Annotated in this window: 35 protein-coding genes and 1 pseudogene (1 of these 36 only partly in view); 8 read left to right on the top strand and 28 right to left on the bottom strand. The window is 71.9% G+C overall.

The features are described from left to right. Positions 1-136 precede the first annotated feature (136 nt). Entirely contained in the window at positions 137-2,290 is a 2,154-nt protein-coding gene (locus tag ACFVUH_RS10725) for a prolyl oligopeptidase family serine peptidase (RefSeq protein ID WP_355370024.1), read from the bottom strand. A gap of 226 nt (positions 2,291-2,516) precedes the next feature. Between ACFVUH_RS10725 and ACFVUH_RS10720 the strand changes: the two genes are divergently transcribed. The 5 genes from ACFVUH_RS10720 to ACFVUH_RS10700 all read left to right on the top strand — a co-directional run bounded on the left by ACFVUH_RS10720 (position 2,517) and on the right by ACFVUH_RS10700 (position 8,442). Beyond that, entirely contained in the window at positions 2,517-2,711 is a 195-nt protein-coding gene (locus tag ACFVUH_RS10720) for a DUF2304 family protein (protein ID WP_344344199.1), read from the top strand. Positions 2,712-2,761: 50 nt separating this feature from the next. Beyond that, complete coding sequence (mshB, locus tag ACFVUH_RS10715) at positions 2,762-3,697, top strand: N-acetyl-1-D-myo-inositol-2-amino-2-deoxy-alpha-D-glucopyranoside deacetylase (RefSeq protein ID WP_387912464.1); 936 nt, start codon at positions 2,762-2,764, stop codon at positions 3,695-3,697. Then, positions 3,694-4,155 carry a DUF6113 family protein gene (locus tag ACFVUH_RS10710; RefSeq protein ID WP_355370020.1) on the top strand — a complete coding sequence of 154 codons (462 nt, stop codon included), beginning with the start codon at positions 3,694-3,696 and terminating at the stop codon, positions 4,153-4,155. The genes mshB and ACFVUH_RS10710 overlap by 4 nt, the downstream gene beginning before the upstream one ends. Positions 4,156-4,391: 236 nt before the next feature. Continuing rightward, positions 4,392-6,608 carry a hypothetical protein gene (locus ACFVUH_RS10705; RefSeq protein WP_387912462.1) on the top strand — a complete coding sequence of 739 codons (2,217 nt, stop codon included), beginning with the start codon at positions 4,392-4,394 and terminating at the stop codon, positions 6,606-6,608. A 115-nt stretch (positions 6,609-6,723) separates the two neighbouring features. Then, positions 6,724-8,442, top strand: a complete 1,719-nt coding sequence (locus ACFVUH_RS10700; protein WP_387912460.1) for an ABC transporter family substrate-binding protein — start codon at positions 6,724-6,726, stop codon at positions 8,440-8,442. 73 nt (positions 8,443-8,515) lie between these two features. Here the strand turns inward: ACFVUH_RS10700 and ACFVUH_RS10695 are convergent, their stop codons facing one another. The 16 genes from ACFVUH_RS10695 to typA all read right to left on the bottom strand — a co-directional run bounded on the left by ACFVUH_RS10695 (position 8,516) and on the right by typA (position 28,770). Further along, positions 8,516-9,535, bottom strand: a complete 1,020-nt coding sequence (locus ACFVUH_RS10695) for an ABC transporter ATP-binding protein (RefSeq protein WP_387912458.1) — start codon at positions 9,533-9,535, stop codon at positions 8,516-8,518. Continuing rightward, on the bottom strand, positions 9,528-10,622 hold the full coding sequence (locus ACFVUH_RS10690) for an ABC transporter ATP-binding protein (protein ID WP_387912457.1): 1,095 nt from the start codon (positions 10,620-10,622) through the stop codon (positions 9,528-9,530). The genes ACFVUH_RS10695 and ACFVUH_RS10690 overlap by 8 nt, the downstream gene beginning before the upstream one ends. A gap of 15 nt (positions 10,623-10,637) precedes the next feature. Next, positions 10,638-11,603, bottom strand: a complete 966-nt coding sequence (locus tag ACFVUH_RS10685) for an ABC transporter permease (RefSeq protein ID WP_355370010.1) — start codon at positions 11,601-11,603, stop codon at positions 10,638-10,640. Continuing rightward, the gene (locus ACFVUH_RS10680; protein ID WP_355370008.1) at positions 11,596-12,540 is read right to left on the bottom strand and encodes an ABC transporter permease; all 945 of its coding nucleotides are present in this window, start codon (positions 12,538-12,540) and stop codon (positions 11,596-11,598) included. Before ACFVUH_RS10680 ends, ACFVUH_RS10685 begins: the two co-directional genes overlap by 8 nt. 93 nt (positions 12,541-12,633) lie before the next feature. After that, positions 12,634-14,280 carry an ABC transporter substrate-binding protein gene (locus tag ACFVUH_RS10675; RefSeq protein WP_355370006.1) on the bottom strand — a complete coding sequence of 549 codons (1,647 nt, stop codon included), beginning with the start codon at positions 14,278-14,280 and terminating at the stop codon, positions 12,634-12,636. 430 nt (positions 14,281-14,710) lie between these two features. Next, positions 14,711-15,853 carry an ABC transporter ATP-binding protein gene (locus ACFVUH_RS10670; RefSeq protein WP_387912456.1) on the bottom strand — a complete coding sequence of 381 codons (1,143 nt, stop codon included), beginning with the start codon at positions 15,851-15,853 and terminating at the stop codon, positions 14,711-14,713. Then, complete coding sequence (locus ACFVUH_RS10665) at positions 15,843-16,895, bottom strand: ABC transporter ATP-binding protein (protein WP_355370002.1); 1,053 nt, start codon at positions 16,893-16,895, stop codon at positions 15,843-15,845. Before ACFVUH_RS10665 ends, ACFVUH_RS10670 begins: the two co-directional genes overlap by 11 nt. Before the next feature lie 16 nt (positions 16,896-16,911). Beyond that, complete coding sequence (locus tag ACFVUH_RS10660; protein WP_387912774.1) at positions 16,912-17,826, bottom strand: ABC transporter permease; 915 nt, start codon at positions 17,824-17,826, stop codon at positions 16,912-16,914. Positions 17,827-17,902: 76 nt separating this feature from the next. Next, entirely contained in the window at positions 17,903-18,829 is a 927-nt protein-coding gene (locus tag ACFVUH_RS10655; RefSeq protein ID WP_355370000.1) for an ABC transporter permease, read from the bottom strand. 94 nt (positions 18,830-18,923) lie between these two features. After that, positions 18,924-20,552 (bottom strand): ABC transporter substrate-binding protein, encoded by a 1,629-nt coding sequence (locus ACFVUH_RS10650; protein ID WP_387912454.1) that lies wholly within the window; start codon positions 20,550-20,552, stop codon positions 18,924-18,926. A gap of 197 nt (positions 20,553-20,749) precedes the next feature. Further along, complete coding sequence (locus tag ACFVUH_RS10645) at positions 20,750-21,766, bottom strand: ABC transporter ATP-binding protein (protein WP_387912452.1); 1,017 nt, start codon at positions 21,764-21,766, stop codon at positions 20,750-20,752. Next, positions 21,759-22,805 (bottom strand): ABC transporter ATP-binding protein, encoded by a 1,047-nt coding sequence (locus ACFVUH_RS10640; RefSeq protein WP_355369994.1) that lies wholly within the window; start codon positions 22,803-22,805, stop codon positions 21,759-21,761. Before ACFVUH_RS10640 ends, ACFVUH_RS10645 begins: the two co-directional genes overlap by 8 nt. 19 nt (positions 22,806-22,824) lie before the next feature. Further along, the gene (locus ACFVUH_RS10635) at positions 22,825-23,763 is read right to left on the bottom strand and encodes an ABC transporter permease (RefSeq protein ID WP_387912450.1); all 939 of its coding nucleotides are present in this window, start codon (positions 23,761-23,763) and stop codon (positions 22,825-22,827) included. Next, positions 23,756-24,700 (bottom strand): ABC transporter permease, encoded by a 945-nt coding sequence (locus ACFVUH_RS10630; protein WP_350546867.1) that lies wholly within the window; start codon positions 24,698-24,700, stop codon positions 23,756-23,758. The genes ACFVUH_RS10635 and ACFVUH_RS10630 overlap by 8 nt, the downstream gene beginning before the upstream one ends. A gap of 91 nt (positions 24,701-24,791) precedes the next feature. Then, the gene (locus ACFVUH_RS10625; RefSeq protein ID WP_355369990.1) at positions 24,792-26,426 is read right to left on the bottom strand and encodes an ABC transporter substrate-binding protein; all 1,635 of its coding nucleotides are present in this window, start codon (positions 26,424-26,426) and stop codon (positions 24,792-24,794) included. A gap of 439 nt (positions 26,427-26,865) precedes the next feature. Further along, positions 26,866-28,770 carry a translational GTPase TypA gene (gene typA, locus ACFVUH_RS10620; RefSeq protein WP_387912448.1) on the bottom strand — a complete coding sequence of 635 codons (1,905 nt, stop codon included), beginning with the start codon at positions 28,768-28,770 and terminating at the stop codon, positions 26,866-26,868. A gap of 253 nt (positions 28,771-29,023) precedes the next feature. On the opposite strand from typA, the gene ACFVUH_RS10615 reads away from it, so the two are divergent. Then, complete coding sequence (locus ACFVUH_RS10615; protein ID WP_355369986.1) at positions 29,024-30,160, top strand: hypothetical protein; 1,137 nt, start codon at positions 29,024-29,026, stop codon at positions 30,158-30,160. Here the strand turns inward: ACFVUH_RS10615 and ACFVUH_RS10610 are convergent. From ACFVUH_RS10610 to ACFVUH_RS10575, 8 genes are all read right to left on the bottom strand, one after another. Next, positions 30,157-31,893 carry an ABC transporter family substrate-binding protein gene (locus ACFVUH_RS10610; RefSeq protein WP_387912447.1) on the bottom strand — a complete coding sequence of 579 codons (1,737 nt, stop codon included), beginning with the start codon at positions 31,891-31,893 and terminating at the stop codon, positions 30,157-30,159. The two genes, ACFVUH_RS10615 and ACFVUH_RS10610, sit on opposite strands and share 4 nt — an antisense overlap. Positions 31,894-31,989: 96 nt before the next feature. After that, positions 31,990-34,593, bottom strand: a complete 2,604-nt coding sequence (locus ACFVUH_RS10605; RefSeq protein ID WP_387912445.1) for a SpoIIE family protein phosphatase — start codon at positions 34,591-34,593, stop codon at positions 31,990-31,992. A 233-nt stretch (positions 34,594-34,826) separates the two neighbouring features. After that, entirely contained in the window at positions 34,827-37,628 is a 2,802-nt protein-coding gene (locus ACFVUH_RS10600) for a SpoIIE family protein phosphatase (protein ID WP_387912443.1), read from the bottom strand. A 253-nt stretch (positions 37,629-37,881) separates the two neighbouring features. Further along, entirely contained in the window at positions 37,882-38,319 is a 438-nt protein-coding gene (locus ACFVUH_RS10595; RefSeq protein WP_387912441.1) for a (deoxy)nucleoside triphosphate pyrophosphohydrolase, read from the bottom strand. Positions 38,320-38,357: 38 nt separating this feature from the next. Next, on the bottom strand, positions 38,358-38,540 hold the full coding sequence (locus ACFVUH_RS10590) for an SPOR domain-containing protein (protein WP_387912440.1): 183 nt from the start codon (positions 38,538-38,540) through the stop codon (positions 38,358-38,360). A gap of 22 nt (positions 38,541-38,562) precedes the next feature. Then, complete coding sequence (locus tag ACFVUH_RS10585; RefSeq protein WP_387912438.1) at positions 38,563-40,029, bottom strand: DUF4190 domain-containing protein; 1,467 nt, start codon at positions 40,027-40,029, stop codon at positions 38,563-38,565. A gap of 189 nt (positions 40,030-40,218) precedes the next feature. After that, the gene (locus ACFVUH_RS10580; protein WP_387912436.1) at positions 40,219-41,034 is read right to left on the bottom strand and encodes a methyltransferase domain-containing protein; all 816 of its coding nucleotides are present in this window, start codon (positions 41,032-41,034) and stop codon (positions 40,219-40,221) included. 171 nt (positions 41,035-41,205) lie between these two features. Beyond that, positions 41,206-42,585 carry a hypothetical protein gene (locus ACFVUH_RS10575; RefSeq protein WP_387912435.1) on the bottom strand — a complete coding sequence of 460 codons (1,380 nt, stop codon included), beginning with the start codon at positions 42,583-42,585 and terminating at the stop codon, positions 41,206-41,208. A 174-nt stretch (positions 42,586-42,759) separates the two neighbouring features. Between ACFVUH_RS10575 and ACFVUH_RS10570 the strand changes: the two are divergent. Beyond that, positions 42,760-43,901, top strand: a pseudogene (locus ACFVUH_RS10570) (dihydrofolate reductase family protein). Positions 43,902-44,000: 99 nt separating this feature from the next. Continuing rightward, a complete protein-coding gene (locus ACFVUH_RS10565) occupies positions 44,001-44,657 on the top strand; it encodes an HAD-IA family hydrolase (protein ID WP_387912433.1) in 657 nt (218 codons plus the stop codon). Between the two features lie 140 nt (positions 44,658-44,797). Here ACFVUH_RS10565 and ACFVUH_RS10560 read toward each other — a convergent pair whose 3' ends face one another. The 3 genes from ACFVUH_RS10560 to ychF all read right to left on the bottom strand — a co-directional run. After that, positions 44,798-45,052 carry a Txe/YoeB family addiction module toxin gene (locus ACFVUH_RS10560; protein ID WP_387912432.1) on the bottom strand — a complete coding sequence of 85 codons (255 nt, stop codon included), beginning with the start codon at positions 45,050-45,052 and terminating at the stop codon, positions 44,798-44,800. Further along, a complete protein-coding gene (locus ACFVUH_RS10555) occupies positions 45,049-45,330 on the bottom strand; it encodes a type II toxin-antitoxin system prevent-host-death family antitoxin (RefSeq protein WP_344325967.1) in 282 nt (93 codons plus the stop codon). The genes ACFVUH_RS10560 and ACFVUH_RS10555 overlap by 4 nt, the downstream gene beginning before the upstream one ends. A gap of 177 nt (positions 45,331-45,507) precedes the next feature. Then, positions 45,508-46,430, bottom strand: the 3' portion of a protein-coding gene (ychF, locus tag ACFVUH_RS10550) for a redox-regulated ATPase YchF (RefSeq protein WP_355369968.1). The gene runs 151 nt beyond the window's last position; only the last 923 of its 1,074 coding nucleotides appear in the window; its start codon lies beyond the right edge, outside the window; it ends in the stop codon at positions 45,508-45,510.

The raw sequence follows: 46,430 nt of genomic DNA, 5'->3' as shown, positions 1-46,430 counted from the left end.
CCCAACCCTGGCCCGGTGCCCGCCGTGGGGGGGGGTGGCTCCCCCCTCGGGGCCCCGGGGGGGGGGGGGGGGGGCGGCGGGGGGGGGGGGGGGGGGTGGGGGTTTCGGTTTCTTGGCCCCCCCGCACGGACCGCTGTCAGATCCCGAGCGACTTCTTCACGAAGTCGACCTGGAGCAGCAGCAGGTTCTCCGCGACCTCCTCCTGCGGCGTCATGTGGGTGACGCCGGAGAGCGGCAGCACGGTGTGCGGGCGCCCGGCGGCGAGCAGCGCCGAGGACAGCCGCAGGGTGTGCGCGGCCACCACGTTGTCGTCGGCGAGCCCGTGGATGATCATCAGCGGGCGCTCGAGGCCGGCCGCGTAGCCGGTCAGCGCGTTGGCGTCGTACACCTCGGGGTGCTCGGCCGGGTGGCCCAGGTAGCGCTCGGTGTAGTGGGTGTCGTACAGCCGCCAGTCGGTGACCGGCGCGCCCGCGACCGCCGCGTGGAAGACGTCGGGGCGGCGCAGCACGGCGAGCGCGGCGAGGTAGCCGCCGTACGACCAGCCGCGGATGGCGACCCGGCCGAGGTCGAGCGGGAACTCCTCGGCGAGCGCCCGCAGCGCGTCGGCCTGGTCGTCCAGCGTGGCCCCGGCGAAGTCGTGGTGGATCGACTTCTCCCAGGCCGGCCCGCGCCCGGGGGTGCCGCGGCCGTCGGCGACGACGACCGCGAAGCCCTGGTCGGCGAACCACTGCGAGTTGAGGTGCGGGTTGTGGGCCTGGACGACGCGCTGGCCGTGCGGGCCGCCGTAGGGGTCCATCAGCACCGGCAGCAGGCCGTCCCGCTCGCGGTCGTAGCCGGTGGGCAGGAAGACCGCGGCGGGGATGCGCCGCTCGCCGGCGAAGCGGAACACCGGGCGGGCGGTGATCACCGGGGTCTCGGCGTGCGAGGCGATGACGGCGACGTCGTCCACCACGACACCCTCCGGCAGGTCCCGGGCGACCTGCACCAGGGTGCCGGGCAGGTCGGGTTCGGCGGTGGCCCGCACGGTGACGCCGGCCGCGTGCACGGCGGTGGTGACGGAGGTGAACGGGCGGCCGTTGGCGGACTCCCAGGAGAGCCGCTTGCCGTCGTGGCTGATCCGGCCGACGGCGACCCAGCCGGGCTCGGGATCGGTCTCGGCGGCGCCGCCGGAGGCGGTGAAGAAGACCTCCTCGGCGGTGACCGCGAGCACCGAGCGCAGGTGCAGGTCGGGCCCGGTGGCGGTGTGGTCGCCGATCACCAGCGACCGCGCGCCGGACTCGTCGGAGATCCGCACCAGCTTGCCGTCCGGGGTCCAGGCCGGGACGCCCTGGAACAGCTCCAGCCAGACGTCGTCGCGCTCCTCGTGCAGCACCTCGGTGGCGCCGGTGGCGACGTCCAGGCCGAGGGTCCGCTGGACGCGCTGGTCGCGGGACTGGACGAGCAGCAGCGGCACGCCGCCCTTCGACCAGTGCGCCCGGGCCAGGTAGGGGAAGGCCTCGCGGTCCCAGACGACCTCGGTGCGGGTGCCGTCCAGGCCGAACAGCCAGAGGCCGACCTCGGCGTCGGCGGTGCCGGCGGCCGGGTAGGCGACCTCGGCGGGCTCGCGGTCCGGGTTGGCCGGGTCGGCGATCCACCAGCGGTGGACCGGGGTGTCGTCGGCCCGCTCGACGAGCAGCCGCTCGCCGTCCGGGGACCACCAGTGGCCGCGGTCGCGGCCCATCTCCTCCTGGGCGATGAACTCGGCCTGGCCCCACGTCACGTTCGGCCCGTCCGGCTGGGCGAGAGCGCGGTCGCCGGTGCCGTCGACCCGGGTGAGCCGCAGCTCGCCGGAGGTGGTGGCGTACGCGACGTGGGTGCCGTCCGGGGAGGGGCGCGGGTCGAGCAGCGGGCCCTCGGCGGGCAGTTCGGTAGTGGTGCCGGCGACCAGGTCGGCGACGAACAGCCGGCCGGACAGGGCGAAGGCGGCGAGCCGGCCGGCGCCGTCCAGGGCGTAGCCGACGATGCCGGCCGAGCCCTCGCGGCTGCGCTCGCGGCGGGCCTTCTCGGCCGGGGAGAGGTCCTCCTCGCCGCCGCCGAGCAGCACGACCGGGTCGGCGGCGATCCGCTCCTCGCCGGTGGCGGTGTCGAGGGTCCAGAGCAGGTTGGCGCGGTCGCTGCCCGAGGACGAACGCAGGAAGACGACCCGGGAGCCGTCGGGTGCGACGGAGAAGGACCGGGGGGCGCCGACGGTGTAGCGCAGGGTGCGCGCGTACTGCCGCGGAAAGGTGTCCGCAGGGGTGTGGGAGGTCATGGCACCAGACCCTACGACCCGGGGTGGGCCGATGGTGATCACTCGTTCGGAGCATCGGCCGCAAGTACGCCCGGACGGGCCCCGTACCCCCTCCGACCGGCCCATGCGCCCCACGAGTGCCACCGTGCCCCGGGGCATGCGGACTCACCCAGCGTCATGGGGACCTCACTCTTCGGGTATGACTGGTGCACGAGTGCTCGCCAGGCCCCGAGGAGTGTGAGCCGCCATGGCCCTGTCCATCTCCGCCGCCATGCTGATGCTGGTCATCGTGGTGGTGCTGATCCGCCGCTCCGGTCTGAAGCTCGCGCACGCGATCGTCTGCGCGCTGCTCGGCTTCTACCTGGCGTCCAGTTCCATCGCCCCCTCGATCAGCCAGGTCACCAGCAACCTCGCCGGAATGATCAACGGCCTGCGGCTCTGACGGGCCGCGCGCGGTCACCGGGCGGCGCGCCGGTCGTTAGGCTTCCTCCCATGACCGCCACTACCGGCCGCCGCCTGCTCCTGGTGCACGCGCACCCCGACGACGAGTCGATCAACAACGGCGCCACGATGGCCCGGTACGCCGCCGAGGGCGCCCACGTGACCCTGGTGACCTGCACCCTCGGCGAGGGCGGCGAGGTGATCCCGCCGGAGCTGGCCCATCTGACGGCGGATCGGGAGGACCGGCTCGGCGCCCACCGGATCGGCGAGCTGACGGAGGCGATGGCCGCGCTCGGGGTCGGCGACGTCCGCTTCCTCGGCGGTCCGGGTCGCTACCGCGACTCGGGGATGATGGGCGTGCCCGACAACGACGTGCCCGGCTGCTTCTGGCGGGCCGACGTCGACGAGGCGGCCGGCCGGCTGGTGGCCGTGGTCCGCGAGGTGCGCCCGCAGGTGCTGGTCGCCTACGACGAGCACGGCGGCTACGGACACCCCGACCACATCCAGGCGCACCGGGTCGCGATGCGCGCCCACGAGCTGGCCGCCGACCCGGCGTACCGGCCCGAGCTGGGTCCGGCCTGGCGGATCGCCAAGGTGTACTGGAACCGGGTGCCCCGGTCGGTCCTCGAGCGGGCCCTCGCCGAGACCGCCGAGAAGGCACCGTTCCCGGGCGTGGCCGAGCCGGCCGACGTCCCCGGCGTGGTGGACGACGAGCTGGTCACCACCGCGCTGGACGGCGCCGCGTACGCCGGCCGCAAGGCCGCCGCGATGGCCGCGCACGCCACCCAGATCACCGTGGACCCCACCGGCGCGTTCTTCGCGCTCTCCAACCACCTGGGCCAGCCGCTGCTCGTCACCGAGTACTACCAGCTGGTGCACGGCCAGGCCGGGCCGCGGCTGCCGGAGGACGACCTGTTCGCCGGCCTGGACGTCGGCCCGGACGCGGCCACCGGCCCCGACGCGACCTCCGAGGAGCGTGCCCGATGACCTCGCCCGCCCCCGAGCGGCCCGCGCGCCGCTCGATCCCCGCGGCCGTCCTCGGCACCCGGGACGAGCGGCTGAAGGAGCCCCAGCCCCCGCGCGCCGCACGGGTCACGGCCTACGTCCTGCTCTTCCCGCTGGGCTTCGCGGTGTCGGTGTGCGGAGCGTTCATCCAGGCCCTGTGGCCTCCGGTGGGGGTCCTGCTGGCACTCGCCGCCACCGCCGCGACCTTCTACGGCGGCCTGCGGGTGACCGGCACCCGGCTCGGCGCGGGCGTCCCGGCGGCCGGCTGGTTCCTGGCGCTGCTGATGGTGATGGTCCCCCGACCCGAGGGGGACAACGTGCTCTGGACCAACGCCACCTCGCTCGGCTGGCTGTTCGCCGGCTCGATCCTGTGCGTGATCTGCACCACCCTGCCCACCCGCGCCGGCTGGTTCCCCGGCGTGATGGGCCCACCGCGCTGACCCAGGCGGCCAACCGCGTACGGTGGCCGGTACGACGAGCAGTCAGCACCGCCCGGTCGTACTCTCATACCGGAGGAACCGGACGTATCGGGATCTCTCCGAACCGGTTCACGGGTCGGTTCTTCCCAGTATGGTGGTGCCGCAGAACGCCGTACCCGACGCCGCCCGCCAGGCCCGGCGCAGACGAACCGCGGTCGCGCCGCACGGCCGGCCCGCGAACCCGGAGCAGAGCAGCATTGAGCAGCCGCGAATCTGACAACGCCCACCCGACGCCTCGGCGCACGGGCCCGGACGCCTACCCGTCGGGCACCCCGCCCTACGGCACACCGGGCTTCCCCGGCGGCGACCGCACGGGCGGCGCCGGCGCCGCCAAGGGCTCGGCTCCGGAGGGCGAGGACGAGGGCCCGAAGACCGAGACCACCCTCACCACCCGGGTCCGGATCAACATCCCCGGCTCGCGCCCGATCCCGCCGGTGGTGGTCCGCAGCACCGTCAAGAACGAGGACGGCGGCGGCGAGGACACCCCGGCGCCCGCCGCCGAGCCGGCCGGCCCCCGGCACCGCTCCGCCGCGCCCGCCTCCCCGGTGCTCGGCGTGATGGACGGCGGCACCCGCGGCGCCCCGCCGCACCTGCCGCCGGAGTGGCAGATCCCGCCGGCCACCTCCGAGGCCGAGTCGACCGGCGCGTGGTTCCGCCCGCGCCAGAAGAAGGGCCCGGCCACCGAGGGCACCGCCCCGGCGCCGGCCGCCGCCCCGGCCCCCGGCAGCGGTCCGGCCGCCCCGGCCCCCGCCGGCCCGCAGCGCGGCGCCGCCCGGGCCAACGGTGCTCCCCGCCCGCAGCCGGAGAACCCGCGGACCGGACGCCCCGCCGCGGCCGCCCCCGGTGCGGCCGTCGCCAACGGCCACCGGGTGCCCCCGCAGGTCCAGCCGCCCGCCCCGCAGCCGACCGGCGCGCCCGCCTCCCCGTACGGCGCCGCGCCCGAGCTGCCCGCCGACGAGGCCGGCGTCTACGCCGACTCCCCCACCGAGCAGTTCGCCCCGCCGGCCCCGGCCGCCCCCTTCGCGCCCGCCGACCCGTTCGCCGTCCAGCAGCCCCCGGCCCCCGGCGGGCCCGGCGCGCCGAGCCCGGAGGACACCTCGGTCGACGGCTTCGCCCCGATCCGCGACGACGCCCAGGCCGCGCCCATACCCGGCGCGCCCAACGGCCCCGCCGCCCCGGACGCCGCCGCACAGCCCGGTCTCTTCCCGGGCGCCCCGGCCGGTGCCGACCCGTTCGCCGCCCAGCGCCCGGCCGCCGGCGGCCCGAACGGCGCCCCGGCCCCCGGCGGCCTGTTCCCCGGCGCCCCCGGCCGCCAGGGCGAGCCCGCCGCCGCCCCCTTCGACCCCGCGAGCGTGCCCGCCGCCCCGGCCGCCGCCACCGCCCCCGCGGCGGACGGCCCGTCCGGCCCGAAGCCGGCGCCCGCCGCCGCCAAGCCCGCACCGGCCCCCAAGCCCAGGCCGAGCGCCGCCAAGAAGCTGGTCAAGCTCGCCACCTACGCCGTCGCCGGGGTGGGCTTCCTCGGCGCCGCCGCCTACGGCACCGGGCTGATGCTGAACCAGTCCGACGTCCCCAAGGGCACCGTGGTGCTCGGCACGGACATCGGCGGCAGCAGCCGCGACCAGGCCATCCACCAGCTCGACGAGAGCATCGGCAAGGCCGGCCAGCAGCCGGTCAAGCTGAAGGTCGGCGAGCAGACCGTGGACCTCGACCCGACCGCCGCCGGGCTCGCCTTCGACACCACCGCCACCGTGGACAAGCTCGCCCAGCACTCCTACAACCCGATGGACGTCCTCAAGTCGCTCAAGGGCGACGAGAAGGCGGTGCCGCCGGAGGTCAAGGTCGACCGGGCCAAGCTCAAGTCCGCGCTGGAGGCGCTGGCCGGCGGCAGCGGCCAGGGCCTGCAGGAGGGCTACGTCAAGTTCTCCGAGACCGGCGAGGCCGTCGTCGTCCCCGGCAAGGCCGGGCAGGCGGTGGACTCCACCGCCGCCGTCGACCTGGTCGACGCGGCCTACCGCGACCGCGCCGCGGGCAAGTCCGAGCAGCCCGTCGCGCTGGCGGTGACCGCCGCCCAGCCGAAGACCTCCGCGCAGGCCCTCCAGGGCGCGGCGGACACCCTCGGCAAGTCCGCGGTGAACGGCCAGATCCACATCATGGCGGGCACCAAGAAGTTCGACTTCGGGCCGAAGACCGCGGCCGCGGCGCTCACCCTCGTCCCTGACGCCAACGGCAAGTTCGTGCCCAAGTGGGACCTCGACGCGCTCGGCCGCCAGCTGGCGGCCGCCGGCTTCGACAAGGTGAAGACCAAGAAGAACGGCCAGCTGGTCACGGTCACCACCCAGGACGTCGCGGACCAGATCACCGCGCTGCTCGACAAGACCGGCGACCGGGACCGCACCTTCAAGTTCCCGGTCTGACCGAACCGTTATCGGGGGGCGGGCCCGGATCCGGGCCCGCCCCTCGACAACGCCGCTCCCGGGTCAGCAAGATGTGTCGCCTGTCATCCGCCGCATCCGCCCCGGGAGAACCACCATGGGCCGCCCCCTGTACCGCCGCACGGCCCTGCTCGTCGGCCTCACCGCCGTCTCGCTGTCGCTGTCGCTCTGTTCCTGCGCCCCCGTCAGCGGCTCCGACGGCGGCGCCCGCGCCCTCCCGAGCGCGGTCGAGAGCCCCAAGCTCACCGCCGTCGACATCAATCCGCACGACCGCGCCGAGCTGCGCCAGGGCGGCACCCTGCGGGTGGCGATCCCGCAGTACTCCAGCCAGTGGTCGCCGATCCAGACCGACGGCGGCGAGTCCTCCACTATCGCCGTCAGCAAGCCGCTGCTGCCGACCTTCTTCCGCTCCGACGCGGCCGGCACCCAGACCCCCAACCCCGCCTACCTGCAGGACGCGCACGCCGAACAGCGGGACGGCCGGCAGGTCGTGGTCTGGACGCTGAACCCCAAGGCCCGCTGGTCCGACGGCACACCGATCACCTGGCGCGACATCGAGGCCAACTGGCGGGCGCTGAACGGCAAGGACCCGGCGTACCGGGCGGCCAGCAGCACCGGCTTCGAGCAGGTCTCGGCGGTCGAGCGCGGCAAGGACGACTACCAGGCCGTGATGACCTTCGAGCGGCCGTACTCCGAGTGGCAGTCGATGTTCAACGGCGCCGCCAACGCCCCGCTGCTGCCGGCGAGCCGGGTCGCCACGCCCGAGCTGTTCAACACCTCCTACCTGGACGCCATCCCGGTCACCGCCGGCCCGTTCAAGGTGGAGAAGATGGACCGGACCGCGCAGACCGTCACCCTGGTCGCCGACCCGGCCTGGTGGGGCGAGAAGCCGCTGCTGGACCGGATCGTCTTCCGCGCCATGGTGCCCAATACGATGGCCGCCGCCTTCAACAAGGGCGAGCTGGACCTGTTCAACAACGGTCCGGACGTGGCCGGCTACCAGCTGATCCGCAGCACCCCGGGCGCCGCCGTCCGACGGGCCGGCGGACCCGACTTCCGGCAGTTCACGCTGAACAGCCGCAGCCCCGGGCTCACCGACCCGACCGTGCGCCAGGCGCTGTTCCAGGCGATCAACCGGGACGCCATCACCCGCTCCGACCTGGCCGGGCTCGACTGGCCCACCGTCACCCTCAACAACCACCTGCTGGTGGCCAACCAGAACGCCTACCGGGACAACTCCCTGGGCCTCAGCCGCTACGACCCGGCCGAGGCCGTCCGCAAGCTCGACGCGGCCGGCTGGAAGCTCGACGGCGACGTCCGCCGCAAGGACGGCAAGGAGCTCAACCTGCGGATGGTCATCCCGGCCGGCGTCACCCAGGCCCAGAACGAGGCCGCCGTCGCCACCGGCATGCTCAAGGACGTCGGGGTCAAGGTCACCACCATCACCGCCAGCCCCAACGAGTTCTTCGACAAGTACGTCAACCGGCGGGACTTCGACATCGCCGCCTACTCGCTGCTGGGCACGCCGTTCCCGGCCAGCGGCAACCGGACCAACTTCGCCACGAACGGCGGCACCAACCACTCCCAGGCCGGCAGCCCGGCGGTGGACGCCGCGTTCGACCGGGCGGCCGCGGCGACCGACGCGGCCGGCGCCTTCGAGGCCATCAACCAGGCCGACGGGGAGCTGTGGAAGGTGGCCGGGATGCTGCCGCTCTACCAGCGCCCGCAGCTCTTCGGCGCCCGCGCCGACCTCGCCAACATCGGTGCCCAGGGCCTGTCCGACATCGTCTGGGAGAACGTCGGCTATCTGAAGTGACGTTTCGCCGCGCACGGCAGGGGCCCCGGAGTCCGTGACGACTCCGGGGCCCCGCCGGGACCGGCCCGCGCGCTCAGCCCGCGCCGATCACGTCCCGCACCTCCGCGAAGTGGCAGGCCGACTCGTGCGCGGCCGGCCCGCTCAGCGCCGACGGCACGGCCAGCAGCGGGACCTCGGTCGCGCAGCGCTCCTCCGCCTTCCAGCAGCGGGTGCGGAAGCGGCAGCCCGACGGCGGGTTGGCCGGCGAGGGGATGTCGCCGCTGAGCAGGATCCGTTCGCGCTGCTCGCGCCCGGTCGGGTCGGGCACCGGGACGGCGGAGAGCAGCGCCTGGGTGTACGGATGGGTCGGGTGGGAGTAGATCTGCTCCTCCGTCCCGATCTCGACCATCGTGCCGAGGTACATCACGCCGACCCGGTCGGAGATGTGCCGGACGATCGAGAGGTCGTGGGCGATGAACATGTAGGAGAGCTCGAAGTCGTTCTGCAGCTGCTCCAGCAGGTTGATCACCTGCGCCTGGACCGAGACGTCCAGGGCCGAGACCGGCTCGTCGCAGATGATGACCTCCGGCTTGAGCGCCAGGCCTCGGGCGATGCCGATGCGCTGGCGCTGACCGCCCGAGAACTGGTGCGGATAGCGGTTGATGTACTCCGGGTTGAGGCCGACGACGTCCAGCAGGTCCTGGACCGCCCTGCGGCGGTCGCCCTTCGGTGCCACCTCGGGGTGGATCTCGAAGGGCTCGCCGATGATGTCGCCGACCGTCATCCGCGGGTTGAGCGAGGTGTACGGGTCCTGGAACACCATCTGGATGTTCCGGCGGACGGCCTTCAGCCCGGCCCCGGAGAGCCGGGTGATGTCCTCGCCCTTGAACCGCACCTCGCCGGAGGTGGCCTTCTCCAGGTTCATCAGCACCTTGGCCAGCGTCGACTTGCCACAGCCGGACTCGCCGACGATGCCCAGCGTCTCCCCCTTCGCCAGCCGGAAGGAGACGCCGTCCACCGCCCGCACGGCGCCGACCTGCCGCTTGAAGACGATCCCCTGGGTGAGCGGATAGTGCTTGACCAGGTCCCTGACCTCCAGGATGGGCTCAGCCATGGAGGGTCTCCTTCCAGAAGTGGCAGGCGCTGCGCCGGCCCGGCAGGTCGGCCCCCTGGGCGTCCAGCACCGCCACCAGGCGCGGGAGTTCGGTGCGGCAGACGTCCTGGGCCCGGTCGCAGCGCGGGTTGAACGCGCAGCCGTCCGGGATCCGCAGCAGGCTCGGCGGCAGGCCCTGGATGGCGTAGAGGTTCTGGCCCTTCTGGTCCAGCCGGGGGATCGAGTTGAGCAGGCCCCGGGTGTACGGGTGGGCCGGGCGTGCGTACAGCTCGTGCACCGGGGCGGTCTCCACGATCCGGCCCGCGTACATCACCGCGATCTTGTCCGCGACGTCCGCGACCACGCCCAGGTCGTGGGTGATCAGGATCAGGCCCATGTTGAACTCGGCCTGGAGTTCGGCGAGCAGATCCATCACCTGGGCCTGCACGGTGACATCCAGCGCGGTGGTGGGCTCGTCCGCGATGATCAGGTCCGGCTCCAGCGCCAGCGCCATCGCGATCATGATGCGCTGGCGCATGCCGCCGGAGAACTGGTGCGGATAGTCGTTGACCCGCTGCCGGGCCGCCGGGATCCGCACCCGCTCCATCAGCTCGACGGCCTTCTCCTTGGCCTCCTTGCGGCCGGCGCCCTGGTGCACCCGGAACATCTCGCCGAGCTGGTAGCCGACGCTGAGCACCGGGTTGAGCGAGGAGAGCGCGTCCTGGAAGATCATCGCGATCTTCCGCCCGCGCACCGCCCGCCGGGCCTTGGGGCTCATGGTGAGCAGGTCCTCGCCCCGGAACCGGATCGAGCCCGCGGTGATCCGCCCCGGGGGCATGTCGAGGATGCCCATGATCGCCTGCGCGGTCACCGACTTGCCGGAGCCGGACTCGCCGAGCACCGCCAGCGTCTCCCCGGCCGACACCGAGTAGCTCACCCCGTTGACGGCCTTGGCGACGCCGTCCCGGGTGTGGAACTCGATGTGCAGGTCGTCGACCTCCAGCAGCGGGGTGCCGGGCACCAGGCTCTCCCGGCGCGCCCCCAGCACCTCCACCGCGTCCCGGCCCGTACCGGAGCCGTCCTTCGCCGGTTGGGTCATGTCAGTCATGGTCCGCGGCCCTCCTCAGCGCAGCTTCGGGTCGAGGGCGTCGCGCACCGCGTCGCCGAGCATGATGAACGCCAGCACGGTGATGCTCAGCACGACGGCCGGGAAGAGCAGCACGTGCGGGGCGTTCAGGAAGCGGGACTGGGCGTCACTGATCATCAGGCCCCAGGAGATCGCCGGGGACTGGATGCCGATGCCCAGGTAGGACAGCGCGGCCTCGGCGCCGATGTAGACGCCCAGGTTGATGGTGGAGACCACGATCACCGGGGCGACGGCGTTCGGCAGGATGTGCCGGCTGACGATCCGCCCGGTGCCGGCGCCCAGCGCGCGGGCCGCCACCACGTAGTCGTTGTGCTTGTTGGCCAGCACCGCCGAACGCATCAGCCGGTAGATCTGCGGCCAGCCGAGCACGGCCATCACCGCGGAGACCGTCCAGGCGTTGCCCTTGCCCCAGGTGGACATGATCAGCATGCCGCCGAGCAGCAGCGGGATGGCGAAGAAGATCTCGGTGACCCGGGAGAGCAGGCTGTCGCCGAAACCGCCGATCCAGCCGGCCCACAGGCCCATGGTGCCGCCGACCAGGACCACCAGGGTGGTGGTCACCAGGCCCACGATGATCGAGTTGCGGGCGCCCCAGACGGTCCGGGTGTAGATGTCGCAGCCCTGGACGTCGAAGCCGAACCAGTGGCTGCCGCTGGGCCGCTTCAGCGAGTCGGCCAGGTTGCAGAAGCCGCCGGCGCGCGGGTCGGCGTCGGTGAACAGCTGCGGGACGACGGCGAGCAGCACCATGAAGACGACCAGGAACGCGCCGATCAGGAACAGCGGGCTGCGGCGCAGGTCCGCCCAGGCGTCGCTCCAGAGGCTGGCGACCCGCTCGCCGCCTTTGCCGCCCTTGCCGTTCCTGCCGCCCTTGCCGCCCTTGCCGCTGCCGCGCTGCCCGGGGATCGCCCCGCTCGCGTTCTCGCTCTTCGTCGGCTCACTCATAGCGGATCCTCGGGTCCAGGACGGCGTACAGCAGGTCGACCACCAGGTTGGCGAACAGGTAGACCATCACCAGGGCGCTCACGATGCCCACGACGATGGTGCGTTCCCGCAGGTAGACGGACTGGAAGAGCTGGTGTCCGACCCCGGGGATGTTGAAGATGCCCTCGGTGATGACCGCGCCGCCCATCAGGCCGCCGAGGTCCATGCCCAGGAAGGTGACGATCGGGATCAGCGCGTTGCGCAGACCGTGCCGCACCACCACCCGCAGCGGGCTGAGGCCCTTGGCGACCGCCGTACGGACGTAGTCCGCCCGCATGACCTCGATCAGGCTGGTCCGGGTGAGCCGGGCGACGTACGCCAGGGAGGTCGAGGCGAGCACGTAGCCGGGCAGCAGATAGGACCGGAAACCGGCCTCCTCGTTGAAGGAGACCGGGAAGAAGTCGATGCCGTAGTCGGTGTTGAGCTTCACCCCGAGGAGCAGTTGGAGCACGAAGCCGATCACGAAGACCGGGATCGAGATGACCATCAGGGTCGAGATCAGCACCACGTTGTCGATGAACCTGCCGCGCCGCAGGGCCGCGACGACGCCCGCGGTGACACCCACCACCATCTCGATGGCCAGCGCCACGAGCGCCAGGTTGATGGTGTAGGGGAAGGCCCGCTGCATCACGTCGACGACCTGGTTGCCCCGGTAGTCCTCGCCGAAGTCGCCCTTGAACAGGCCGGTCAGGTAGTCCCAGTACTGGATGAAGAACGGGTCGTCCAGGTGGTACCGGTCCCGGAGGACCTGGACGACGGCGGGGTCCTGCCGCTTCTCACCGGCCAGTGCCGTGATGGGGTCGCCAGGCAGCAGGAAGACCAGTGCGTAGATCAGGAAAGTCGCGCCGAGGATCACAGGTATGGCCTGGATGATCCGGCGGACCACATAGCGGCCCATGCGGTCTCCTCGTGGTCTGGGCACGCCGGAGCCGGGCGGCACGGGGGTGACCCGTGCCGCCCGTCAGGGCGCGCCGGTCGGGCTGGGGGGCGGTCAGGCCAGCTCGACGTTGGCCAGGTCGATGCGGTTCTGCGCGTCCACGACCACGTTCTTGACCTTCTTGGTGTAGGCCGCGGAGGTCATGTAGGTGTAGACCGGGATGTACGGCAGGTCCTTGATGAGGATGTCGTCGGCCTGCTGGTACAGCTTCAGACCCTCCTCCTGGGTCTTCGCCTGGTCGGCCTGCGCCAGCAGGCCCTCGAACTGCTCGTTGACGTAGCCGCCGTAGTTCGAGCCGTTCTCGATGGCGACCTTGGAGAAGATCGGCCGCAGGTAGTTCTCGATCGACGGGTAGTCCATCTGCCAGGCCATCCGGAAGGCCCCGGAGTACTGCTTGGCGCCCAGCTCGTCGAGGATCTTGCCGAACTTCTCGAAGGGCTTGAAGGTCACCTCGACGCCGAGGTTCTTCTTCAGCTGGTTGCCGACCGCCTCGATCCACTCCTTGTGGCCGCCGTCGGCGTTGTAGCCCAGCTCGATGGTGTTGTTCGGGACACCGCCGGCCGTGACGAAGAGCTCCTTGGCCTTGGCCGGGTCGAACTTCGCCGCGTCGCCCATGGCGCCCTTGCGGTAGCCCGGAATGATCGGGCTGATGAAGTCGTCGGCCGGGATGCGGGTACCCGAGAAGATGTTCTTGGTGATCGACTCGCGGTCGATCGCCATCGAGATCGCCTTGCGGATCTCCGGCTTGCCGTACGCGGCCGGGTTGGTCGCGATCGGGAAGCCGATGAAGCCGACGCCCGACTCCGGCTTGTAGATGTAGCGGTCACCGAATTCCTGGGCGACGGTCGCCATCGCCGAGATCGGGAGCTTGTTGGTGATCTGGATGTTGTCGGCCCGGAGGTCGTTGTAGGCCGTTTCCAGCTTGTCGTAAATCTTGAAGGTGACGGAATCCAGCTTGGCCTTTCCGTCCGACGCCGGGAAGTTGTCGTAGCGCTTCAGCTTGATCTGCTGGTTGTGCTGCCACTTGCCGTCCATCTGGAACGCGCCGTTGCCGATCGGGGCGTCCTCGAAGGCCTTCGGGTCCTGGAAGAAGGCCTTCGGCAGCGGGTAGAAGGCGGTGTAGCCCAGCATGATCTTGAACTGCGAGAACGGCGCGCTCAGGGTGACCGTGAAGGTCTTCTCGTCGACGACCTTCAGGCCCTTGAGCTTGTCGGTGGCCGGCTTCTTGTCCTTGCCCGGCGAGAGCTCCTCGGAGCCCTCGATCTTGGCGAAGAACGGCAGGCCCTCGGCCGCGTTGTCCTGGTTGGCGCCCCAGTTCCAGGCGTCCACGAAGGACTGGGCGGTGACCTTCTCACCGTTGTGGAAGGTGTAGCCGTCCTTCAGCTTGATCGTCCAGACCTTGCTGTCCGGGGACTCGATCGACTCCGCGACGCGCAGCTTCGGCTCGTTGGTTTGGTGGTCGTACTCCACCAGGCCCGCGAACAGCGCGTTCAGGACCTGGGCGCCCTCGGACTCCGCGGTGTTCTGCGGGACCAGCCCGTGCTGCGGCTCACCCGACTGGATGCTGATCGAGCCACCCGTCTTGCCCGACCCGTTCGCCCCGTCCGTGGACTTCTTGTCGCTGCCCGTACTGCAGGCGGAGATCGCGAGCGCGGTACACGCCGCCAGCGCGGTCCAGCGCATGGTCTTGGTGAGCCTCATTCAACTGCTCCTCGTTTTGGGGGCTTACGAACGAACGGCGCCCCGCCACCCGGTGTGCCGGGCACGGCGGGGGTCGACATCTCAGGGCCGATCCGCACAGCCGGCGAGGTGACCACTGATACGCGCAGAGCAACTATCGATCAACCGACCCCTTCGGTGGAATCGCCGTCACATCTCTTTTCAATTACAGGCCGGGACCAACCCGTGACAATACTCGGCAAATTCCGTCATATCGCGCCCGGAATCAAGTGCTCCGCTTTCCGGATAACGAACCGATAGCACCGGTATTCGAATCTTTACGAAGCGTAATGATCTATTTCGAGGACAGCCGGCACCCCCCACCGGAATTACCGCAGGTCGCCGGGCGGAAAAGGCGGGAGCGCGCCCTCCGGGGGGAGGACGCGCTCCGTGACGGGGCCGGGCCCCGGTGTCAACCGCTTTCCGGCCCGCCCTCGGTCCGGTCGCCCTCGGTCCGATCGCCCTCGGCCAGGTCGCGCTCGGCCAGGTCGCGCTCGGCCGCGAAGTGGCAGGCCGACTCATGGGCGGCCGCCCCGCCCAGCCAGTCCGGCACCGCCAGCAGCGGGACCTCCACCGCGCACCGCTCCTGCGCCTTCCAGCAGCGGGTGCGGAAACGGCAGCCCGACGGCGGGTTGGCCGGCGAGGGCACGTCGCCGGTCAGCACGATCCGGTCCCGGTTCTCCCGCGCCGTCGGGTCGGGCACCGGGACGGCGGAGAGCAGCGCCTGGGTGTACGGGTGGGTGGCGTGGTCGTAGATCTCCCGGTCGCTGCCGATCTCGACCAGCTTGCCGAGGTACATCACCCCGACCCGGTCGGAGATGTGCCGGACGATCGAGAGGTCGTGCGCGATGAACATGTACGACAGGTTGAACTCGTTCTGCAGCTGCTCCAGCAGGTTGATCACCTGCGCCTGGACCGAGACGTCCAGGGCCGAGACCGGCTCGTCGCAGATGATGATCTCCGGCTTGAGCGCCAGGCCGCGGGCGATGCCGATGCGCTGGCGCTGACCGCCCGAGAACTGGTGCGGATAGCGGTTGATGTACTCCGGGTTGAGGCCGACGACGTCCAGCAGGTCCTGGACGGCCTTGCGGCGGTCGCCCTTGGGAGCCACCTCGGGGTGGATCTCGAAGGGCTCGCCGATGATGTCGCCGACCGTCATGCGCGGGTTGAGCGAGGTGTACGGGTCCTGGAACACCATCTGGATGTTGCGCCGCACCGCCTTCAGCCCGGCCCCGGTGAGCCGAGAGATCTCCTCGCCCTTGTAGCGCACCGAGCCGCCGGTGGCCGGCTCCAGGTTCATCAGCACCTTGGCCAGCGTCGACTTGCCGCAGCCGGACTCGCCGACGATGCCCAGTGTCTCCCCCTGCACGAGGTCGAAGGAGACCCCGTCGACCGCCTTCACCGCGCCGACCTGCTTCTTGAACAGCACGCCCCTGGTCAGCGGGAAGTGCTTGACCAGGTCGCGGACTTCGAGGATCGGCTCGCCGCGCGCCACCTCCTGCTCGAAGGCGGCCTCCACCGGCGACTCGACCGCGCCGGGCCCCTCAACGGTCATGGAGGGTCTCCTTCCAGAAGAAGCAGGCGCTGCCCCGCCCGGCCAGCTCGGTGCCGTCGTCCTCGGTGACCGGGAACAGCTCCGGCACCTCCTGCCGGCAGATGTCCTGGGCGCGTGGGCAGCGCGGGTTGAACGCGCAGCCCGGCGGGATCCGCAGCAGGTTGGGCGGCAGGCCCTTGATCGCGTACAGCTCCTGGCCCTTCTGGTCCAGGCGCGGGATCGAGTCCAGCAGCCCGCGGGTGTACGGGTGGGCCGGACGCGCGTACAGCTCGTGCACCGGGGCGGTCTCCACGATCCGGCCCGCGTACATCACCGCGATCTTGTCGGCGACATCGGCGACCACGCCCAGGTCGTGGGTGATCAGGATCAGGCCCATGTTGAACTCGGCCTGGAGTTCGGCGAGCAGATCCATCACCTGGGCCTGCACGGTGACGTCCAGCGCGGTGGTGGGCTCGTCCGCGATGATCAGGTCCGGCTCCAGCGCCAGCGCCATGGCGATCATGATGCGCTGGCGCATGCCCCCGGAGAACTGGTGCGGATAGTCGTTGACCCGCTGCCGGGCCGCCGGGATCCGCACCCGCTCCATCAGCTCGACGGCCTTCTCCTTGGCCTCCTTGCGCGAGCTGCCGTGGTGGGCGCGGAACATCTCGCCCAGCTGGAAGCCCACGGTGAGCACCGGGTTGAGCGAGGAGAGCGCGTCCTGGAAGATCATCGCGATCTTCTGCCCGCGGACCTTGCGCCGCGTCTCCTTGTCCATCTTCAGCATGTCCTGGCCCCGGAAGCGGATCTCGCCCCGCGGGATGCGGGCCGGCGGCATGTCCAGGATGCCCATGATCGCCTGCGCGGTCACCGACTTGCCGGAGCCGGACTCGCCGAGCACCGCCAGCGTCTCCCCGGCCCGGACGCTGTAGTTGACCCCGTTGACCGCCTTCGCCACCCCGTCCCGGGTGACGAACTCGACGTGCAGGTCGCGGACGTCGAGCAGCGGGCCCTCGTAGGGCTCTTCCCGCCGGGTCCTCCCGGTATCGACTGCTGTGGTCACGAATGCGTCCCCTCGCTCAGCGCAGCTTCGGGTCGAGGGCGTCGCGCACCGCGTCGCCCAGCATGATGAAGGCCAGCACGGTGACGGAGAGCGCCGCGGCCGGGAAGAACAGGACGAACGGGGCGGTCCGGATCACCTTCTGGGCCGAGGAGATGTCGATGCCCCAGGAGATGGTCGGGTCCTGCAGGCCGATGCCGAGGAAGCTCAGCGTCGCCTCGGTGGCGATGTAGCCGCCCAGCGCGATGGTCGCCACCACGATCACCGGGGCGACCGCGTTCGGCAGGATGTGCCGGAACATCAGCCGTCCGGTCCCGGCCCCCAGCGCCCGTCCGGCCACCACGAAGTCGGACTGTTTGACCGTCAGCACCGCGCCGCGCATGACGCGGGCGATCTGCGTCCAGCCGAGCACGCCCAGCGCGACGACCACCGTCCACACCGTGCGGACGGAGAAGGCGTTCAGCAGCACCAGCGCACCGAGCAGCAGCGGGATGCCGAAGAAGATGTCGATGATCCGGGAGAGCACCGCGTCCACCGTGCCGCCGAAGTAGCCGGCCACCATGCCGGTCAGCCCGCCGAGCACGGTCACCGTCGCGGTCACGAAGATGCCGACGGTGATCGAGGCCCGGGCGCCGTACACGACCCGGGCGTAGATGGAGCGGCCCTGGCCGTCGTAGCCGAACCAGCCCGCGCCGAAGAAGTCCGTCCAGTCCGGCCGTCTGAGGTAGTTGTGGACCAGGTCGGCCTTGCGCGGATCGGCGTCGGTGAACGCCCAGGGGAAGATCGCCATCACGATCAGCAGCACGATCAGCACCGCCGAGATCAGGAAGATCGGCCGCCGCCGCAGGTCGCGCCAGGCGTCGCCCCAGAGGCTGCGGGCCGCCTCCCGCTTGTCCGGGTCGCGCTCGATCAGGGTCTCCTGCTCGACCGCCATGCCCTGCTCGCCGGCGTAGTCCAAGTGGTCCACTCCCGGCTTGGGATGCGGCTCGTAGGAGTTCTCGTCGTGGACGTCAGGCATAGCGGATCCTCGGGTCCAGGACCGCGTAGAGCAGGTCGACGACGAGGGAGGCCACCAGGTAGACGATCACCAGCACGGTGACGATGCCGACCACGGTCGGCCCCTCCTTCTGGTTGATCGCCCGGTAGAGGACGTTGCCGACACCCTGCACGTTGAAGATGCCCTCGGTGACGATCGCGCCGCCCATCAGCGCGCCGAGGTCGGTGCCGAGGAAGGTGACCACCGGGATCAGCGAGTTGCGCAGCAGGTGACGGCTGATGATGGTGCGCCGGGGCAGCCCCTTGGCCACCGCGGTGCGCATGTAGTCGGCCCGCAGGTTCTCGCCGATCGAGGTGCGGGTGAGCCGGGCGACGTACGCCAGCGACAGCGAGCCCAGCACGATCGCCGGCAGGATCAGTTGCGAGAGGTCCCTGGAGTCCTGGACGGTCGGGGTGACCCAGCCCAGGTTGGTCGCGAAGACGGTCTGCGCGATGTACGCCAGGACGAACACCGGGATGGAGATCACCAGCAGGGTGAGGAACAGCACCACGGTGTCCTGGATGCTGCCGCGCTTGAGTCCGGAGACCAGGCCCAGCAGCAGTCCGAAGATCATCTCGAAGGCGAAGGCCAGCAGGGCCAGCCGGATGGTGACCGGGAAGGCCTGCGCCATGATGTCCGAGACCGGGCGGCCGGTGAAGCTGGTGCCGAAGTCGCCCTGGAAGAGGTTCCCCATGTAGTGCAGGTACTGCTTCCAGATCGGCTGGTCCAGGTAGTACTTGTGCTTGAGGTTGGCGACCACGGCGGGGTCCGCGGCCTTCTCCCCGAACAGTGCCGCGACCGGGTCCCCCGGCAGCGTGTAGACCATCAGGAAGATCAGCAGCGTGGTGCCGAAGAACACCGGGATCATCTGCAGCACCCGCCGCAGCACGTAACTGCCCATCCGAGCCTCCTTCCCGGAGAAGTGATCGAGTGCCCGGGCCCCGCCCTCCGTGCGGGAAGGGCGGGGCCCGCGGGGGAACCCAGGCCGCGCCCGGTCAGCCCTTGACCTCGACCTGCGTCCAGGCCGGGTTGCCGAAGGAGTCGAACGTCACGTTCTGGACCTTGGTGGAGTAGCCCGAGTTGGTGCGGTAGTACCAGAGCGGGATGGCCGGCATGCCCTGCGCCAGCACCGCCTCGGCCTGCTGGTAGCCGGTCACCGTGTCGGAGACGCTGGCGGCCTCGTCGGCCTGGGTGGCGAGCTGGTCGAACTGCGCGTTGCTGTAGCCGAAGTCGTTGGACGCCGCGCCGGTGCGGTACACGTCGGCGAGGAAGTTGGCGTTCAGCGGGTAGTCCTGGACCCAGCCGGTGCGGAAGGCGCCGTTGATCTGGTGGCCGGTGATCGCCGCGCGGGCGGTCTTGAAGTCCGGCTTCGGGTCCCCGGTGCACTCGACCCCGGTGTTCTGCCGGATCGAGTTGCAGACCGCGTCGACCCACTCCTTGTGGCCGCCGTCGGCGTTGTAGGTGATGGTCATCCTGTTGCCGGGGACGCCGCCGCCCTCGGCGATCAGCTGCTTGGCCTTGGCCGGGTCGAAGGTGCAGTTGTCACCGCACTGGCCGGCCTTGTAGCCCTCGACGCCCTCGGCGACCCAGGCGGAAGCCGGCTTGCGCGAGCCCTGGAGCACCGTCTTGGTGATGGTGTCGCGGTCGATCGCCATCGACAGGCCCTGGCGCACCTTCGCCTTCTCCGGCGGGGCCCAGTCGGCCTGGTAGAGCGTGAAGCCGATGTTCTGGATGGCGCCCTGCGGGGCGTCGATCGCCCGGTCGCCGAGGTCGCTCTTGTAGGTGGCCAGCGCGGAGGGCGGCACCTGGTCCATCACGTCCAGGTTGTTGGACTGCAGGTCGGCGTAGGCGGCCTCGGAGGTGCTGTACATCTTGAAGACGATGCCGCCGTTCTTCGGCTTGTCCACGCCCTGGTAGTCCGGGAAGGCCTTGGTGACCACCTGCTGGTTGTGGTCCCAGCTGACGAACTGGTAGGCGCCGTTGCCGACCGGCTTCTGCCCGTACCCGGCGGGGTCGTTGTAGAAGGCGTCCGGCAGCGGGGAGAAGGCGATGTAGCCGAGCTTGTACTCGAAGTACGAGACCTTGTGGCTCAGCTTGACGGTGAAGTGCAGGTCGTCGGTGACGGTCAGCCCGGACATCTTGGCCGCGGTCGGCTGGCCGCTCTCCGGGTGGACGTCCGCGTAGCCCTCGATGTCGGAGAACCAGGAGCTGTTGATCTGGTTGTTGGTGGTGGTCGCGGCCCAGTTCCAGGCGTCGACGAAGTTCTTGGCGTGCACCGGGGTGCCGTCGTGGAACTTCCAGCCGTCCTTCAGCGTGACGTCGAAGGTCTGCGAGTCGCTGGTGTCGATCTTGTCCGCGACCTGCATCCGGATCTTCGCGTTCGCCGGGTCGTAGTCGACCAGGCCCTTGAAGAGGTTCTGCAGGATGCGCCCGCCGCCGGTCTCGTTGGCGTTGGCCGGTTGCAGCGCGTTCTGCGGCTCGCTGCTCTGGTAGCTGAAGGTCTTGCTGCTGTCCGACGAACCGCTGCTGCCGCCCCCGCCGCCGCTGCTGCTGCATCCGCCGGCCACCAGGGCCACGGACGTCGCTGCGGCGAGGACCCATCGAGCACGGGTGGCCACGGGCATGGAGGTCCCTCCTCAAGGTGTGTGACGCATCACACCCCATGAGAAGCTCGGCCGCCCGGCGGCGCGAGTGCGGTACCCCCGGAAGGGTGCACGGGCCGCCGCACCGGTTGACGCCCCGGCAGGCCCGGCGCGCGAACGCCGAAGGGGCCCGCGCCGCGAACGGCAACGGGCCCCTCCGGGCGGGAACGGGCGGGCCGTCAGGCCGCGGCCGTCTCCCGGACGGCGGCGAAGTGGCACGCCGACTGGTGCTTGGCCGGGCCGCTCAGCACCTCGGGCACCGCCAGCAGCGGGACCTCGGTCGAGCAGCGCTCCTCCGCCTTCCAGCAGCGGGTGCGGAAGCGGCAGCCGGACGGCGGGTTGGCCGGCGAGGGGATGTCACCGGTCAGGATGATCCGGTCGCGGTTCGCGCGCGCCTCCGGGTCCGGCACCGGCACCGCGGAGAGCAGCGCCTGGGTGTACGGGTGGGTGGCGTTCTCGTAGATCTCCTCGTCCGTGCCGATCTCGACCATCTTGCCGAGGTACATCACGCCGACGCGGTCGGAGATGTGCCGGACGATGGAGAGGTCGTGGGCGATGAACATGTAGGAGAGCTCGAAGTCGCTCTGCAGCTGCTCCAGCAGGTTGATCACCTGCGCCTGGACGGACACGTCCAGGGCCGAGACCGGCTCGTCGCAGATGATGACCTCCGGCTTGAGCGCCAGGCCGCGGGCGATGCCGATGCGCTGGCGCTGACCGCCGGAGAACTGGTGCGGGTACCGGTTGATGTACTCCGGGTTGAGGCCGACGACGTCCAGCAGGTCCTGGACGGCCTTGCGGCGGTCGCCCTTGGGAGCCACCTCGGGGTGGATCTCGAAGGGCTCGCCGATGATGTCGCCGACCGTCATGCGCGGGTTGAGCGAGGTGTACGGGTCCTGGAACACCATCTGGATGTTCCGGCGGACGGCCTTGAGGCCCGCGCCGGACAGCTTGGTGATGTCCTCGCCCTTGAACAGGACCTGGCCGGAGGTGGCCGTCTCCAGGTGCATCAGCACCTTGGCCAGCGTCGACTTGCCACAGCCGGACTCGCCGACGATGCCGAGCGTCTCGCCCTTCGCCAGCTCGAAGGAGACGCCGTCGACGGCCTTGACGGCGCCGACCTGCTTCTTGAACAGGATGCCCTGGGTCAGCGGGTAGTGCTTGACCAGGTCCTTGACCTCCAGGATGGGCTCAGCCATGGAGGGTCTCCTTCCAGAGGTGGCACGCGCTGCGGCGGCCGGTGAGCTCCTTGCCGTCCTTGTCGGTCACCTGGTGCAGCTTCGGGATCTCCGTGCGGCACAGGTCGGTGGCGACGTCACAGCGAGGGTTGAACGCGCAGCCGGCCGGAACCTTCAGCAGGTTCGGGGGCAGGCCCTTGATCGCGTACAGCTCCTGGCCCTTCTGGTCCAGGCGCGGGATGGAGCGGAGCAGGCCCTTGGTGTACGGGTGGGCCGGGCGCGCGTACAGCTCGTGCACCGGGGCGGTCTCGACGATCCGGCCGGCGTACATCACAGCGATCTTGTCCGCGACGTCGGCGACCACGCCGAGGTCGTGGGTGATCAGGATCAGGCCCATGTTGTACTCGTCCTGCAGCTCCGCGAGCAGGTCCATCACCTGGGCCTGGACGGTGACGTCCAGGGCGGTGGTGGGCTCGTCGGCGATGATCAGGTCGGGCTCCATGGAGAGCGCCATGGCGATCATGATGCGCTGGCGCATGCCGCCGGAGAACTGGTGCGGGTAGTCGCCCACGCGCTGCTTGGCCGCGGGGATGCGCACCCGCTCCATCAGCTCGATGGCCTTCTCCCGGGCCTCCTTCTTGGAGGCGCCGCGGTGCACCCGGAACATCTCGCCCAGCTGCGCGCCGACGGTCATCACCGGGTTCAGCGAGGAGAGCGCGTCCTGGAAGATCATCGCGATCTTCTGGCCGCGGATCTGCCGGCGCTCCTCCTCCTTCATCGCGAGCATGTCCTGCCCGCGGAAGAGGATCTGGCCCTGGCTGATCTTGCCGGGCGGCATGTCGAGGATGCCCATGATGGTCTGGGCGGTCACCGACTTGCCGGAGCCGGACTCGCCGAGCACCGCCAGGGTCTCACCGGCGGAAACGGAGTAGTTGACGCCGTTCACGGCCTTGGCCACGCCGTCCCGGGTGTGGAACTCCACGTGGAGGTCCTTGACCTCCAGCAGCGGGGTGCCAACCTCCAGGCGGTTCTTCTGGTTCTTCTCGATCACGGTGGTCATCGGGTCGTCACCTCTTCTCTCAGCGGAGCTTCGGGTCGAGGGCGTCGCGCACCGCGTCGCCGAGCATGATGAACGCCAGCACGGTGATGCTCAGCACGGCGGCCGGGAAGAGCAGGACGTGCGGGGCGTTCAGGAAGCGGGGCTGAGCGTCGCTGATCATCAGGCCCCAGGAGATCTGCGGGGGCTGGACGCCGATGCCCAGGTAGGACAGCGCGGCCTCGGCGCCGATGTAGACGCCCAGGGAGATCGCGGCGACGACGATGACCGGCGCGACGGCGTTCGGCAGGATGTGCCGGAAGGTGATCCGGCCGGAGCCGGCACCCAGCGCGCGGGCCGCCATCACGTAGTCGTTGTTCTTGTTGGCCAGCACCGAGGCGCGCATGATGCGGAAGATCTGCGGCCAGCCGAGCACGGCCATGACGACCGAGACCGAGATGGCGTTGCCGCTGCCCCACATCGACATGATCAGCATGCCGCCGAGCAGCAGCGGGATCGAGAAGAAGATCTCGGTGAAGCGGGACAGGATCGAGTCGACGATCCCGCCCTTCCAGCCCGCCAGCAGGCCGAGCAGGGAGCCCACCACGGTGACCGTCAGGGTGGTCAGCACACCGACGGTGACCGAGTTGCGGGCGCCCCAGATGGTGCGGGTGTAGATGTCGCAGCCCTGGACGTCGAAGCCGAACCAGTGCTCGGCGCTCGGACGCTTCAGCGAGTTGTCCAGGTCGCAGGCGCCGCCCGCGAACGGGCTGCCGTCGGTGAACAGCTGCGGCACCGCGGAGATGACCAGCAGGCAGAACACCAGCACCGCGCCGATGATGAAGACCGGGTTGCGGCGCAGGTCGCGCAGCGCGTCCGACCAGAGGCTCGCGACGCGCTCGGGCTTCTGGGCCTTCGCCGCGCCCTTCTCGCCGTTGTCGCCGGAAGGGGCCTCGGGGCCCTTGGTGATGGTGTCACTCATAGCGGATCCTCGGGTCGAGCACGGCGTACAGCAGGTCCACGAGCAGGGTGGTGATCAGGTAGATCAGCACCAGCAGCGTGACCACGCCGACGATGATCGTTCCCTGCTTCTGGTACACGGACTGGGCGAGCAGGCCGCCGATGCCGTGGATGTTGAAGATCCGCTCGGTGATGACCGCACCACCCATGAGACCGCCGAGGTCGGCGCCCAGGAAGGTGACGATCGGGATCAGCGCGTTGCGCAGCGCGTGACGGCCGATCACCCGACGGCGCTTCAGGCCCTTGGCGACCGCGGTGCGGACGTAGTCCGCGCGCATGGTCTCCATCAGGCTGGTGCGGGTCAGACGGGCGACGTACGCCAGCGACATCGAGGCGAGGACGAAGGCCGGCAGCAGGTACGCCCGGAGCCCGTCCTCCTCGTTGAAGGACACCGAGAAGATCTCGATGCCGTAGTCGTTCTTCAGCTTGACGCCGAGCACGAGCTGCAGCACGAAGCCGGTGACGAAGACCGGGATCGAGATGACCAGCAGCGTGCTGATGAGGACCAGCTGGTCCAGGAACTTCCCCTTGCGCAGGGCCGCCATGACACCGGCCGCGACACCGACGACCGCCTCGATGACAAAAGCCACCAGGGCGAGGTTGACGGTGTACGGGAAGGCGTCCCCGATCATCTCACTCACCGAACGGCCGGTGAGGCTCTCTCCCAGGTCGCCCTGGAAGACGCCGGTGATGTAGTTCCAGTACTGAACGAGGAACGGGTCGTTCAGGTGGTACTTTTCGCGGATCATGTCCGCGACGACCGGGTCGGCTCGCTTCTCGCCGGCCAGCGCCTGCACCGGGTCACCGGGCAGGTAGTGGACCAACGCGTAGATCAGCAGCGTCGCGCCGATAAGGACAGGGATCGCCTGTATCAGTCGGCGGATCACATAGCGGCCCATTAGACCTCCACACTTTCGGACAAGGAAGGGAGGCGGGGGGAGCCGGACTGTGGTCCGGTCTCCACCCGCCCCCTAACGTCTGCGTCTCAGATCAGCCGGCGAGCTCGACCTCGGCCAGGTTCATACGACCCTGGGCGTCGGTGTCGAAGTTCTTGATCTTCTTGGAGTACGCGGCGGAGGACATGTAGGTGTAGACCGGGATGTACGGCAGGTCCTCGATCAGGACGTCGTCGGCCTGCTGGTACAGCTTCAGGCCCTCCTCCGGGCTCTTCGCCTGGTCGGCCTGGTCCAGCAGCGACTCGAACTTGTCGTTGACGTAACCGCCGTAGTTCGAGCCGTTCTCGATGGCGACCTTGGAGAAGATCGGACGCTCGTAGTTCTCGATCGACGGGTAGTCCATCGACCACGCCATGCGGAAGGCACCGGAGTACTGCTTGGCGCCGAGCGCGTCCAGGATCTTGCCGAACTTCTCGAACGGCTTCGTGGTGACCTCGACGCCGAGGTTCTTCTTCAGCTGGTTGGCGACGGCCTCGATCCACTCCTTGTGGCCGCCGTCGGCGTTGTAGCCCAGCTCGATGGTGTTGTTCGGGACACCGCCGGCGGTGTCCCACAGCTGCTTGGCCTTGGCCGGGTCGAACTTCGCCGCGTCGCCCATGGCGCCCTTGCGGTAGCCCGGGATCAGCGGGTTGATGAAGTCGTCGGCCGGGACACGGGTGCCCGCGAAGATCTGCTTGGTGATCGCCTCGCGGTCGATCGCCATCGAGATCGCCTTGCGGATCTCCGGCTTGCCGTAGGTGGCCGGGTTGGTCGAGATCGGGAAGCCGATGTAACCGACGCCGGACTCCGGCTTGTAGATGTAGCGGTCGCCGAACTCGCCCTTGACGGTGCCCATGGCCGAGATCGGGAGCTTGTCGGTGGCCTGGATGTTGTCGGCGCGCAGGTCGTTGTACGCGGTGTCCAGGTTGTCGTAGATCTTGAAGGTGACGCCCTGCAGCTTCGCCTTGCCGTCAGAGGCCGGGAAGTTGTCGTAGCGCTTGACCTTGATCTGCTTGTTGTGCTCCCACTTGCCGTCCATCTGGAACGGGCCGTTGCCGATCGGGGCGTCCCCGAACGACTTCGGGTCCTGGAAGAAGGCCTTCGGCAGCGGGTAGAACGCGTTGTACCCCAGCATGGTCTTGAACTGGGAGAACGGGTTGGTCAGGGTGACGGTGAAGGTCTTCTCGTCGACGACCTGCAGGCCCTTGAGCTTGTCGGTGGCCGGCTTCTTGTCCTTGCCCGGCGAGAGCTCCTCGGAGCCCTCGATCTTGGCGAAGAACGGCAGGCCCTCGGCCGCGTTGTCCTGGTTGGCGCCCCAGTTCCAGGCGTCGACGAAGGACTGGGCGGTGACCTTCTCACCGTTGTGGAAGGTGTAGCCGTCCTTCAGCTTGATCGTCCAGACCTTGCTGTCCGGGGACTCGATCGACTCGGCGACGCGCAGCTTCGGCTCGTTGGTCTTCCGGTCGTACTCGACCAGGCCGGCGAACAGCTGGCCCAGGACCTCGGCACCCTCGGACTCCGCGGTGTTCTGCGGAACCAGGCCGTGCTGCGGCTCACCGAGCTGAACGGCGATCGAGCCGCCGCCGGAGGCGGCCTTGTCGTCGCTCTTCGAGCTGGTGCTGCAGGCGGTCGCCGCGAGGGCGATCGCGGTCGCCGCGACGATCCACTTGGTCTGGGTTGCACCACGCATGGGGGGATGCCTCCTGAATTCGACTTTCCAACGAGGAGAGCACCGCGGGCGGTTGATCCGGTCCGCCGTGCCGTCCGCGCTCGTGGTTTCGGCGCGCACCCCTGCGCGTAACCCTTGACCCGAGCCTGACTGCACCCACTATGTGTCACGCACGGACACGAAAGTGACCACTGCCGATCTCAATTAGGTCACATGAACGGTCGGTAAGTTTCGAAAATCGGACATAAGAGACATACTCAGACAGGCATCAACCGGACAGTCGTCATGAATGACGGACTGTCACGTTCGCTCAGCGGACACCTCGGCGTGGTAAGCGCTATTCCGTTTATACGCGCGTCGACAGCGTGGAGTAGTTGAAAAAGTTCGCCCCCCTTCCCATCGGAAAGGGGGGCGAACGTTTCCGGCCAAAGCGCCGCCGGAAGGGCTCAGAAGGCCGTGATCACGCCTTCTTCGCGCGCGAGGCGGTACGGCCGCGGTCCTTCTGGTCCAGCACGACCTTACGGATGCGAACCGTCTCCGGGGTCACCTCGATGCACTCGTCCTCGCGGCAGAACTCCAGCGACTGCTCCAGCGAGAGCTTGCGCGGCGGGACGATCGACTCGGCGACGTCGGCGTTCGACGACCGCATGTTGGTGAGCTTCTTCTCCTTGGTGATGTTGACGTCCATGTCGTCGGCGCGCGAGTTCTCGCCGACGATCATGCCCTCGTACACCTCGGTGCCCGGGTCGCAGAAGAGCACGCCGCGCTCCTGCAGGTTGGTCATCGCGAAGGCGGTGACCACGCCGGCCCGGTCCGCGACCAGCGAACCGTTGTTGCGGGTCGTCAGCGTGCCGAACCACGGCTCGTGGCCCTCGTGGATCGAGTGCGCGATACCGGTGCCGCGGGTGTTGGTGAGGAACTCGGTCCGGAAGCCGATCAGACCGCGGGACGGGACGACGAACTCCATCCGGACCCAGCCCGAGCCGTGGTTGGACATGTTGTCCATCCGGCCCTTGCGGATGCCCATGAGCTGGGTGACGGCACCCATGTGCTCCTCGGGCACGTCGACGGTCAGGCGCTCGACCGGCTCGTGGGTCTTGCCGTTGACCTCCTTGGTGACCACCTGCGGCTTGCCGACGGTCAGCTCGAAGCCCTCGCGGCGCATGGTCTCGATCAGGATGGCCAGCGCCAGCTCACCGCGGCCCTGCACCTCCCAGGCGTCCGGGCGCTCGGTGTCCAGGACGCGCAGCGAGACGTTACCGATCAGCTCGCGGTCCAGGCGGTCCTTCACCTGGCGGGCGGTGACCTTGCGGTCGACCCGGCCGGCGGACTTGGCGTCCGCGCCCTTGCCGCTGCCGCCCCGGCCGACCAGCGGCGAGGTGTTGGTGCCGATGGTCATCGAGATGGCCGGCTCGTCCACCGTGATCAGCGGCAGCGCGATCGGGTTCTCCGGGTCGGCCAGGGTCTCGCCGATCATGATGTCGGAGATGCCGGCGACGGCACAGATGTCACCCGGGCCCGCCACCTCGGCCGGCTTGCGGGTGAGCGCCTCGGTCATCAGCAGCTCGGAGATGCGGACGTTCGAGATGGTGCCGTCGCGCTTGATCCAGGCCACCGTCTGGCCCTTGCGCAGCTCGCCCTGCTCGACGCGGAGCAGCGCGATGCGGCCGAGGAAGTTGTCGGCGTCCAGGTTGGTGACGTGGGCCTGCAGCGGGGCCTCGGCGTCGTAGGTCGGGGCCGGGACGTGCTCCAGGATGGTGGAGAAGAACGGCTCCAGGTTGTCGCTGTCCGCGGGAACGGTGCCGTTGTCCGGCTTGGTCAGCGAGGCGACGCCGTCACGCGCGCAGGCGTAGACGATCGGGAACTCGATCTGGTCCTCGTCCGCGTCCAGGTCGAGGAAGAGGTCGTAGGTCTCGTTGATGACCTCGTCGATCCGGGCGTCCGGACGGTCGGTCTTGTTGATGCAGAGGATGACGGGCAGCCGCGCGGTGAGCGCCTTGCGGAGCACGAAGCGGGTCTGCGGCAGCGGGCCCTCGGAGGCGTCGACCAGCAGGACGACCGCGTCCACCATCGACAGACCGCGCTCGACCTCGCCACCGAAGTCGGCGTGGCCCGGGGTGTCGATGATGTTGATGGTGATCGGCGCGCCACCATCCTTGGGGTGGTACTTGACCGCGGTGTTCTTCGCGAGAATGGTGATGCCCTTCTCGCGCTCCAGGTCGTTGGAGTCCATCATCCGGTCGTCCAGCTGCTGGTGAGCGGCGAAGGCACCGGCCTGCTTGAGCATGGCGTCGACCAGGGTGGTCTTGCCGTGGTCGACGTGAGCGACGATGGCGACGTTACGGATGTCGTTGCGCGTGGGCATGCCTAGCGGATTCTCCTGGAATCGTGGGTTAGAGCGCCCGGCTGCGTGACGCGCACTTGCGACCCCTGTCGGCCGCCACCACCCGTTCCGCCTGCTACTACCGGTCCACCCGCCGGGCAGAACATGCCACGGCTTCCTCCTATGGTACGGGGAACCGCCGAGCTCGGCCGAAACGGGCATCGCGGGCCCGGTCAAGATCACAGCTCGGTCACGCCCCTTTCACCCGGTGTTCCACCTCCGCCAGGCTTCGGCCGTGATCCACCACCTCCGCTCCGTCCTCCCTCCGATCGTCCTCGGCGCCGGCACCGTGGTTCTGTTCGCCAAGGTCGACCACGGCCTCCCGCCGTGGACCGCGCTCGGCTTCCTGGTCGGCACCCTGCTGGGCCAGGAGCCGCTCTCCGACCTCTGGCTCCTCCTCACCCACCGGCTGGGCGGGGGACGGTTCCTCGGCGTCTCCTACGGGTGGGGGCGGGTGCTGTGGCAGGGAACGGTCGCCGGGGTCCCGGTCACCCTGGGGCTGCGGCCCACCAGCGGCCTGCGCCTCCACTGGGGCCTGCTGCCCGTCCGGGCCCCGAGGCTGCGGCTCTGGGCCTGCTCGGTCGGCTGGCTCGCCGTGCACGGCGGTCTCGGAGCCTGGTTCGCGCTCTCCTTCACGGGGGCGGCCCGGGGCATCGGGCTCGGCCTGCTCTCCACCCTCGTTCTCCTCCTGCTCCTCGGGGCGCCGTCTCCGATCAACTCGATCTGGGCCGTCCTCGTCCTGCCCTTCCGCCCCCGGGCCCTGGAGCACCACCTCTGGTCGACCCGCGACATCACGGCCGAACGGCTGCTGTGGCGCGGCCGGATCCCCGAGGCACGCGCCGTGCTGGACGGGCCCGCCCCGGCCCAGGCGGGTCACACCCGCCTCACGGCCGCCGGGGTGGCGCTCGCCGAAGGCCGCCACGACGAGGCCGACCGGATCATCGAGCTGGCCCTGGCGCGAGGCTGCGGCCCGCGTCAGGCGCACGCCGTCGCCGCTGCGGTGATCGTGTGCCGCAGCGACAGTGGGGAACTGACCCCGGCCAGGGCCGGTGCGCTGTTGGCCCCGCTCCTGGAGGTGTTCGGCCACGACGAGCGGGCCAAGCTCCGCTACGTTCAGGGGGCGGCCGATCTCGCGCGCTTCAACGGCGATCCCGAGGCGGCCGTCCGCGCCGCCCGCCGCCACGCGGTCGACGCCCGGCTCTCCCCGCACTGGCGGGCTCACGCCGGCTGCACGCTGGCCGCCGCCCTGATCGCGACCGGGAAGCCCGAACGGGCCAGGAAGGCTCTCGCCCGCGCCCGCCGGGAGTGCCCCGGCCTCACCCGGATCGCCGACGTGGAGCGGATGCTGGAGCGGCCCGTCGAGGTCCGTTAGCCCGCCGCCCAGCCGAGGTCCTGGAGACGGGGGCGGGCCAGGCCCCGGATTCCGGCGCCGACCAGGCCGTCGCGGACCGCCACCGCCTCCGGGCGCTGGAAGAGCGGGACGGAATGGCCCAGCTGCCAGATCCGCGCGTCGGTCTCCTGGAGCAGGGCGCGGCGGGCGTCCGGGTCGGGTTCGGCGGCGGCGAGGCCGAAGAGGCGGTCGATCTCGTCCGTCCCGGCCCGCGCGTAGTTGCGGCCGGCCTCCGGGGCGCCGTCCGGGCCGGGGCGGGGCTTGGCGTAGACGGGCCGCTGCTCGTCGGCCGGGGCGGGGCCGGCGGGCCACGAGAACAGGGCGAGGTCGTAGTCGCCGGTGGCCAGGTGGTCGCGCAGGACGGCGTCCGCCGGCGCCTCCACGACCTGGACCGCCGCCCCGATCGCGCCGAGGTCCGCCGCCACCGCGTCGGCCGCCCGCCGGAGGGTCGCCGAGCCGGCCGGGACCAGCAGGGTGAGCGCCAGTTCGCGGCCGTCCCGGGCCCGGGTGCCGCCGGTCGCGGGGCGCTTCCAGCCGGCGATGTCCAGCATCCGCCCGGGATCGGCGACGCCCAGTGCGTCGGAGTCGTCCCGGTAGCCGGGCTGGTCGCCGGCCAGCAGGTGGTGGCCGAGCGGCGCGGCGGGCAGTCCGAACGGGGTCAGCGCGGCGTCGGCGGCGTGCCGCCGGTCGACGCCGCGGGCCAGCCCGCGGCGCAGCACCGGGTCGGTGAGCGGTTCCCGGGCGGCGTTCAGGGTGAGCTGGGCGAGGCCGGTCCCGGCGGCCCGGTGCAGGGTGACGCCGGGCAACGCGGCGGCCCGGCGCAGCGCCTCGGCGGTGTCGGGCCCGGCGTGCTCGACCGCCGCGGTCAGCGGGGCGAGGTCGAGCCGGCCCCCGGCCAGTTCCTCGGCGCGGTGCTCGGGCGGGACGGCGAGGAACTCGATCCGGTCCGCCTTGGCCGGCTCGCCCCACCAGAACGGGTTGCGGACCAGGGTGGCCCGGCCGCCCGCCGGGTCGTAGCCGTCGACCAGGAACGGGCCGGCGGTCGGGTGGGCGGTGCCGCCGGGCAGCGGGCGCTCGAAGGCGGCGGGGGCGGCGGTCTCGGCGGCGGGGTAGAGCGGGCCGAACAGGGCCTGCCACTCGGCGCAGGGCTGTCGGAAGGTGACCCGGACCTCGTGCGGGTCGGCGCCCTGGGTGATGGCGTCGACGGCCGCGTACCCGGCGGGGCGGGCGGCGGTGGCGGCGGGGCCGGTGAGCGCGGTCCGCTGGGCGATGAAGTCGGCGGCGGAGAGCGGGGTGCCGTCGCTCCAGACGGCGTGCGGGTTGAGGTGGTAGGTGACCACCTGGGGCAGCCGTCCGGGCGGGGTGGACTCGGCGGCGGTCAGGTAGTCCGGGTCCGGCGTCCACTCGCCGTGCGCGTCCGGCCGGAACAGCGCCGGGTAGAGGGCGTGCGCGAGCAGTGCGGAGTCGGCGGTGGCGGCGCCCTGGTAGGCGTTCAGGGTGGCCGGGACGGCGTCCACGGCCCAGCGCAGGGTGCCGCCGTCGCGGACGGCGGCCCGGTCGACCGGGCGGACGTCCCCGGTGACGACGGCCGGGGCGGGCGGCGCGGGGTCGGGGGTGCGGACGGTGCGGGCCGGGTCGGGGCCGCCGAGGCAGCCGGCCGTGGCACCAAGGGCGAGCAGCAGCGCGGCGGCTGCGACGGGGAGGCGGGCGCGCATGGCGGCCATGGAACGCCGCCCCCGCGCGCCCGGCGTCCCCGACACGGCGGGCCGGCGGGGACAGCACCCGATCGGCGGTACCCGCCGGTCGGGCGGCTAGAGACCCAGCTCGAACCAGACGATCTTGCCCTTGGGCGTGCGCCGGCTGCCCCAGCGTTCGGCGAGCAGGCTGACCAGCTGGAGCCCGCGCCCGCCCTCGTCGGTCTCGTGGGCGCGGCGCTGCCGGGGCTGGGCGTAGCCGTCGTCCCAGACCTCGCACACCATGGTCCGGTCGCGCAGCAGCCGCAGCCGGATCTCGCCCCGGCCGTGCCGCAGCGCGTTGGTGACCAGCTCGCTGACCAGCAGCTCGGTGGTGTCGACCAGCTCGTCCAGGCCCCGGGCGAGCAGCCAGCTGCACGCGAACTCGCGGGCCTTGGCCACCGAGGTGGGCTCGGGCGGCAGGAACCACTGGCCGACGGCGTCCGCCGGGAAGGCGTGCACCTTGGCCATCAGCAGGGCGATGTCGTCCTCGCCGTGGTGCGGGTTGAGCTCGCCGAGCACGTGGTCGCAGAGGTCCTCCAGGCCCTTGCCGCCGTCGGAGAGGGCGGTGCGGAAGGCCTTCAGTCCCTCGTCCAGCTGGTGCTTGCGGCTCTCGACCAGGCCGTCGGTGTAGAGGCCGAGCACGGCGCCGTCCGGGAGGGTCAGCTCGACCTCCTCGAAGGGCTCGCCGCCGACGCCGAGCGGCAGGCCGGGCGGGACGTCCAGCATCCGGGCGGGCTCGCCGGGGCCGAGCAGGACGGGCGGCAGGTGGCCGGCGTTGGCGAAGGTGCAGCGCCGGGTGACCGCGTCGTACACGGCGTAGACGCAGGTGGCCAGGTAGACCTCGCGGGCCTCCTCGTCGGCGCTGGAGGTGAGCCGCCCGTACGGGTTGGACCGGCCGGTGGGCGCGGTGTCGTCGCCGAGGCCGCGGGCGATCTCGTCGAGCGCGGCGAGCACCTCGCCGGGTTCCAGGTCGAGCATGGCCAGGGTCCGGACGGCGGTGCGCAGCTGGCCCATGGCGACGGCGGCGCGCAGACCGCGGCCCATCACGTCGCCGATGACCAGGGCGGTGCGGTTGCCGGGCAGCGGGATGACGTCGAACCAGTCGCCGCCGACCTCGGTGTTGTTGTTGCTGGGCAGGTAGCGGCAGGCGATCTCCAGGCCGCTGGCGACCGGGTTGCCCGGGGGCAGCAGGCTGCGCTGGAGGATCAGCGCGCGCTCGTGCTCGCGGCGGTAGAGCCGGGCGTTGTCGATGCAGACGGCGGCGCGGGCGACGAGCTCCTCGGCGATGGCGACATCGCGGGCGTCGAAGGGCTCGCTGCCGATCGCCCGGGAGAGCTGGACCAGGCCGAGCACCTGGTCGCGGGCGACCAGCGGGACGATCAGGGTGGAGCGCAGCAGCGGGTCGGGCCCGGGCTCGGGGACGACGCTGCGGCCGGTGCGCAGCGCCCGGGCGTGCGGGGAGCGGCGCGGGTAGCAGAGGGTGCCGCCGGCCTCGGCGATGGGCAGGCCGGTGACCGAGCCGAGCACGGAGGAGGCGCCGCCGACCACGCTGGAGACGGCGACCCGGCGCAGTTCGCCGCTGCCGTCGGTGAGCACGGTGTCGCCGAGCCGACCGGCGCTGGGCACGGTCTCGCCGGAGAGCAGCGCGGTGTAGAGGTCGACGGTGGCGAGGTCGCAGAACGGCGGGACGACGACGTCCAGCAGCTCCTTGGCGGTGGTCTCCAGGTCGAGGGTGGAGCCGATGTGGGCGCTGGCCTCGTTGAGCAGGGCGAGGTTGCGGCGCACGCCGTCGGCCTCGCGTTCGGCGACGTGCCGGCTGGTGACGTCGGAGACCTGTCCGGCGACGCCCATCGGCTGGCCGGCCGCACCGTTGAGGCGGTAGAGCGAGACGGCCCAGAGCCGGTTGCCCTCGCGGGTCGGGACGGCGGCGTGGAAGCGCAGGTCGAAGACGGGCTCGCCGCTGGCGAGGACCTTGCGCAGGGCGGCGGTGAGCCGGTCGGCCTCGGAGCCGGGGAAGATGTCGTGCGGGGTGAGGCCCTCCAGGTCGGTGGGGGCGAGGCCCATCCCGGAGGCGAAGGCGTCGTTGACGCGCTGGAGCCGGAGCCGGTCGTCGAAGAGCACGAAGCCGGTCGGCGTCTGGCCGAAAACCGCCTCGGACGCGGCCAGATCCGTCTCGATCCGGCGGAGCCGGCCGAGGTCGACCGCGAGACAGGTGGCGCCGGCGGTGGGCAGCGCGCTGTCCGGCATGAGGTAGAGCTCGGCGAGGCCCTCGCCGCCGTCGGCGTGCCGGTACGGGGTGGTGCCGACCCACTCCTCGCCCGCCAGGATGCGCTCCAGCCGGGCCCGACCACGCCGCCAGAGCTCGCGGGGGACGAAGGTGGTCACCGGGTCGGCGCCGACCGCCTCGGCGGCGGGGACGCCGAAGAACTCGGCCGCGCGCTCGCTCCACTGGCTGATCCGGCCGTCGGGGCCGATCGCGAAGGTGGCGACCCGGATGTAGTCGTAGAACGAGCCCGGATCCCCGGCACCCCACCGCTGCTCCTCGGCCGTCGGCCGCGGGGCGCGGGCCGGTACGGGCAGCTGGTGGGCAGGGGCGGGCCGGCGTTGGGCGCCGGCCTGCCCGGGTACAGCGGCATGACCGCTGCTGCTCGGCGCATTGCGCGCCGGGGTGCTGTTCACGGACCGACCCCTCCAAACCCGCGACCGTCCGGATGTCGAGAAGACCGAGTATTCATCATCGAGGGGTACGTTCACACGCCCTCAACATCACAACATCAGATCGGGCGAAGGTTTTTGTCCTACCGCCCGCGCAACCACAATGCCACGCTCGCGCCCCCTGCCGGAGCGCGCGCTCCCCCGGGGGCTCCCGATGGCATATGCAGCGGCGTTCTCCCGCACGGCCCGTCCGCCGCTCAACCGCCGGACAACTCGGCCTCGGGGGTACCCGGCAGCGCCTGCTCGAACCAGACCACCTTGCCCATCCCCTCCGCCCTGGCCCCCCAGTGCAGGGCCAGCAGATCCACCAGTTCCAGCCCGCGGCCGCCCTCGTCCGCCTCGGCGGCGTGCCGCTCGCGCGGCGGGTCCGGCAGCGGGTCGGAGATCTCCACCAGCAGCGTCTCGCCGAGCGTCAGCCGCACCCCGATCGGCGCGCTCGCGTACCGGACGGCGTTCGTGACCAGCTCGCTGACCAGCAGCTCCGCGGTGTCGGTCAGCTCCTCGACGCCCCACTCGGCCAGCGTCGCGCGGACCAGCCGACGGGCCCGGGAGACCGCGGTCGGCTCGGCGGGCAGCGTCCAACCGGCCGTCGGGGTGCCGGCCTGCCCGTGGCCGAGCCGGGCCAGCAGCAGCGCCACGTCGTCCGGCTCGCGGCCCTGCTCCATGGTGTCCAGCACCGCCTCGCACGCCGCCTGGATCGACGCGTAGGGCTGCTGGAGCACCGTGATCAGCCGATCCAGGCCGACGTCCAGGTCCTTGTCCCGGGACTCCACCAGGCCGTCGGTGCACAGCGCCAGCAGGCTGCCCTCGGGGATCTTCAGCTCGACGGACTCGAACGGCACGCCGCCGACCCCGAGCGGGGCGCCGGAGGGCAGCTCCAGGATCCGGCCGGCGCCGCCGGGCAGCGGGCCGCCGTTGCGGGTCGGCCCGTCCGCCTCGTCGCCCGGCACCACCAGCACCGGCGGGATGTGGCCGGCCTTGGCGGCGGTCAGGGTCGCGGTGGCCGGGTCGAACACCGCGTAGACGCAGGTGGCGAGCAGCGCCTCGTCCGGACCTTGGGCGAGGTCGTCGGCCAGCTCGTGGACGTGCCGCAGCAGCACGTCCGGCGGCAGGTCCAGGGCGGCCAGCACCCGGACGGCGGTCCGCAGCCGGCCCATCGTCGCGGCGGCCCGCAGGCCGTGGCCCATCACGTCGCCGACCACCAGCGCGGTCCGGTCGCCGGGCAGCGGGATGACGTCGAACCAGTCGCCGCCGACCTCGGTGCCGCTGCTGCCGGGCACGTAGCGGTAGGCGACCTCCACGCCGGTGGGCTGCGGCACCTGCTGCGGCAGCAGGGTGCGCTGGAGGGTGAGCGCGGCGGTGCGCTCGCGGGCGTACAGCCGGGCGTTGTCCAGCGAGGAGCCGGCCCGGTCCGCCAGCTCGACGGTGAACGCCAGGTCGTCCCGGTCGAAGCCCTCGCGGTAGCCGGCCCGGCTGACCAGCAGCAGGCCGATCACGATGCCCCGGGCCCGCAGCGGCACCACCAGCATCGAGTGCACGCCCAGGTCGTGCGCCGCCTGCATCTTCGGGTCGCCGGCGTAGGTGACGTCGCTCAGCTGGTCGGCGCCGGAGAGCAGCTCGGGCACGCCGGTGCGCAGCACCCGGCCGCAGGCGGAGTCCTCGGCGAAGGTGATCCGGGCGCCGCGCCGCAGCATCACCTCCACCTCCGGGCCGTCCTGGACGGAGGCGGTGCCGAGCTGGAGCAGCGAGGTGCGGCGGTCGTGGCCGTGCCGGGGCAGGTCGTCACCGTGCGCGACGGCCTGCAGCAGGATGACGGCGGCGTGGTCGGTCAGCCTGGGCACCACCGCGCTGGCCAGCTCCTGCGCGATCCGCGAGGCGTCCAGCAGGTCACCGACCCGGGAGCCGAACTCGTTGAGCAGCGAGAGGCGGCGGCGGGCGTGCTCGACCTTGGCCACCGCCCGGTAACGCTCGGTGACGTCCATCACGGTGCCGGAGATGCCGAGGACCCGGCCGGAGCGGTCGGTCATCCGGCTGTAGGAGACCGAGCGGTAACCGGACCTGGCGGTGATCGGCGAGGCCAGGGTGACGTCGATGACCGGCTCACCGGTGGCCAGCACCTGGCGCTGGATCGAGGTGATCTCGTCGGCGGCCCGCTCCGGCAGGGTCTCGCCGGTGGTGCGGCCGACGTGGTCCTCCGCCGCGACGCCGTTCATCTCGGCGAGGGTCCGGTTGACGGCCGTGTAGCGCAGCTCGGTGTCGAGGATCGCGATGCCCAGCGGGGACTGCTCGAACAGCGCGTCGCGCACCGCGAGGTCCCGCTCCACGGCCCGGACGGCCGCCGCCGCGGCCAGGTTGACCTGCAGGAACGGGGTGCCGTCGCCGTCCACCAGGAGCGAGATCCGGGCGTCCACCAGCACCGGGGCGCCCTCCCGGTCGCGCAGCTCGGCCGGGCCGGACCAGCGGCCGTGCCGCAGGGTGTCCTGGATCGCGCCCCGGAACCTGTCCACCTGCTCCTCGTCGGGGACCAGCGCGTCGATCCGGCGGCCGACCAGCAGCTCGCTCGGCCAGCCGAGCAGGTCCTCGGCGGCGGGGCTCCAGAGCACCACGCGGCCGGCGGTGTCCAGGATCGCGATGGCCACCCTGACCACGTCGAAGAGGCTGCCGCTCGCACGGCCGCCGCTCCCGGCGGCGGGGACCGACCTGACGGCGCGCGGGCCGCCCGGGAACGCCCGACCGGGGCGGCTGCGCATGCCGGCCGACGGGGCCGCGTCGGGCACCGTCAGCGAGGGGGCGGGCTGCACCGGCTGGGCGGACGCCGCCCCCTCGGCCCCGCCCTCGCCCCGGCGGCGCCCGGCCGGCCGCTCCCCGGCCGCCTCTGCCGCCCCGGCGCGGCCGTCGATCGCGCGGTCCGCGCCACGACGCAGCCGGGCGCGGGCGGCGGCGCCTCCGCCGGCGCCCGCCCGTCGCGCTCCCCCGCCGCCGTACCCACTGCTCGACACCGACGGGGCCTCCGGCTCTGCTCGGATCGGCGGCGCCGGCTGGGACGGCTCACCGATGGTGACGAATAGTGCCGAAAAGTGACATACCCAGCAGAACCAAGGCTATCCCGCCGGTCGCGTCGGCTTTTCCGATTTGCCCGATCCGTCGCCCCCACGCGTCGTTCGCGGGCGCGGGGCGGCGGTTCGGCGGTGCGGACCGGTACCATCCGGGCCGCACCGGCCTGGACACCCGCCCCGGAGGGGTGTCGGCAGGTCAGGGGGCGGTCAGCAGGCTGGCGACCTCGGGGAGGACCTCGCGGTCGTGCTCCAGCCACTCGACGTCGGCCAGCTCGGCGGGGCCGAGCCAGCGCAGCTCGTCATGGTCCTGCAGGGGGCGCGGCTCCCCGGAGAGCAGTTCGGCCGCCCAGAGCCGCAGCTCCAGGCCCGGGCGCACCAGCCACGCGCCGGGCAGCCGGGTGAGCGCCCGGGCGCGGACGCCCAGCTCCTCCATCAGCTCGCGCTCCAGCGCCTCGGTCTCGGTCTCGCCCGGCTCGGCCTTGCCGCCCGGGAACTCCCAGCGCCCCGCCACCTCCGCGGGCGCGCTCCGCCGGGCGGCGAGCACCCGCCCCCGGTGGATCAGCGCGCCGCCGACGACGATCCGGTTCTCCGCTGCGCCGCCGGCGGACGCCGACGGGTCGATGGTCCTGTCCATGGGCATCGACCTTAGGGCCTCCCCCTGGGCGCTCCCCGTCAGTCGCGCGGGCCGCGGGCCCCGGAGGCGCCGGCGGGCTCGGCCTCCACCCAGTACAGCTGCTTGTGGCCGCGCGCCTCGAACTCGGCCGCGAGCCGCTCGGCCGCCTCCTGGTCGATCCCCCTGACGACCAGGAAGCGGTTGCCGTTGTCGTCCTGCCGCATCACCCGGTAGGTGTCCATGCCGCCCAGGTTAGGGGGCTCCTCAGACCCGGATGTCGGAGGCCTGCTCGCCGGTCGGCAGCCCCAGCTCGCCGCGGATCTCCACCACGAGCCGGTGGCTCTTGACCGTCTGCGCCTGCGCCTTCTGCACCTCGTGCTCGAGCGTCTGCGCGTCCGTGGACCTGGCGGCGGCGTCCCAGGCGTTGGCGGCGTCCAGCTGGACCGCGCCCAGCTCGATCAGCTTGGCCTTGGCCCCGCCCGGCCAGTCGGTCCCGCCGGCCGACAGGTCCGTGACCTCCTTGCGGCAGGCGGTGGCCATCGTCTTCGCCCAGCTGCGGTACTTCTCGGGCTCCTCGTCGACGTCGCCCTCCGGCATGGCGGCGAGCGCGCCGTTGTAGGCCTGCGCCGCGTCCAGGTAGGTGCGCTGGGCCTTGGTGAGCTTGCTCCGGTCGGTGCGGACGCTGCCCACGTGCACCCTCGTCTCGTCCTCGAAGGTGCAGGTCACCCGGCGGTCGTCGGACACCCAGGCGGCCTGGCTCGGGAAGTAGTAGGTCTCCACCACGCCGTCGGGCACGATCCAGGGGTCGAGGGCGTAGTCGTCGTGCACCGGGATGCAGAGCCGCGAGGCCTCCTTGCTGACCTCGTCCCGCCCGGGGTAGCGGCCGGGCGTGCCCGCGACGTTGGTGAAGCCGGCGACCTCGCCGTGGTGCGGCGCCGAGCAGGGCACCACGACCACCCAGTAGACGCCCTTGGCGTCGGCGTCCTGCCCGGAGCTGAACGGCGGCCGGTTGAAGCAGTCGCCGGTCACCAGGTCCTCGACGGCCACCGACCCCTTGGGGCCGCGCGGGGAGTCCGCGTACCGCTCCCCCTCGTCCAGGCCGGCCGCGAGGAGGCCGATGAACGCGAACAGGGTGACGACGGCCCCGAGGACGCCGGTGACCAGACCGGCGACCGCCATGCCGCGGCCCTTCTCGTTCCGCTTGGGGATCTGGACCAGCGCGACGATCGAGAAGGCCAGCGCCAGTGGCCACATGCAGAACAGACCGGTGACCAGCGCGGCGACCGCGAAGCCGTTGGTGACCGTCGGGGCGGGGAGATAGGGGAAGCCGGGCTGGAAGCCGGAGTGGGCGGCGGGGGCGACGGCCGCCCAGCCGGTGGCACGCGGCCGGCCGGGGTCGACGGGCGCCGGCAGCTCGGACGGGGCGGCCCACGGGTCGGCCGCGGGCGGGGCCGCCGCGGCGGCCTGGGCGGAGCCGGGGGTGGGTGTCGCCCAGGGATCGGACACGGGCGCGGGGGCGGCGTCGGCGGGCGCGGGCGACGCGGCCTCAGGAGTGGCCTCGGGAGCGGGCCGGGGCGCGGCCTCGGGGGCGGGCGGCGCGGTGGGCTCCGCGGTGGGCTCCGCAGGGGCGGCCTCCGCGACGGCCTCGGATTCGGCCGCCGGCTTGGTCAGCTCGACCCGCTCGACCGGCTCGGGCGCGGAGGCGGCGGCGTCGGACTCGGGCTTGGACACGTACGATCTCCCCCGGCCCGCGGGAGGCGGGCGACAGCTCGGCAGGACGACCCGCGGAGCCCGCGGGCGGATCGCGGCGGGCCGTCGGGCATGGGAACAGGCGCGCGACTCTACCGGATCTTGTGAAACATCCGCGCACCTTTTCCCCGCCGCACGAACCATCCCCTCACCGCACGGCCACGCCCGTGTTCAGCGGCGCGCCAGCACCTCCCCGTGCACCATCGCGAACCACCCGTCCCCGGCCGCCGCCCACTCCCGCCAGCCGGCCGCGATCCGGGCCAGTTCGGCCTCGTCGGCGTCCCCCCGCGCCACCGCCGTCCGCGCGATGGCGGAGCCCGTGATCCGGTCCGCCCACAGCCCGCCCCACCACGCGCGCTGATCGGGCGTCGCGTACGTCCAGGTGCTCGACGTGGCGGTGATGTCGGTGAAGCCGGCCGCCCGGGCCCAGGACAGCAGCCGCCGCCCGGCGTCCGGCTCGCCGCCGTTGCACCGGGCGATCCGCCGGTACAGCTCCAGCCAGCGGTCCAGTTCGGGCACCTCGGGGTACCAGGCCATGGTCGCGTGGTCGACGTCCCGGACGGCCACCACGCCGCCCTCGGCGGTGACCCGGCGCAGTTCGCGCAGCGCGCCGACCGGGTCGGCCACGTGCTGCAGCACCTGGTGGGCGTGCACCACGTCGAACTCCCCGTCCGCGTACGGCAGCCGGTGCACATCGGCGACCTCGAACGCGACGTTGGACAGGCCGCGCCCGGCGACGTGCGCGGCGGCCTCCTCCAGCACCTCCGCCGAGGCGTCGGCGGCCACCACCCGGCCCGTGGGCCCGACCAGGTCGGCCAGGTCGGCGGTGATCGTGCCCGGCCCGCAGCCGATGTCCAGCACGGCCTGCCCGGGCCGCAGCCGGTCGCGCAGGTACGCGGCGGAGTTCTCGACGGTCCGGGAGCGGTGCGAGCGCAGCACGGATTCCTGGTGGCCATGGGTGTAGACGGCGGGCTTCGCTGCGGTCATGGTGACGTCCCCCTCGGGATCGGCCGGTTCCTCGACGCCTCCGACGCTACTAGCCGTCCCGCATTTCAAGAAGATTCGTCTCACATAGCGACCACATCACCGCCGGGAGCGCAGCGGCCCCCGCCCGGACGACGAAGGTCCGGACGGGGGCCGACCGCCCTGCGGCAGTGCCTAGTTGAGGGTGAACCAGGTGGTCCGCGACTTCTTGAACTCCGGCTGGGTGAGGTCCTTCGCCGCGACGCCGTCGTTGTAGAGCACGGCCGAGCCGTCGTCGGTGATCAGCTGCACCCGGGCGCCGGGGGCGGCGAGGTCCGGGATGTCCGCCACGGCCTCCCAGCCGCCCGCGTCGGAGGTCGGCAGGTCGAGCACCTTCACCGGCTGCGAACCGGGCTGCCCGTCCCAGCGGTAGAGCGCGTACGGGTCGGAGTTGTCGTCCGCCGCCCAGGAGCCGGCCACGATCAGGTACTGGCCGAGCGCGTTGCGCCGCAGGTCGCGCACCGAGAGGCCGCCCAGGTTCAGCTCGATCGGCTCGCCGAAGGTGGCGTGCGAACCGCCGAGCAGCGACGGGAAGTTGGTGACCGGCACGATCAGCGCCCGGCCGCCGGTGACCGCCGGCGTGAGCGGCGCGCGGAAGCCCACGTACGCGGTGGTGGTGCTGCCCGGCGCGAACTCCAGGCCCTCCACGTTGAAGCCGTCGATCTGCTTGGGCGCCTGCCCGTCCGCCGCGCCGGCCGCGAAGCCGTAGCGATTGCCGTGCGCGCGGTCCCAGGCGATCAGGTCGTCACGCAGCCCCCGGTACGAACCGGACAGCGACAGCTGGGTGGTGGCGCCCGAGCCGGTGACGGTGGTGGCGAACACGGTCTGCCGGTCCGGCTTGACCACGCCGTCCTTGTTGTTGCCCAGCGAGCCGGTCCAGTAGATCGTATTGCCGACCCGGGTGGCGGCCTCGATGTCGATCTCCTTGGAGACGCCGAGCGCGGCGGAGAAGTCCCAGGTGCGGACGGGCGCGCCGGAGGCGTTGCGGTCGTACAGCCGCAGCACGTTGGACTCGTCGTCGGCCACCACGATGTACCCGTTGCCCGCGTCCACCGCCGCCGAGGCGTCGCTGGAGCCGGTCAGGTAGCGGCTGTCCGCCGAGAACTGCACCGCCGGCGAGGCCGCGTAGTGCAGCGTCTTCGACGCCGTCCGGCCGCCGAGCCCGGTGACCTTGACGGTGAGGTCGGTGTAGCCGACGCCCTGCGCGGCGACCGCCAGGGTGCGCGCGGAGCCGGTGCCGGCGACGGTGACGTCGGTGGTCCGGGCCACGGCGGTGCGGGTGCTGGCGGTGGCGGCCACGGCGAGGTCGGAGGCCGCCGCGCCGCTCTGCGCCACCGTGACGGTGACCGTCGGGTCGCCGGTGGCCCCGACGGCCCCGGACAGGTAGGCGGCGGAGAACGTGATCGTCGGGGTGCCGTAGGTCACGGCGGCGGCGGGACCGACCGGCAGCGCCAGCAGCGGCAGGGCGGCGGTGGCGACGGCCAGCGGCAGCAGGCGGCGGGAGGGACGGGACACGGTGACAGCCCTTCGACGTGGGGGCGGTGCGAGGTCCGGACCAGGGTGGGGCCCGTCGGCGAACGCCACCCCGACGGCAGCGGGCCGTCCGGCGAACACCGGCCCTCGCGCGGACTGCGCATCCGCCGGCGCCGTACCGTGGACGGGCAGCCGCCTCACAGAACGGTCCCCGCCATGCCCGCGCCGCGCCCCTTCGTCCTGCTGAGCGCCGCCATGTCGCTCGACGGGCACCTCGACGACGCCTCCCCCGAGCGGCTGCTGCTCTCCGGCCCGGCCGACTTCGACCGGGTGGACGCCGAGCGGGCGGCGAGCGACGCGATCCTGGTCGGCGGCAACACCCTGCGCGCGGACAACCCCCGGCTGCTGGTCAACGACCCGGCCCGGCGGGCCGCCCGGCGCGCGGCGGGCCGGCCGGAGTACCCGCTGAAGGTAACGCTCAGCGCGAGCGGCCGGCTGGACCGCTCGCTGCGGTTCTGGCACACCGGCGGCGAGCGGCTCGCCTACACCACGGACGGCGGGGCCGCCGTGCTGCGCCCGGAACTGGACGGGCTGGCCGAGGTGGTGGCGCTGGGACCGACGGTGGAGCTGGGCGCGGTGCTGGACGACCTCGGCGCGCGCGGGGTACGGAGGCTGATGGTCGAGGGCGGCAGCGGGGTGCACACCCAGTTCCTGGCCCAGGGCCTGGCGGACGAGCTCCAACTGGTGGTGGCCCCGCTGCTGGTCGGACAGGCGCGGGCGCCGCGGTTCGTCGGCCCGGCGGACTTCCCCGGCGGCCCGGCCCGGCGGATGCGGCTGCTGGAGGCCCGTACGGTGGGCGATGTCGTCCTGCTCAGGTACGCCCCGAAGGAGCCCGCCCCGTGACCGACCCGCGCCCCGCCGACCTGGCCCTCCTCCGCCGGGCCGTCGAGCTCTCCCGCCGCTGCCCGCCCTCGGAGACCGCCTTCTCGGTCGGCGCCGTGGTCGTCGCCGCCGACGGCACGGTGCTGGCCGAGGGGTACAGCCGCGAGACGGACGGCCACGACCACGCCGAGGAGGCGGCGCTCGGCAAGCTCCCGGCCGGCGACCCGCGGCTGCGCGGCGCGACGGTCTACAGCTCGCTGGAACCCTGCGGGCAGCGCGCCTCCCGTCCGGTGCCGTGCGCCGAACTGCTGATCGCGGCCGGCGTCCCCCGGGTGGTGGTGGCCTGGCGCGAACCGTCCACCTTCGTCGCCGAGACCAGCGGCGCCGCACGGCTGGAGGCCGCCGGCATCGAACTGGTGGAACTGCCCGAGCTGGCCGAGGAGGCCCGCGCGGTCAACGCGCACCTGCTGGGGTGACACCGCTCGAAGCGCGGGGCATCTTTTGTATCCTTATTGAACAATCCACTTCACTGCATGCGGCACGCCCGCTCGCCCCGCGCCCCCTGGAGCCGCCCGATGCCCGCGACGACCTTCACCCCCCGCGCCCTCCTGCTCGACATGGACGGCACCCTGGTCAACTCCGACGCCGTGGTCGAACGCTGCTGGCGCCGCTGGGCCGAGGAGCACGACCTCGACCCGGCCGAGGTGCTGCGCGTCGCCCACGGCCGCCAGGGCCACACCACCATGGCCGCCCTGCTCCCGGACCGCCCGACCGAGGTCAACCTCGCCGAGAACCGGCAGATGCTCGCCACCGAGAAGGCCGACACCGACGGCGTCGTCCCGGTCCCCGGCGCCCCCGCCTTCCTCGCCGCCCTGGCCGGCCTCCCGCACGCCCTGGTCACCTCCGCCGACGCACCGCTCGCCCGGGTCCGGATGGCCGCCGCCGGCCTCCCCCTGCCGCCGGTCCTGGTCACCGCCGAATCCGTCGGCGCCGGCAAGCCCGACCCCGAGGGCTTCCTCAAGGGCGCCGCCGCCCTCGGCTTCGCCCCCGCCGACTGCCTCGCCTTCGAGGACTCCGAGGCCGGCATCGCCGCCGCCCACGCCGCCGGCGTCCCGGTCATCGGCGTCGGCCCCCGCGCCGCCGCCCACCACCCCACCGCCCACGCCCCCACCCTCGAATCCCTCACCATCACCCGGGGCCCCGCCCCCGCCTTCACCGTCACCCTCGCCTGACCCCCGACGACAACGCCCCGCCACCGGCGAGCGAGCCGGGCGGCGGGGCGCAGCGGGCGACAGCGCGAGCGGGCCGGACTCCGGAGAGTCCGGCCCGCTCGGCACTCGGCGGTGGCCGGGTCGGACGAACTCGCCGGCCATCAGTAGTGGTAACGGGCGGCCAGAACGATGATCTCCCGGTCCGTCACCAAGTAGACGAGGCGGTGCTCGTCGTCGATCCGCCGCGACCAGGCCCCGGGCAAGTGGTACTTCAGCGGCTCGGGCTTGCCGATGCCGGTGAACGGGTCGCGCAACACGTCCTCGATGAGCCTGTTGATCCGGGCGAGCATCTTGCGGTCGTTCTTGAGCCAGGAGGTGTAGTCCTCCCAGCCGGTCTCCTCGAAGACGAGCCTCACGCGGCACCCTTCTCGCCATCCGCCGCGTCAGGGTCGATGAGCTCCCGCTCGGAAAGCCCTATGCCACCAAGGGCGTTCTCGTACGCCTTGAGCAAGCGGCGGGCGTTCACCGGCGAGCGCAACAGGTAGGAGCCTTCACGCAGGGCGGCGTAGTCCTCGGCCGAGACGAGTACGGCGTTCCCGTGCTTGGAGACGATCTCAATGGCCTCGTGATCGTCGTTGACCTTCTTGATCAACGGGAAGAGAGCCTTGCGCGCCTCGCTGGCAGTGATCGACATCGACTGAACTCCCTCCACGGCTGGTACCACATAACGTACCACTCAAGTGGATGCGACGAGCCGAAGAAGTCAGCACCAAGTCGGCACGGAAAAGGGGTCGGGGCCCGCCTCGAGGGAGGCGAGCCCCGTCCGACCTGCGCATCCGACAGATCGAGCCAGCTCAAAGTCGTCGTGTGCTCACACGTTGAAGCGGAACTCCACGACGTCGCCGTCCTGCATGATGTACTCCTTGCCCTCGATGCGGGCCTTGCCCTTGGCGCGGGCCTCGGGGAGGGAGCCGGTCTCGACGAGGTCGGCGAAGGAGATGACCTCGGCCTTGATGAAGCCCTTCTGGAAGTCGGTGTGGATCACACCGGCGGCCTCGGGGGCGGTGGCGCCCTTCTTGATGGTCCAGGCGCGGGCTTCCTTGGGACCGGCGGTGAGGTAGGTCTGCAGGCCGAGGGTGTCGAAGCCGACGCGGGCGAGGGTGGCGAGGCCGGGCTCGTCCTGGCCCATCGACTGGAGGAGCTCCAGGGCCTCGGCGTCGTCCAGCTCGATCAGCTCGGACTCGATCTTGGCGTTGAGGAAGATCGCCTCGGCGGGGGCGACCAGCGCGCGCTGGGCCTGCTTGAAGTCCTCGTCGGACAGCTCGTCCTCGTCGACGTTGAAGACGTAGAGGAAGGGCTTGGCGGTCAGCAGGTGCAGCTCGCGGATCGGGGCGGTGTCGAAGCCGGCCTCGAAGAGGGTCTTGCCGGTCTCCAGGATCGCCTGGGCGGCCTCGGCGGCGGCCAGGACGGGGGCGGTGTCCTTCTTGAGGCGCGCCTCCTTCTGGAGCCGGGGCAGCACCTTCTCGATGGTCTGGAGGTCGGCCAGGATCAGCTCGGTGTGGATGGTCTCGATGTCGTCCTTGGGCGACACCTTGCCGTCCACGTGGACCACGTCGGGGTCGGTGAAGGCGCGCACGACCTGGCAGATGGCGTCCGACTCGCGGATGTTGGCGAGGAACTTGTTGCCCAGGCCCTCGCCCTCGCTGGCGCCGCGGACGATGCCCGCGATGTCGACGAAGTCGACGGTGGCCGGGAGGATGCGCTGCGAGCCGAAGATCTCGGCGAGCTTGTTCA

Source organism: Kitasatospora sp. NPDC058032 (assembly GCF_042885845.1).
In the GTDB taxonomy this organism is placed as follows: Bacteria; Actinomycetota; Actinomycetes; order Streptomycetales; family Streptomycetaceae; genus Kitasatospora.
This window is presented reverse-complemented; position numbering and strand designations above follow the sequence as displayed.

Bases quoted from the DNA above. Each gene is read 5' to 3' on its own strand.
- ACFVUH_RS10725 (WP_355370024.1), bottom strand. From the start codon at position 2,290: ATGACCTCCCACACCCCTGCGGACACCTTTCCGCGGCAGTACGCGCGC.
- ACFVUH_RS10720 (WP_344344199.1), top strand. From the start codon at position 2,517: ATGGCCCTGTCCATCTCCGCCGCCATGCTGATGCTGGTCATCGTGGTG.
- mshB (WP_387912464.1), top strand. From the start codon at position 2,762: ATGACCGCCACTACCGGCCGCCGCCTGCTCCTGGTGCACGCGCACCCC.
- ACFVUH_RS10710 (WP_355370020.1), top strand. From the start codon at position 3,694: ATGACCTCGCCCGCCCCCGAGCGGCCCGCGCGCCGCTCGATCCCCGCG.
- ACFVUH_RS10700 (WP_387912460.1), top strand. From the start codon at position 6,724: ATGGGCCGCCCCCTGTACCGCCGCACGGCCCTGCTCGTCGGCCTCACC.
- ACFVUH_RS10695 (WP_387912458.1), bottom strand. From the start codon at position 9,535: ATGGCTGAGCCCATCCTGGAGGTCAGGGACCTGGTCAAGCACTATCCG.
- ACFVUH_RS10690 (WP_387912457.1), bottom strand. From the start codon at position 10,622: ATGACTGACATGACCCAACCGGCGAAGGACGGCTCCGGTACGGGCCGG.
- ACFVUH_RS10685 (WP_355370010.1), bottom strand. From the start codon at position 11,603: ATGAGTGAGCCGACGAAGAGCGAGAACGCGAGCGGGGCGATCCCCGGG.
- ACFVUH_RS10680 (WP_355370008.1), bottom strand. From the start codon at position 12,540: ATGGGCCGCTATGTGGTCCGCCGGATCATCCAGGCCATACCTGTGATC.
- ACFVUH_RS10675 (WP_355370006.1), bottom strand. From the start codon at position 14,280: ATGAGGCTCACCAAGACCATGCGCTGGACCGCGCTGGCGGCGTGTACC.
- ACFVUH_RS10670 (WP_387912456.1), bottom strand. From the start codon at position 15,853: ATGACCGTTGAGGGGCCCGGCGCGGTCGAGTCGCCGGTGGAGGCCGCC.
- ACFVUH_RS10660 (WP_387912774.1), bottom strand. From the start codon at position 17,826: ATGGCGGTCGAGCAGGAGACCCTGATCGAGCGCGACCCGGACAAGCGG.
- ACFVUH_RS10655 (WP_355370000.1), bottom strand. From the start codon at position 18,829: ATGGGCAGTTACGTGCTGCGGCGGGTGCTGCAGATGATCCCGGTGTTC.
- ACFVUH_RS10650 (WP_387912454.1), bottom strand. From the start codon at position 20,552: ATGCCCGTGGCCACCCGTGCTCGATGGGTCCTCGCCGCAGCGACGTCC.
- ACFVUH_RS10645 (WP_387912452.1), bottom strand. From the start codon at position 21,766: ATGGCTGAGCCCATCCTGGAGGTCAAGGACCTGGTCAAGCACTACCCG.
- ACFVUH_RS10640 (WP_355369994.1), bottom strand. From the start codon at position 22,805: ATGACCACCGTGATCGAGAAGAACCAGAAGAACCGCCTGGAGGTTGGC.
- ACFVUH_RS10635 (WP_387912450.1), bottom strand. From the start codon at position 23,763: ATGAGTGACACCATCACCAAGGGCCCCGAGGCCCCTTCCGGCGACAAC.
- ACFVUH_RS10630 (WP_350546867.1), bottom strand. From the start codon at position 24,700: ATGGGCCGCTATGTGATCCGCCGACTGATACAGGCGATCCCTGTCCTT.
- ACFVUH_RS10625 (WP_355369990.1), bottom strand. From the start codon at position 26,426: ATGCGTGGTGCAACCCAGACCAAGTGGATCGTCGCGGCGACCGCGATC.
- typA (WP_387912448.1), bottom strand. From the start codon at position 28,770: ATGCCCACGCGCAACGACATCCGTAACGTCGCCATCGTCGCTCACGTC.
- ACFVUH_RS10610 (WP_387912447.1), bottom strand. From the start codon at position 31,893: ATGCGCGCCCGCCTCCCCGTCGCAGCCGCCGCGCTGCTGCTCGCCCTT.
- ACFVUH_RS10595 (WP_387912441.1), bottom strand. From the start codon at position 38,319: ATGGACAGGACCATCGACCCGTCGGCGTCCGCCGGCGGCGCAGCGGAG.
- ACFVUH_RS10590 (WP_387912440.1), bottom strand. From the start codon at position 38,540: ATGGACACCTACCGGGTGATGCGGCAGGACGACAACGGCAACCGCTTC.
- ACFVUH_RS10580 (WP_387912436.1), bottom strand. From the start codon at position 41,034: ATGACCGCAGCGAAGCCCGCCGTCTACACCCATGGCCACCAGGAATCC.
- ACFVUH_RS10565 (WP_387912433.1), top strand. From the start codon at position 44,001: ATGCCCGCGACGACCTTCACCCCCCGCGCCCTCCTGCTCGACATGGAC.
- ACFVUH_RS10555 (WP_344325967.1), bottom strand. From the start codon at position 45,330: ATGTCGATCACTGCCAGCGAGGCGCGCAAGGCTCTCTTCCCGTTGATC.